53 protein-coding genes and 1 other RNA gene (2 of these 54 running past the window's edge) are annotated in these 57,671 nt (G+C 52.7%); 5 read left to right on the top strand and 49 right to left on the bottom strand.

Annotated features, from left to right (window positions below; all coding sequences use genetic code 11):
* The 21 genes from murG to CJP46_RS27115 all read right to left on the bottom strand — a co-directional run.
* Positions 1-947 carry the 5' portion of an undecaprenyldiphospho-muramoylpentapeptide beta-N-acetylglucosaminyltransferase gene (gene murG, locus CJP46_RS27215; protein WP_094598783.1) on the bottom strand. It extends 163 nt beyond the left edge of the window, so only the first 947 of its 1,110 coding nucleotides appear in the window; its start codon is at positions 945-947; its stop codon lies beyond the left edge, outside the window.
* Positions 948-954: 7 nt separating this feature from the next.
* The gene (spoVE, locus tag CJP46_RS27210; protein WP_094598782.1) at positions 955-2,052 is read right to left on the bottom strand and encodes a stage V sporulation protein E; all 1,098 of its coding nucleotides are present in this window, start codon (positions 2,050-2,052) and stop codon (positions 955-957) included.
* A gap of 48 nt (positions 2,053-2,100) precedes the next feature.
* Positions 2,101-3,522, bottom strand: coding sequence for a UDP-N-acetylmuramoyl-L-alanine--D-glutamate ligase (gene murD, locus CJP46_RS27205; RefSeq protein ID WP_094598781.1), 1,422 nt, complete (start codon positions 3,520-3,522; stop codon positions 2,101-2,103).
* 3 nt (positions 3,523-3,525) lie between these two features.
* Positions 3,526-4,491: a phospho-N-acetylmuramoyl-pentapeptide-transferase gene (gene mraY / locus CJP46_RS27200; protein WP_094598780.1), complete on the bottom strand. Its 966-nt coding sequence runs from the start codon at positions 4,489-4,491 to the stop codon at positions 3,526-3,528.
* Between the two features lie 20 nt (positions 4,492-4,511).
* Positions 4,512-5,912: a UDP-N-acetylmuramoyl-tripeptide--D-alanyl-D-alanine ligase gene (locus tag CJP46_RS27195; RefSeq protein ID WP_306431102.1), complete on the bottom strand. Its 1,401-nt coding sequence runs from the start codon at positions 5,910-5,912 to the stop codon at positions 4,512-4,514.
* On the bottom strand, positions 5,912-7,399 hold the full coding sequence (locus CJP46_RS27190; RefSeq protein WP_094598778.1) for a UDP-N-acetylmuramoyl-L-alanyl-D-glutamate--2,6-diaminopimelate ligase: 1,488 nt from the start codon (positions 7,397-7,399) through the stop codon (positions 5,912-5,914). The genes CJP46_RS27195 and CJP46_RS27190 overlap by 1 nt, the downstream gene beginning before the upstream one ends.
* A gap of 66 nt (positions 7,400-7,465) precedes the next feature.
* A complete protein-coding gene (locus tag CJP46_RS27185) occupies positions 7,466-9,451 on the bottom strand; it encodes a stage V sporulation protein D (protein ID WP_094598777.1) in 1,986 nt (661 codons plus the stop codon).
* Positions 9,452-9,545: 94 nt separating this feature from the next.
* Complete coding sequence (locus tag CJP46_RS27180) at positions 9,546-11,825, bottom strand: penicillin-binding transpeptidase domain-containing protein (RefSeq protein WP_094598776.1); 2,280 nt, start codon at positions 11,823-11,825, stop codon at positions 9,546-9,548.
* An 18-nt stretch (positions 11,826-11,843) separates the two neighbouring features.
* On the bottom strand, positions 11,844-12,260 hold the full coding sequence (locus CJP46_RS27175) for an FtsB/FtsL family cell division protein (protein WP_094598775.1): 417 nt from the start codon (positions 12,258-12,260) through the stop codon (positions 11,844-11,846).
* A gap of 86 nt (positions 12,261-12,346) precedes the next feature.
* Positions 12,347-13,297 (bottom strand): 16S rRNA (cytosine(1402)-N(4))-methyltransferase RsmH, encoded by a 951-nt coding sequence (rsmH, locus tag CJP46_RS27170; protein WP_094598774.1) that lies wholly within the window; start codon positions 13,295-13,297, stop codon positions 12,347-12,349.
* 20 nt (positions 13,298-13,317) lie between these two features.
* Positions 13,318-13,755, bottom strand: a complete 438-nt coding sequence (gene mraZ, locus CJP46_RS27165) for a division/cell wall cluster transcriptional repressor MraZ (protein ID WP_094598773.1) — start codon at positions 13,753-13,755, stop codon at positions 13,318-13,320.
* A 214-nt stretch (positions 13,756-13,969) separates the two neighbouring features.
* On the bottom strand, positions 13,970-15,241 hold the full coding sequence (locus CJP46_RS27160) for an adenosylhomocysteinase (RefSeq protein ID WP_094598772.1): 1,272 nt from the start codon (positions 15,239-15,241) through the stop codon (positions 13,970-13,972).
* A 28-nt stretch (positions 15,242-15,269) separates the two neighbouring features.
* A complete protein-coding gene (gene bshC, locus CJP46_RS27155) occupies positions 15,270-16,901 on the bottom strand; it encodes a bacillithiol biosynthesis cysteine-adding enzyme BshC (RefSeq protein WP_094598771.1) in 1,632 nt (543 codons plus the stop codon).
* Positions 16,902-17,043: 142 nt separating this feature from the next.
* A complete protein-coding gene (locus CJP46_RS27150; RefSeq protein WP_094598770.1) occupies positions 17,044-17,973 on the bottom strand; it encodes an ABC transporter ATP-binding protein in 930 nt (309 codons plus the stop codon).
* Positions 17,970-18,965: an ABC transporter ATP-binding protein gene (locus CJP46_RS27145; RefSeq protein WP_094598769.1), complete on the bottom strand. Its 996-nt coding sequence runs from the start codon at positions 18,963-18,965 to the stop codon at positions 17,970-17,972. The genes CJP46_RS27150 and CJP46_RS27145 overlap by 4 nt, the downstream gene beginning before the upstream one ends.
* Before the next feature lie 14 nt (positions 18,966-18,979).
* Positions 18,980-19,927 carry an ABC transporter permease gene (locus CJP46_RS27140; RefSeq protein ID WP_094598768.1) on the bottom strand — a complete coding sequence of 316 codons (948 nt, stop codon included), beginning with the start codon at positions 19,925-19,927 and terminating at the stop codon, positions 18,980-18,982.
* Positions 19,928-19,929: 2 nt separating this feature from the next.
* Positions 19,930-20,862 carry an ABC transporter permease gene (locus tag CJP46_RS27135; RefSeq protein ID WP_094598767.1) on the bottom strand — a complete coding sequence of 311 codons (933 nt, stop codon included), beginning with the start codon at positions 20,860-20,862 and terminating at the stop codon, positions 19,930-19,932.
* A gap of 238 nt (positions 20,863-21,100) precedes the next feature.
* Complete coding sequence (locus CJP46_RS27130; RefSeq protein WP_094598766.1) at positions 21,101-22,774, bottom strand: peptide ABC transporter substrate-binding protein; 1,674 nt, start codon at positions 22,772-22,774, stop codon at positions 21,101-21,103.
* Between the two features lie 165 nt (positions 22,775-22,939).
* Positions 22,940-23,332 (bottom strand): DUF3397 domain-containing protein, encoded by a 393-nt coding sequence (locus tag CJP46_RS27125; RefSeq protein ID WP_094598765.1) that lies wholly within the window; start codon positions 23,330-23,332, stop codon positions 22,940-22,942.
* A gap of 6 nt (positions 23,333-23,338) precedes the next feature.
* Positions 23,339-24,307, bottom strand: a complete 969-nt coding sequence (locus tag CJP46_RS27120; RefSeq protein ID WP_094598764.1) for a ketopantoate reductase family protein — start codon at positions 24,305-24,307, stop codon at positions 23,339-23,341.
* 239 nt (positions 24,308-24,546) lie between these two features.
* Positions 24,547-25,197 carry an RsfA family transcriptional regulator gene (locus tag CJP46_RS27115; RefSeq protein ID WP_094598763.1) on the bottom strand — a complete coding sequence of 217 codons (651 nt, stop codon included), beginning with the start codon at positions 25,195-25,197 and terminating at the stop codon, positions 24,547-24,549.
* Positions 25,198-25,525: 328 nt separating this feature from the next.
* Between CJP46_RS27115 and CJP46_RS27110 the strand changes: the two genes are divergently transcribed.
* Complete coding sequence (locus CJP46_RS27110; protein ID WP_076169833.1) at positions 25,526-25,762, top strand: DUF2626 domain-containing protein; 237 nt, start codon at positions 25,526-25,528, stop codon at positions 25,760-25,762.
* 217 nt (positions 25,763-25,979) lie between these two features.
* The gene (locus tag CJP46_RS27105) at positions 25,980-27,080 is read left to right on the top strand and encodes a coiled-coil domain-containing protein (RefSeq protein ID WP_256992548.1); all 1,101 of its coding nucleotides are present in this window, start codon (positions 25,980-25,982) and stop codon (positions 27,078-27,080) included.
* A 40-nt stretch (positions 27,081-27,120) separates the two neighbouring features.
* Here the strand turns inward: CJP46_RS27105 and CJP46_RS27100 are convergent, their stop codons facing one another.
* On the bottom strand, positions 27,121-28,341 hold the full coding sequence (locus tag CJP46_RS27100) for an extracellular solute-binding protein (RefSeq protein ID WP_179281353.1): 1,221 nt from the start codon (positions 28,339-28,341) through the stop codon (positions 27,121-27,123).
* A gap of 411 nt (positions 28,342-28,752) precedes the next feature.
* Positions 28,753-30,087, bottom strand: coding sequence for a PhoH family protein (locus CJP46_RS27095; RefSeq protein WP_094598760.1), 1,335 nt, complete (start codon positions 30,085-30,087; stop codon positions 28,753-28,755).
* Between the two features lie 48 nt (positions 30,088-30,135).
* On the opposite strand from CJP46_RS27095, the gene CJP46_RS27090 reads away from it, so the two are divergent.
* Positions 30,136-30,759: a YhcN/YlaJ family sporulation lipoprotein gene (locus CJP46_RS27090; protein WP_306431099.1), complete on the top strand. Its 624-nt coding sequence runs from the start codon at positions 30,136-30,138 to the stop codon at positions 30,757-30,759.
* A 269-nt stretch (positions 30,760-31,028) separates the two neighbouring features.
* Here the strand turns inward: CJP46_RS27090 and CJP46_RS27085 are convergent, their stop codons facing one another.
* From CJP46_RS27085 to CJP46_RS27065, 5 genes are all read right to left on the bottom strand, one after another.
* Positions 31,029-32,108, bottom strand: coding sequence for an LCP family protein (locus CJP46_RS27085; protein ID WP_094598945.1), 1,080 nt, complete (start codon positions 32,106-32,108; stop codon positions 31,029-31,031).
* A gap of 93 nt (positions 32,109-32,201) precedes the next feature.
* A complete protein-coding gene (locus CJP46_RS27080) occupies positions 32,202-32,498 on the bottom strand; it encodes a YlaH-like family protein (RefSeq protein ID WP_094598758.1) in 297 nt (98 codons plus the stop codon).
* Positions 32,499-32,543: 45 nt separating this feature from the next.
* Positions 32,544-34,385: a translational GTPase TypA gene (typA, locus tag CJP46_RS27075; protein WP_094598757.1), complete on the bottom strand. Its 1,842-nt coding sequence runs from the start codon at positions 34,383-34,385 to the stop codon at positions 32,544-32,546.
* Positions 34,386-34,536: 151 nt separating this feature from the next.
* Positions 34,537-35,046 (bottom strand): LiaF transmembrane domain-containing protein, encoded by a 510-nt coding sequence (locus CJP46_RS27070; protein ID WP_094598756.1) that lies wholly within the window; start codon positions 35,044-35,046, stop codon positions 34,537-34,539.
* A 266-nt stretch (positions 35,047-35,312) separates the two neighbouring features.
* Positions 35,313-35,975, bottom strand: coding sequence for a TerC family protein (locus tag CJP46_RS27065; protein WP_094598755.1), 663 nt, complete (start codon positions 35,973-35,975; stop codon positions 35,313-35,315).
* A gap of 131 nt (positions 35,976-36,106) precedes the next feature.
* Here CJP46_RS27065 and CJP46_RS27060 point away from each other — a divergent pair, with 131 nt between their 5' ends.
* Positions 36,107-36,796 carry a TerC family protein gene (locus CJP46_RS27060; protein ID WP_373558040.1) on the top strand — a complete coding sequence of 230 codons (690 nt, stop codon included), beginning with the start codon at positions 36,107-36,109 and terminating at the stop codon, positions 36,794-36,796.
* A gap of 89 nt (positions 36,797-36,885) precedes the next feature.
* On the opposite strand, the gene thiI is transcribed toward CJP46_RS27060, so the two are convergent.
* The 6 genes from thiI to CJP46_RS27030 all read right to left on the bottom strand — a co-directional run bounded on the left by thiI (position 36,886) and on the right by CJP46_RS27030 (position 41,830).
* Positions 36,886-38,112, bottom strand: coding sequence for a tRNA uracil 4-sulfurtransferase ThiI (gene thiI / locus CJP46_RS27055; protein WP_094598753.1), 1,227 nt, complete (start codon positions 38,110-38,112; stop codon positions 36,886-36,888).
* Positions 38,109-39,269, bottom strand: coding sequence for a cysteine desulfurase family protein (locus CJP46_RS27050; protein ID WP_094598752.1), 1,161 nt, complete (start codon positions 39,267-39,269; stop codon positions 38,109-38,111). Before CJP46_RS27050 ends, thiI begins: the two co-directional genes overlap by 4 nt.
* Positions 39,270-39,398: 129 nt before the next feature.
* Entirely contained in the window at positions 39,399-40,124 is a 726-nt protein-coding gene (locus tag CJP46_RS27045) for a lytic transglycosylase domain-containing protein (protein ID WP_094598751.1), read from the bottom strand.
* 150 nt (positions 40,125-40,274) lie between these two features.
* Positions 40,275-40,910 carry a hypothetical protein gene (locus tag CJP46_RS37445; protein ID WP_306431098.1) on the bottom strand — a complete coding sequence of 212 codons (636 nt, stop codon included), beginning with the start codon at positions 40,908-40,910 and terminating at the stop codon, positions 40,275-40,277.
* A gap of 57 nt (positions 40,911-40,967) precedes the next feature.
* Positions 40,968-41,186, bottom strand: a complete 219-nt coding sequence (locus tag CJP46_RS27035) for a DUF1540 domain-containing protein (RefSeq protein ID WP_094598750.1) — start codon at positions 41,184-41,186, stop codon at positions 40,968-40,970.
* 137 nt (positions 41,187-41,323) lie between these two features.
* A complete protein-coding gene (locus tag CJP46_RS27030) occupies positions 41,324-41,830 on the bottom strand; it encodes a YpuI family protein (protein ID WP_094598749.1) in 507 nt (168 codons plus the stop codon).
* 249 nt (positions 41,831-42,079) lie between these two features.
* On the opposite strand from CJP46_RS27030, the gene CJP46_RS27025 reads away from it, so the two are divergent.
* Positions 42,080-43,975 (top strand): S8 family peptidase, encoded by a 1,896-nt coding sequence (locus CJP46_RS27025; protein ID WP_094598748.1) that lies wholly within the window; start codon positions 42,080-42,082, stop codon positions 43,973-43,975.
* Positions 43,976-44,039: 64 nt separating this feature from the next.
* Here CJP46_RS27025 and CJP46_RS27020 read toward each other — a convergent pair whose 3' ends face one another.
* From CJP46_RS27020 to ybeY, 15 genes are all read right to left on the bottom strand, one after another.
* Positions 44,040-44,294 (bottom strand): hypothetical protein, encoded by a 255-nt coding sequence (locus CJP46_RS27020; RefSeq protein ID WP_094598747.1) that lies wholly within the window; start codon positions 44,292-44,294, stop codon positions 44,040-44,042.
* Between the two features lie 195 nt (positions 44,295-44,489).
* An RNA gene (gene rnpB / locus CJP46_RS27015) (RNase P RNA component class A) lies at positions 44,490-44,900 on the bottom strand.
* A gap of 82 nt (positions 44,901-44,982) precedes the next feature.
* Positions 44,983-46,098, bottom strand: coding sequence for a Nif3-like dinuclear metal center hexameric protein (locus CJP46_RS27010; protein ID WP_094598746.1), 1,116 nt, complete (start codon positions 46,096-46,098; stop codon positions 44,983-44,985).
* Positions 46,074-46,850 (bottom strand): tRNA (adenine(22)-N(1))-methyltransferase, encoded by a 777-nt coding sequence (locus CJP46_RS27005; protein ID WP_094598745.1) that lies wholly within the window; start codon positions 46,848-46,850, stop codon positions 46,074-46,076. Before CJP46_RS27005 ends, CJP46_RS27010 begins: the two co-directional genes overlap by 25 nt.
* 302 nt (positions 46,851-47,152) lie before the next feature.
* Complete coding sequence (gene rpoD, locus CJP46_RS27000; protein WP_094598744.1) at positions 47,153-48,286, bottom strand: RNA polymerase sigma factor RpoD; 1,134 nt, start codon at positions 48,284-48,286, stop codon at positions 47,153-47,155.
* 41 nt (positions 48,287-48,327) lie between these two features.
* Complete coding sequence (gene dnaG / locus CJP46_RS26995; protein ID WP_094598943.1) at positions 48,328-50,148, bottom strand: DNA primase; 1,821 nt, start codon at positions 50,146-50,148, stop codon at positions 48,328-48,330.
* A 48-nt stretch (positions 50,149-50,196) separates the two neighbouring features.
* Positions 50,197-50,655: a YaiI/YqxD family protein gene (locus CJP46_RS26990; protein WP_094598743.1), complete on the bottom strand. Its 459-nt coding sequence runs from the start codon at positions 50,653-50,655 to the stop codon at positions 50,197-50,199.
* A gap of 297 nt (positions 50,656-50,952) precedes the next feature.
* Entirely contained in the window at positions 50,953-53,028 is a 2,076-nt protein-coding gene (gene glyS, locus CJP46_RS26985) for a glycine--tRNA ligase subunit beta (protein ID WP_094598742.1), read from the bottom strand.
* The gene (gene glyQ, locus CJP46_RS26980) at positions 53,021-53,908 is read right to left on the bottom strand and encodes a glycine--tRNA ligase subunit alpha (protein WP_094598741.1); all 888 of its coding nucleotides are present in this window, start codon (positions 53,906-53,908) and stop codon (positions 53,021-53,023) included. Before glyQ ends, glyS begins: the two co-directional genes overlap by 8 nt.
* Positions 53,909-54,284: 376 nt before the next feature.
* Complete coding sequence (gene recO / locus CJP46_RS26975) at positions 54,285-55,046, bottom strand: DNA repair protein RecO (RefSeq protein WP_094598740.1); 762 nt, start codon at positions 55,044-55,046, stop codon at positions 54,285-54,287.
* Positions 55,047-55,082: 36 nt separating this feature from the next.
* Positions 55,083-55,238, bottom strand: coding sequence for a YqzL family protein (locus CJP46_RS26970; protein WP_094598739.1), 156 nt, complete (start codon positions 55,236-55,238; stop codon positions 55,083-55,085).
* A gap of 126 nt (positions 55,239-55,364) precedes the next feature.
* Complete coding sequence (gene era, locus CJP46_RS26965; RefSeq protein WP_094598738.1) at positions 55,365-56,264, bottom strand: GTPase Era; 900 nt, start codon at positions 56,262-56,264, stop codon at positions 55,365-55,367.
* A 146-nt stretch (positions 56,265-56,410) separates the two neighbouring features.
* Complete coding sequence (gene cdd / locus CJP46_RS26960) at positions 56,411-56,827, bottom strand: cytidine deaminase (RefSeq protein WP_094598737.1); 417 nt, start codon at positions 56,825-56,827, stop codon at positions 56,411-56,413.
* Between the two features lie 31 nt (positions 56,828-56,858).
* Entirely contained in the window at positions 56,859-57,224 is a 366-nt protein-coding gene (locus tag CJP46_RS26955; RefSeq protein ID WP_094598736.1) for a diacylglycerol kinase family protein, read from the bottom strand.
* Positions 57,224-57,671: the 3' portion of an rRNA maturation RNase YbeY gene (ybeY, locus tag CJP46_RS26950; RefSeq protein WP_094598735.1), read on the bottom strand. Its footprint extends 50 nt past the window's final position; the window shows 448 of its 498 coding nt (coding positions 51-498); its start codon lies off the right edge, out of view — the gene reads right to left on this strand; it ends in the stop codon at positions 57,224-57,226. Before ybeY ends, CJP46_RS26955 begins: the two co-directional genes overlap by 1 nt.

The raw sequence follows: 57,671 nt of genomic DNA, 5'->3' as shown, positions 1-57,671 counted from the left end.
AGAATGACTTTGGCCGCGCCAGCCTTCTCCAGCTGTCTTGCGTTGGCGACCTGATGGTTATTGGTCACATTCGGGGAAGGAATGAGAATAGAAGGAATCCCGAGCGATGTGATCTCCGCCAGGAACGAGGCCCCGGCCCGGTTGACGATCAGGGAAGTCGCCGCAAGCACTTCCGGCATGTTGTGAATATACGGCAAAACGTGAAGATGGTTAGGAAGGCTTCCGAGCCGGCTCCTGATATCCTCACGAGTTTGGTCAAAATAAGCTTCTCCGGTAACGTAAACGAACTGGATATGCTTCAGCTTCTCAAGTCGCGGCGCCATTTCGATCATGGCGTCGTTGATGGCCTTGGCTCCTCTGCTGCCGCCCACGATCAGGACGACGGAGCTGTTCATAGGAATGCCCAGCGTGGCAAAACCTCTCTCCCGGTTCGCCGTCTGAACCGTCGTCGCGCGTGGATTCCCGGTGTAAATGACCCGCTTGGCTTTGGGAAAAGCGCCCTCGGAACCTTCAAAGCTCACAGCGACCGTGCTGACGTACCGGCTCAGAAACTGATTCGTCAGTCCAGGTATGGCGTTCTGTTCGTGAATGATACTCGGAATGCCGAGTTTGGCAGCCGCGTACACCACGGGACCGCAGACATAGCCGCCGGTGCCGATGACGACGTCCGGCTTAAATTCCTTCAGCATCTTCTTCGACGTTTGGACGCCCTTCAGAAAACGCATAACTGTTCTCACATTGTCCATCGATAGCTTACGGCGAAACCCCGTAATGTCGATGGCCTCAAACGGGAGGTTCTCCTGGGGAACGAGCTTGCTCTCCAGCCCCCGGGTACCGCCAATATATAAAAATTCGGAATCAGGATCTTCCGCTTCACATTGTCTCGCAACGGCGACGGCCGGGTAGATATGCCCACCCGTGCCGCCGCCGGATAATACGACGCGCAATGTATATTCACCTCGCATAACGTGATAGATTAAGTAAAATGCCGAGTGCAGTCAGCATCAGGGTTAACGATGAGCCTCCGTAACTGATCAGCGGGAGCGTGATTCCGGTGACCGGCATCATGCCGATGACGACGCCGATGTTAATGACGACCTGGACGGCGACCATCCCGATGATGCCCACGGCCAGTAGGCTACCGAACCGGTCCGGGATCGTCATGGCCACCCGCATCCCCCGCCATACGAGCACCAGGAACAGCAGCAGCACGATCAGACCGCCGATAAATCCAAGCTCCTCCGCCAGAATGGAGAAAATAAAATCGGTCTGGGGCTCCGGTACGTAGCTGTATTTCTGCCGGCTCATGCCCAGTCCGAGCCCCCCGAGTCCGCCGGGTCCGATCGCATACAGCGACTGGATGATCTGGTAACCGGCACCGAGCGGATCCGACCACGGATCAAGAAAAGCGGTGATGCGCTTCAGCCGGTATGGCGCGGCGATGATCAGCCCCGCAAAGCCCGCTATCCCGCCAAGTCCGAGAAAACCCAGATGGCTGAGCTTGGCCCCTGCCGTAAAAACGATCATCATCGAGGCGCCCAGCATGACCGTGCCAGTCCCCAAATCCGGCTGCATCATGATCAGCCCGAAGGCCAGTCCAATCAGACCGAGGGGCGGCAGCAGCCCTTTGCCGAACGACGTAATGTTAAAGTTCTCGTTGCTCAGCCACTTCGACAGGAACAGAATCATCCCGAGCTTCATAAATTCGGAGGGCTGAATGCCGAAGGAGCTGATTCCGAGCCAGCTTCGAGCACCTCCGCGTACAACGCCGATGCCCGGTATCAGGACGATGACAAGCAGCCCAAAGCAGATGATCAGTCCCGCCTTGGCGTATTTTTTCCATACATGGTAGTCCAAATTTGCGGTAAAAAACATCGCGACCAGTCCGAGTCCGGCAAACAGCATCTGTCGCTTGACGAAATAGAATGAATCGCCGTAATCGTGAAAGCCCAGTACGGAGCCTGCGCTGTATACCATGATCATGCCGATCGTCAGCAGGCCCAAGATACACAGAAGGAGCCACAGATCCGGCGCCGGTCGTGTCTTGTTCATGAGGAGGCCACCTTTTGCCAGGAAGTAGGGGCTTATCCACCCCCCTACTTAAAGATTATGCACCGCCTCTTTAAAAATGCTTCCGCGCTCTTCATATGAGGCAAACATGTCCCAGCTCGCACAGGCCGGCGAGAGCAAAACGATGTCTCCTTCTTCGGCGAGAGCTGCGGCCTCTTGTACCGCGGAGCGCAGCACAGAGGCGGCGTCCTCACCAGTATCGACCTTGCGGATGTGCTTTAATCCAGCCATTTCGGCTACCTTCGCGATTTTGTCCGCCGTTTCGCCAAGCACCACGACTGCCTTAACGTGCTCGCTGAGCAGCGGCATCAGCTCCATGTAATCCGATCCGCGGTCAAGACCGCCGGCAATCAGCACGACCGGCTGATGGAACGAGGCGAGCGCCATGCCTGTCGCTTTGGCGTTCGTCGCTTTGGAATTGTTGTAATAAGCAGCTCCGCCGACGTCCATTACATACTCCAAGCGGTGTTCCACCCCATGGAAAGAAGCCAAAGGTTCGGCCAATTTGTCTGCTGCAGCGCCGGCTGCGATCGCGATCGCGCAGGCCGCTGCGGCGTTTGCGACGTTAAACCGGCCGGGAATACCGATTTCCTTTACTGGGATGATTACCTGGGACCGCCCGTCCGAATCGCGGTATACAATGCTGCGCTGAAGATCGTCTTCCGTATCCGGAATATATGGCGGGCTCACATACACGCCGACTTGCAGTTCCTCCGTCGTCGAGAACGGAAGCAGCTTGGCCTTAATATAAGGCACCAGGCTGCGGCAGTAAGAATCATCCCAATTGAGGACCGCGGTATCTTCCTCTTTCTGGTTTGCGAACATTTTCGCTTTGGAAGAAGCATAGTCTTCCAAGCTGCCATGATAGTCGAGATGGGTTTCCGTCAGGTTCAGCAGACAGCCGATGCGCGGACGGAAATCCGTCGTTCCTTTCAGCTGGAAGCTGCTGAGCTCGGTCACCATCCAGTTGCCGGCATCGGCATCCTGAGCCGCTTCGCAAAGCGGCGTGCCGATATTGCCGGCCACGATCGGGCGCATGCCGGCCGCTTCCAGCATTTGGCCCACCCACGTCGTGGTGGTCGTTTTGCCGTTGGAGCCGGTAATCCCGATAATCGGCGCCTCGCAAATATGATAGGCAACCTCCACTTCGGTCACCACTTCGATCCCTAGGCTCAGCGCCTCCTGTACCGGTGAAGCGGTATATGGAATCCCCGGATTTTTGACAAGAAGAGAAATACCGGGATGAACCAGCCCCTCAGGATGACCGCCGCAAATGACGGTGATTCCCAAGGTCTCCAGTTCCCCGGCTTCGGGACATTGATCCTTTTCCTTGCGATCATTCACGGTGACAATCGCACCGGCTTGATGCAGCACTTTGGCGACTTGCACGCCGCTCCGGGCAAGCCCGAGCACAACGATCTCCTTACCCCTGTACGAATCTGGATGCTTCATCTTCTACAACCCCTTGTTCAAGTAAAGTCCAAGTCCCGCGAGCACGATGCCTACCGCCCAGAAGGTGATGACAACCCGCCATTCGGACCATCCGGTCAGCTCAAAGTGATGGTGAATCGGACTCATTTTAAAGATGCGTTTGCCCCGGGTCTTGAATGATGCGACCTGAAGAACGACGGACAGCATTTCGATGACGAACACGCCGCCGATTACGATAAACAACAGCTCGGTTTTGGTGACGATGGCGATGCCGCCGATGGCTCCGCCGATGCCGAGCGACCCCATATCTCCCATGAATACTTTGGCTGGATGGGCGTTAAATACAAGAAAACCGAGCACCGCCCCGATCATTGCAGCGGCACAAACGGCGGCCGACAGCGAAGTCGCCTGCATGGCGACGATGGCGAATGCGGCAAAAGCGATGGCGCTGACGCCGGACAGCAGGCCGTCGACCCCGTCCGTGAAATTGACCGCGTTGGTTACGGCCATCATCATAATGACGATGAACGGATAATAGAACCATCCGCCCCAGTCAAACGACCACGACGTTCCCGGCACGCTGATCGCCGTGCTGTGGCCGTTCTGGATGAGCAGATAACACATGATCGCTGCGAAGAGCAGCTGCCCGACGAGCTTCTGTTTCGCCGTCAGTCCGAGCGAACGCTTGAACACGATTTTAATATAATCGTCAAGAAATCCGATGAGGCCGAAGCCAAGCGTAGCTACCAGCAGTACGTAAAAGTCCGTATTAATGACGGAAAATTTCAGAAAAGCAAGCGTAAAGGCCAAAATAATGACGATCCCGCCCATCGTTGGCGTTCCGGCCTTCTTCAAGTGGCTCTGCGGCCCGTCGTCGCGGACCTGTTGGCCGAACTTCAGCCGCCTGAGCAGCGGAATGAGCAGCGGAGCGGCAATCACTGCGAGAATAAAAGATACGCCGATCGTTAACAGCAATAGTTGATAGTCCATGGATTCACCTCCTCTGTGCGCTATTTCTGCAAGTTTTCCTTAACTAGAGCATCCACAATTTCTTCGAGCTTCATACCCCGCGATGCCTTTACGAGCACCACATCTCTGGCATGAACGCGTTTGATGAGATGAGGAATCAGTTCGGCTTTATCCGTAAAAGAAAACACGCCCAGATCCGGACGGAGCTTCCGGGCCGCTTCGGCCGTTTCCTGCGAGAGAGGTCCGTACGTGTACAGCACATCCACACGGTCCGCCGCGGCGTACTGTCCGATCTCGGCATGGAACTCCTTCTCCTGCGGCCCAAGCTCCAGCATGTCCCCCAGCACGGCCACCTTGTGATGATAGCCTTTGAGACTATGAAGCGCATCGATCGCCGCTTTCATGGAAGTCGGGCTTGCATTGTAGGCGTCGTTCAGAATGGTCAGTCCGCTCGGCGCCTCGATTTGCTCGATCCGCATCCCGGTTAGATGCAGTCCGGCCAGACCGGTTCGGATGTTCTCCTCCGTAATCCCGAAATGGCGGGCTACAGCCAAAGCCGCAAGGCAGTTAATGACGTTATGCTGGCCGAGCAGCGGCAGATCCAGCCCCTCCTCCGGATGCAGCAATGACGTAAAAATAATCCCCTTGCTGTGGAACATCATGCCTGTCGGGTAATCGTCGTTGCTGTGGTCCAATCCAAACGTAAAGGTCTGCAGACCATCGGGCTTCACCGTTTCGGCTTCGCCCAGCACCGTCGGGATCAGCGGTTCGTCTCCATGGTAAATCAACAGGCCGCCGGGCTTCATGCCGCTGATGATTTCCAGCTTGGCCCGGGCGATTTCATGTCTTGAGCCGAGCTGAAGCAGATGCGCTTCCCCGATATTCGTAATGACCGCCACGTCAGGACGGGCGATCTCGGAGAGGCGTTCGATCTCGTGCCGGCCGCTCATTCCCATTTCCAGCACGGCGATTTCCGTATCCGTCGGCATCTCCAGAATGGTTAAGGGCAGTCCAATATGATTATTGAAATTGCCCCCTGTTTTATGAACTTTATAGGTCGTTGACAGAAGGGTATACACCATATCCTTCGTCGTCGTTTTACCGTTGCTGCCCGTAATGCCGACTACGCGGCAGCCTACTTCCGCTAAGTAGGCCTCGGCCAGAGTCTGCAGCGCCGCAAGCGTGTCATCGACAAGGATGACCGGTCCCTCAGGCGTCTCGCCCCGATCACGCTGCCACAGCGTCGCCTCCGCCCCATCCTTCAGCACGGATGCGGCGTACGCGTGTCCGTCGAAACGTTCGCCGACGAGCGGAACGAACAGGCTTCCTTGCTTTATTTTTCGGGAATCGGTAAACACGCCTTGAATCGGCAGATCCCGGTGTTGTTCTTGCGAGAGTGTTCCTCCGCACATGGCGGCCATTTGGCCTAAAGTCGTCGTAATCACTTATCCAATCCCCTTATCGCTTCCTTGGCAACTTCACGATCGTCGAAGTCGTAATTCGTCGTACCAATGGTTTGATAGGTCTCATGACCTTTCCCCGCAATCAATACTACATCCTCAGGGCTTGCCATTTCAATAGCCTTTTGTATAGCCGTCCGCCGGTCCACGACCATCTCGTACCGCTCCTGCGGAACGCTGTCATCCTTCAATCCCTGCTCGATGTCCTTCAGAATCAGCTCCGGGTCTTCGGTTCTCGGGTTGTCGGATGTGACAAAAATGAAGTCGCTGTACTTGGCCGCAATTTTGCCCATAATCGGACGTTTGGTCCGGTCCCGGTCTCCGCCGCAGCCAAACACGGTGATGACCCGGCCCTCGGCGAATTCGTTGACCGTCTTCAGCACGTTCTCCAGACCGTCAGGCGTATGCGCGTAGTCGACGATGACGGCAAAAGGCTGTCCGGCATCCACCGATTCGACCCGTCCGGCCACGCCCGGTACCGATTCAAGGCTGCGCTTGATATTTTCCAGCTCAATGCCTTCCAGCAGGCCTGCGGTGATGGCGGCAAGCGCATTGTAGACGTTGAACTTGCCGACCATTCTCAGCTGGATATCGGCGCTGCCCCGGAAGGTGTCCACATGGAAGGAAGTTCCCTGCGCCGTCACCTTCACTCCGGTTGCCCGGACGTCCGCACTGTTCTCAACACCGTATGTAATGACTTCGGCTGCCGTAATTTTGGCGAAGTAGGAGGATGCTTCATCATCCGCATTCAGAACGGCAAATTTGCGCTGCTCCGGCTGGTGAGCGAATTTGTTGCCCAGGCGAGCGAAGAACAAGCCTTTGGCCGCGCGGTATTCCTCCATCGTTTTATGATAATCGAGGTGGTCCTGCGTCAGGTTGGTGAAAATGGCGGTACGGAAGTCGGTCCCCTTCACCCTTCCTTGCTCCAAGGCATGGGAGGAAACTTCCATCACGCAGCACTCCACGCCGTTTGCCGTCATGTCATCCAGCGAACGCTGAAGCTCCAGCGCTTCCGGCGTCGTACCCGACATCTCGAAGGTCCGCCCGCCGTAGCGCATCTGGATCGTGCCGATCAGGCCGGTGTTCACGCCTTGGTCACTCATCATTTTTTCAATGAGGTAGGTCGTGGTCGTCTTGCCGTTGGTTCCCGTCACGCCGATCATTTTCATATGGGAGCTTGGCGAACCGAAAAACACATCGGCCAGAACGGCCATGGCAAACCGGCAGTCCTTGACCACGATCTGAGGGAGGTCGATGTCCAGCTTCCGCTCGACAACGAGCGCCGCCGCCCCTTTCTCCGCGGCCTGACCGGCATAGTCATGACCGTCGACCGTGTGGCCCGGGAGGCAGATAAACAGGTCCCCCGGTGCCACTTTACGCGAATCCACCTGGATGTTTGTGATCGTGATGTCGCCGTCTCCGGTAATTTTTGCCGTCGTTAATGCTGATGCCAGTTCATTTAGTTTCATCTCTTGATCCCTCGCTCTAGTTCTATTAGTCTCGAATATCGCCGCATTCAATTATGGGGTGAGGCATCATTCTGCTGTTGAGCCGGTTCCGTCCTGCGGGTCGTCCGCATCGTCTTGCTCATCCTTCACGTCCGCCGCCGTCCCCATATAAATCCGGATCGTCGATCCACGCTCCACACGGCTGCCCGGTTTGGGCGCCTGGCTGATGACCGTGTTCCCGGTCCCGGATTTGGCCAGCATAAAGTTCATGTTCAGATCTTCGTATAAATCTTCAACCGTCGCTCCGACCAGGTCAGGAACGGTGTCGATCGGCGTATCACCGTATTTATAAGTTTTCGGCAGCTGATCCTTGCGCTCCGGCACTTTCAGTACATGCAGAGAATCTTCGAGAATGTGCTGGACGATCGGCGCCGCCACGACGCCGCCGAATTGAATGCCGGCTGGATTATCCACTGCGGTGTAAACAACGATTTGCGGATCGTCTGCCGGTGCAAAGCCGATGAAAGAAACGATATGCTCCGAGGAGGAGTAGCGGCCATTGACAACGATCTGGGCGGTACCCGTCTTGCCGCCGACACGATAGCCGTCGATGAAAGCGGGTCTGCCCGTCCCTTTGGCCACTACGCTCTCCAGCGCCTCGCGCACCTGCTTGGACGTATCCTCCGAAATGACCTGTCTGACCAGCGTCGGCTTCGTTTCGCTCACCGTTTCACCGGTCTCTGGATTAATCCACGCCTTGGCAACGTAGGGCTTAAACAGCTTGCCCCCATTGACGGCAGCCGACACGGCTGCCACCTGCTGGATCGGCGTCACGGACACCCCTTGTCCGAAAGCTGTCGTAGCCAATTCGACGGGGCCCACCCGCGACGGCTTGAACAGAATGCCGTTCTCTTCCCCGTTCAGATCGATGCCCGTTTTGGACCCGAATCCGAAATTGCGGATATAGTTAAACAGCGAATCTTTGCCTAAACGCTGGCCCAGGACGACAAAGCCCGGGTTACAGGAGTTCTCCACGACCTGCAGGAACGTTTCGCTGCCGTGGCCGCCCCGCTTCCAGCATCTGAGGGTGGCTCCCCCGACCTTAATATATCCCGGATCGAAAAACTGCTCATTCTTGAGATCAACCTTCTTCTCCTGAAGGGCAGCCGCCAGTGTGATGATCTTGAAGGTCGAACCGGGCTCGTACGTCATCCAGATCGGCAGGTTCCGGTTATACACCTCGGAAGGGTATTGCTGATAATTCGCCGGTTCAAATCCAGGTCGGCTCGCCATTCCCAGAATCTCCCCTGTTTTCGGATTCATCGCGATCGACCAGGCGCCGCGGGCCTGATACTGTACCATAGCCTGGTCCAGCTCCCTCTCCATAATCGATTGAATCGATTTATCGATCGTGAGCTGGAGATTGAGGCCGTCTCTAGGCTCCTCGTATTTCTCGGATGATCCCGGCATCAACCTGCCGCCCGCATCGGACAAATAGGAGATGCTGCCGTTGATGCCCTGCAGCTTGCTGTCATACCTTTGCTCGATCCCGGTCAGGCCCTGGTTGTCGATACCCGTAAAGCCCAGGATGTGCCCGGCCAAGTCGCCGTAAGGGTAAAACCGCTTATTGTCCTCAGCAACGACGATACCCGGCAGCTCTAAATCACGAATTTTCTGAGCAAGCTCCATCGTAATTTTGCGTCCACCGGGTTGCAGTCGTTCAATCCTTGATTTCTTGGTAATAGACTTCATAATTTTGTCTTCGCTCATACCCAGCAGAGGAGCCAGCGTCTTCGCCGTCTTCTCGGGCTCCTTGATCTGAACAGGGATCGCCATGATCGTCGGCGTGCTTATATTATAAGCCAAGGCTGTCCCATTGCGGTCCTGAATCTCGCCCCTCTTGGCCGTGGACGGAATTTCCCGGCGCCAATTCTCCTCGGCCTTGGCGGATAATTCACCGCTCTTCCCAAGCTGGACATAGGCAAGCCTCCCGACCAGAGCGGCAAACAACAGGCTCAGGATCAGCAAGCTCCACAGCAGCCTTCGCCTCATGGTGACGTTAGAAACCTTCATTTGTTATCCCTCCCCGCTTCCCTACAGCATCATGACTGTTCATATCATGAATATTCGGGACAACCAGGGGATAGAACAAGCTGTTTGCCGCTCGTCAGTTATCGCCGGCTTCTTCACCGGACTTGCCGCCGGCCGAATCGTCCGCTGACGTATCCTTCGAACCGGACTGATCCTCCGTGGAGGAGGAAGTGGTATCCTGCGATGTCTTATCGTCCTTGACCGGCTTCAGCGTCAGCTGGACGGAACGCTTGCCGTTCTTGTCCGTGACCAGCTGCTCGGTGACGTATCCTTCGCCATCGACGGTAACCGAGCATTTCAGGAGCGTCAAAATATCGAGCGCGTCGCGCAGCGATTCGCCTTTCAGGTCCGGTACGGTCATTTTGTCAGCTTCTTCCGTGAGCAGATAGATCCGCTGCCCCGGACTCATCGCCGTTCCCGCGGCCGGGAACTGCCGGATGACCGAGGCGCCCTTGCCGATCGTTTCGAAGTCGATGCCTGCGTTCAGCAACTTCTGTTTCGCGTCCTTCACGGCCAGCTTCGTCAGCGTCGGAGCCGCTGAGCGTTCCACCGTCGTTTTGCCGTCCGACGTCTTCTTGGTATACGTCTTCGGCACGCCCATATACGGCAGGGCCTGGGACATGATTTTCTTGAATATCGGAGCCGCCACCTTGCCGCCGCCGGCTTCCGGATCGTTCGGCTGGTCCACGATGACGATGAGGGCGATTTTCGGATCGTTCACCGGCGCAAAGCCGATAAAGGAAACGACGGATTTCGTATAATCCGGCTTGCCGTCGGACCCGTATTTCACCGCGGTACCGGTTTTACCTGCAACCCGGTATCCGTCGATGTAGGCGTTACGCCCGGTACCTTTTACCTGGTCCGCCACGACTTGCTCCAGGTAGCTGCTCGTTTCCTTGGAAGCTTCCGGAGTGATGACCTGGCGGACGACCTTGCTCGTATCTGGAGAGTCAATGACTTTTCCAGTATCCGGATCGGTAATCTCTTTGATGATGTGCGGCGTCTTCAATTTACCGCCGTTCGCCACCGCACTGATCGCCGCCAACTGCTGGATCGGCGTCACGGATACGCCGTGGCCGTAAGAAGCGGTAGCCACTTCAACCGGACCCGGCAGATTGATCGTGGTGGAGACTTCGCCAGGCAGCTCAATGCCTGTCTTCTGACCGAAACCAAAATCCTTGATATATTTCAGCAGGCGCTCTTTTCCGAGCATTTCCGAACCCAGCTTGACGAAGGCGACGTTACTTGACCGCTTCACGCCCTCCAGGAACGTGATCGGCCCCCAACCCGAACGGTTGATATCATGAAGGTACGTATGAGTCCCTTTAACCTGGATTTGTCCGGACTGGTACATGGCGTTCGGGTTAAACAGCTTCTCCTGCACCGCCCCCGCGAGTGTCACGATCTTGAACGTCGATCCCGGTTCATACGTGGCCTTGACGGCATAGTTGAAAAAGTCCTTCTGATTATCCGTGTTCCAATACGTATTCGGATTAAAGGTTGGCAGGTTGGCCATCCCGAGAATCTCCATCGTCTTCGGATCGGCCGCGATGACGGTCATGCTGATCGGCTTGTATTCTTCATACGTCTCTTTCATCGCGTCTTCGATATAATACTGGATCGTATCATCGATCGTCAGCTTTAAATTTTTACCATTGACAGCCGGCTTGTACACCATATTGGGTTCAGGAAGCTGGTCCCCCTGCCGGTCGCTTTCGTATTTCATCTCCCCGGAGGTGCCTTTAAGAACATCATCTTTGTATGCCTCAAGACCGGCGATGGCCTGTCCGTCACGGTCTGTCCATCCCAATATATGAGCCGCCAGCGTTCCTTTCGGATAATACCGTTTTTGCTCCTTGATCATGCCTAGCCCAGTTTCAAGAACCTTTTTCTCTTTCTTGAGCTCCGCCTTCAGCTGTTTGTTGAATTCATCGATCTGGCCCTTCTTCTTTTCGTCAATTTTCCACCCTTCGTTCCGGACCTCCCGGTTGGTGCGATATTTTCCATCTTTGTCTTTGGCTGTCACAAGTGCCTTAAGTTCGCTTTCATCCTTGCCCAAAATCTTGTGCAGACCTTCGATAATTTCGTTCTCCAACCCGTTTTCGTGGATGACGGCCGGATTGACGATAACGGTATAGGCCGGAACGTCAGATGCGAGAATATCGCCATTCCGATCCGTGATCGTGCCGCGGGATGCCGGAATCGGGACTGTTTTCGTCCATTGGGCCACCGCACGCTCATGCCAATCATCACCATTGACAACCTGCAGTGCAAATACCCGAATCAACAGAACAACAAAAAGGAGGGTGATGAATCCTCCTAGGAGCAGTGTGCGAAGTTTTATTCTTTTAATCATACTCAACCCTCACAAGCTCTATTTTTTTGCGGTTTCCGACCCCGTTCCGGCGTTGTCTTTGCCCGTCGTATTAGAACGCGGAACGGTAAGCGCATCCTTGCCCGGCTCTTGGAAACCAAGCTGGATCGCCTTGTCGCGGATTCCGACTTCAAGGCGCTGCTTCTCGGCCTTAAGCTCTTTAATGGTCACGTTCATTTGTTTAACATTCTTGTCGACCTTCTGCCCTTGCTTGTTCAGGTCGTAAATGTTGGCGTTTTGCCAGATGATCAGGCTTGCCACCATGACGCAGATTCCAACCGTCAGCAAATAGAGCAGCTTTTCCTTGATCGGCAGATATGTACGGCGAGTAACGACTTTCGTCTTCTCCCGGTACCCGGGAGACGTTCGTTCAGCGGCTTTCTCCTTTACTGCCAGGTTACCACGCGTATAGGCCATGTCTGATTCCCCTTTGTCTTAGTCTTTACGCCCTGAACATGAATCCTTGCCTTCAAAAATATGAATCGAGGGTCAGAAGCGTTAGTTTATATTTTCTCAGCAACTCTCAGCTTGGCTGAACGCGCACGCGGGTTCTGTGCAAGTTCCTCTTCACCCGGCACGATCGGCTTGCGGTTGACTAGTTTCATTTCACCCTTCCCGCCGCACACACACATCGGAAAGTCCGGTGGGCAGGTGCATTTGCCTACGTAGCTGTTCAAAATTTGCTTGCAAATCCGGTCCTCCAGCGAATGAAACGTGATCACCGATACTCTTCCGCCTGGAGCAAGACAGCGAACCGCCTGATGCAGCGCTTCTTCAAATGCGCCGAGCTCATCGTTCACAGCGATCCGAAGGGCCTGAAAGCTTCGTTTCGCCGGATGGCCGCCCGTTCTCCGTGCTGCCGCCGGAATGCCTTCTTTAATTATATCGACCAATTCGCCCGTAGTTTGAATGGTCTTCTGCGTTCTGCGCTCGGCGATAACTCTGGCAATCCGCCTAGAGAACTTCTCTTCGCCGTATTGGAACAAAATCCGGGCAATTTCCTGCTCAGGCCATTCGTTCACAATTTCGGCGGCCGTCAAGGACGCCGACTGATCCATCCGCATATCGAGCGGTGCATCGTAATTGTAACTGAATCCTCGGTCCCCTTCGTCAAACTGAGGAGATGACACGCCCAGATCGAACAAAATGCCGTCCACCTGCGGAATGCCGTCCTTGCTCGGAACGGCCAGCTCCCGAAGGGTTTCCTCCAGATGCCTGAAATTCGTCTTGACCAGGGATACGCGGTCTGCGTATGGGGCCAGTCTTTCCTTCGCGTTATCGAGTGCCCAGTCATCCTGGTCCAATGCGATCAGCCTTCCGTATTCCCCCAGCTTGGACGCGATCAGGGAACTGTGGCCCGCACCCCCAAGCGTGCAATCGACATAAATGCCGTCCCTCTTCACGCGCAGCCCTTCTGTCGCTTCTTCTTTAAGCACCGTGATGTGATGAAACAAGCTGCAGCCCTCCAAACTCTCTACAAATCAAAATTCAAATCAACCAGCTTCTCAGCAATATCGTTAAACGTCTCTTCGGATTGCTGGAAGTATTCCTCCCAAGTATCCTTGCTCCAAATCTCCACGCGGCTCGATACACCGAGCACCACGCATTCTTTCTCCAACTTTGCGTATTGGCGGAGATTGCCCGGTAAATTTACCCTTCCCTGTTTATCCCACTCGCATTCCGTCGCACCCGAGAAAAAAAACCGGGTGAACGCACGGGCATCGGATTTCATCAGGGACAGTGATTTCAGCTTTTGTTCCAAAATTTGCCATTCATTCATAGGATATACAAATAGGCATTGGTCCAAGCCTCGGGTGATCACAAAGGAGGAGCCAAGCAGCTCGCGGAATTTGGCAGGTATGGTGACTCGGCCCTTATCGTCTAAGCTGTGTTGATATTCCCCCATAAACACCGGTCACTCACCCCTTTAACCCCAAATCCCCACTTTGCACCACTTTCCACCACTTAAGGATACTAGATTCGCCGGATAAAATCAAAATCCTGCCTTATCCACATGTTTTTTTGTGGATAATTCCAACCCCGCCCGGCGGGCAAACACAGCAAAAACCCCCTGATTCGCGAAGAATCAAGGGGTTTTCCACATGTGGATAACCACAATTTACCGATTATTCGTGGGTGGACCAGCTGTCCAAATACCGGATTTGCTCCTGGCTCAACCGGTCGATCTGAATCCCCAGGCTTGCCAATTTATGGCGCGCCACCTGCTCGTCGATTTCGAGGGGCACGTTCAGCACCTGAGCGTCCAGGTTTTGATAATTATCGTTCACATATTTAAGCGACATCGCCTGCAGGGCGAACGTCATATCCATAATTTCCGCCGGATGCCCGTCTCCCGCTCCAAGATTAACAAGGCGGCCTTCGGCGAGGAGATAGATTTTGCGGCCATCCGTCAGCTTGTATTCTTCGATGTTGCGGCGCACGGTGCGAACCGTTTCCGCCCTTGCGGACAGTTCCGGCTTGTTGACTTCCACATCGAAGTGGCCGGCGTTCGACAGAATCGCCCCGTCTTTCATGACGTCGTAATGCTCACCGGTAATAACGTCCCGGTTGCCCGTCACGGTCACGAAGAAATCACCGTGCTTCGCGGCTTCCAGCATTGGCATCACTTCAAAGCCGTCCATGTGCGCTTCCACCGCGCGGATCGCATCGACTTCCGTGACGATGACTTTGGCACCGAGTCCTTTGGCCCGCATCGCCACTCCTTTGCCGCACCAGCCGTAGCCCACGACGACAACGGTTTTGCCGGCTACGACCAGGTTCGTCGTGCGGTTGACCGCATCAAAGACCGATTGGCCTGTACCGTAGCGGTTATCGAACAAATACTTGCAGTATGCGTCATTGACCGCCACCATCGGAAACTTCAGCAGCCCGTCTTTTTCCAAAGCTTTCAGGCGAATGATGCCTGTCGTCGTCTCTTCCGCACCCCCGCGGATCGTCTCCATCAGGTCCGGCCGCTCCGAATGAAGAATCGTAACCAGGTCTCCGCCGTCATCAATGATGAGGTCGGGTTTGGTCTCCAGCGCCCGGATCAGGAATTCTTTATACTCCACCGGATCCGGATTGTATTTGGCCAGCACGGTCACGCCGTCTTCCACGAGCGCCGCACATACATCATCTTGTGTGGACAGCGGGTTGCTGCCTGTAATCGTGACATCCGCTCCCCCGGCCTTTACCACCTTAGCCAGGTATGCCGTCTTCGCTTCCAAATGCAGCGAAATGGTGACCTTCAGCCCTTTAAACGGCTGCTCCGCTTCAAACTGCTTGCGGATTTCGTTTAACACCGGCATGTGGGCTTCTACCCAATCGATTTTCAAATGGCCTTCCGGTGCCAGCGCCATATCCTTGACGACGCTGTTTTGCAGTGAAGATGAACTCATCTCATTGCCTCCCTATCCCTCTAATTGATTAACACTCGATAATGCGGTGCTCCGCCGTAAAATGGTCCGAGGTGCGGATCAAATCGTGAATCCATTCGAGGCCGTAGCGGTTTAAATAGTAGAAAATATTAAACACCCGCTCCTGCGGCTTGCCCAGCGGAAACAGGGAAACGCCGATCCGGTCCCACTGCCGCAGCGCGGCTTCGTGCTTCTTCTCCACCGCCTCGCGGGTTTTACGCTCCAGATAGGAAATTTGCTCCAAAATTTTGCCTTTATTCTTCTCGCTTAGCGGGATCAAACCAGACTGAATCGTGCCGAGCTCCCGGATCAGCGGTTCGTACAGCTGTTCAAAGGCTTGGCGCGTCTCGTTGAATTTCGGCCCGATATGGAACTCCTCTTGGCTGGAAAGCCACTGCTGACGGGCTTCTTCAAAACGGTGTTGAACGTCCTGGAACGTCACGCCGAATTTATCCATGTATTTCTGGAGGGCGCCTTCGACCAAGGTGAAAGACATCCGCGGAAGGAGTATCGGCATTCGGAGGCCCAGGATGTCGAAAGCCTGCTTCGTAATGGCCCAATAGGAAATTTCCCCCTGCCCCAGCACGGTACAGAGTACCGGGAACAATGACTCCTGCATCATCGGACGCGTCAGCACATTGTTGCTGAACCGTTCCGGATGGGTGCGAAGCTGCTCTAAGAGCTCGCTCTTACTTAGGTTGACGATTCCCTTACGATCGGTGAACCGGTCATCCTGTTTGTACAGCAGCAGACGGTTTCCTTCATATATATAAAACAAATTGGCGCCGCCGGCCGCAACTTCCGCCTGAAGTGAGTAGCCTTTGCCGGTAATACACGCCGCCGCCTGCTGATATGCCTGCTCCAGCTTGTCATTGCGCTCGATTATTTTTTCAAACACCGGAACCTCTAGGTTGCGCAGCTCAGGGTCTGCCGAATCGAGCAAAATCAAACCGTACTGGCCAAACAACCGGCCGAGCAGCTTGGCAAATGCGTCGCTGAGGTTATCCGACTGTTCTGAAGCCTCATGGATCCATTTCAAAATATCCGGCTTGTTATCGCTGTCCGGGAGCCATCGGCCCAGCTGATCCAAGGACTGCTTCCATTCGTTCGATCCGACCGGAATCGCGCTCACGGACGAGCGGGGGCCCGGCTTCGCTTCCATCTTGATTTTGGCGACCTTCAGCTCCGGCGTCATGACGTAAGTATGGTTCACCTCATCGAAGTCATGGTCCTCGCCAGCGATCCAGAATACGGGCACCACCGGCCGGTTGAATTTCGCTTCCGCTTCTTGCGCCGACTGAATAATGGTGATGGCTTTATAGATCACCAGCAGCGAACCGGTAAACAGTCCGCTTTGCTGTCCCCCCACCACGGCCAGCGTCCCTTCCTTCGCCAATAAATCCAGTGAATTATGTACCGCCTGATGGTTATTGTGCCGGCTGTTATAACGCCGCAAAACTTCAACCAGTTCGCCCCGGTTAACCCGGCTGGACTCCGATTGGTCAAGCCATTCCACACGTTTCAGCCAGCTTGCTTCTTCGCGAAAATCTTCACCGTATAAATGCTCCACTTCGCTAAAACGGTTTATATAATCATCTGCAAGAGCCGAACCGCTCTTGAGTGAGTCGGAAACCACATTCATGGGTATGCCTCCTATTCTGTGCCCATCCACTTCCACGCTTACTTTATACTACCGCAATCTTTCTTGATTGTAACCAATGTTGTTGTATCCGTCAAAGCAAACAAAAAACCGCCGGGATCACCCGGCGGTAAAGCTGACAAGCTTAGGCATATGGGGCAGCGACCCAATGGCCTTTGGAGACTTCCACAAGTCTCGTGTCTTCCTCATCCGCTGCATTTCCGCCTTTGGCGGAGTGAATCGGACCTGATTTTTCATCGTTCATCAAGATCCGTTTCTTGTTTTCTTCCACTTCGGGATCCGGGATCGGAATCGCCGAGAGGAGCGTTTTCGTATACGGGTGAATCGGATTGGCATACAGTTCCTCACTGTCGGCCAGCTCTACCATTTTGCCCAGGTACATCACCGCTACGCGGTCACTGATATGCTTGACCATCGACAGGTCATGGGCAATGAACAGGTAGGTCAGCCCAAGGCGGTCCTGCAGATCCTTAAGCAGGTTGACGACCTGTGCCTGAATGGACACGTCCAGCGCCGAGATCGGCTCGTCGCAAATAATGAACTTCGGATTGACGGCAAGCGCACGGGCAATCCCGATCCGCTGCCGCTGACCGCCGGAGAACTCGTGTGGATAACGGGTGGCATGGTCCGGATTCAGACCGACCATATCCAGCAACTCCTCCACACGCTTCTTCCGCTCTTTGCGGCTGCCGGCCAGATTGTGGATATCCAGCGCTTCGCCGATAATGTCCGAAACAGTAAACCGCGGGTTCAAGGACGCGTACGGATCCTGGAAAATCATCTGCATATCGCGACGCATCGCTTTCATCTTGGAAGGCGACAGCTTGTAAATATCCGTGCCGTTGAATTTCACGCTGCCGGCGGTCGGCTCGTACAAGCGGAGAATCGTGCGTCCCGCGGTTGATTTGCCGCAGCCCGATTCGCCCACCATGCCGAGCGTTTCGCCTTCACGGATGAAAAAGTTAATGTTGTCCACGGCTTTGACGACCTTGCCGCCGCCGACGTTAAAGTATTTCTTGAGGCCCTCAACTTCGATCAAATGGTTCTCTTTCATGACGATTGAACCTCCTTGGCCATCGGATGAAGATTCCAGCAGCGCGCCATTTGTGTGTCGCTGAATACCGTTTCTCCCGGATTGATCCGTTCGCATACTTTCATCGCTTCATCGCAGCGGGCGCAGAACGCGCAGCCAACCGGCGGTTTGATGAGGTCCGGCGGCGTACCGATAATCGGAATGAGCGGCTCGCCCTTCTTCTGGTCAAGTCGCGGCATCGAACGCAGCAGACCTTTCGTGTACGGGTGCTGTGGGTTTTTGAAAATCTCCCACTTCGTCCCCGTCTCCACCACCTCACCGGCGTACATAACGATAACGCGGTCACACATGCCGGCAACGACGCCAAGGTCATGCGTAATCAGGATAATGGAAGTTCCGAGCTTCTGCTGCATATCCTTCATGACGTCCATGATTTGCGCCTGGATCGTCACGTCCAGCGCCGTCGTCGGTTCGTCGGCGATCAGGAGCGCCGGGCGGCAGGCCAAGGCGATGGCGATCATGACGCGCTGGCGCATACCGCCGGAGAACTCGTGAGGATACTGATTAAAGCGTTCTTCCGGGTTCTTAATGCCGACAAGTTTCAGCATTTCCAGACCGCGCTCCTTCGCTTCGGCGGAAGACAGTTTCTGGTGCTTGATCAGAACCTCGGTAATTTGTTTGCCGACCTTAATCGTCGGATTCAGGGAAGTCATCGGATCCTGGAAAATCATGCCGATGTCTTTCCCGCGAATCGCTTCCATCTCTTTATTCGTTTTCTTCAGAATATCTTCGCCCTGGAAAATAATCTGACCGCTCTTGATGTCTGACGGAGGGGACGGGATCAAGCGCATGATCGTCTGGGCGGTCACACTCTTACCACTACCGGACTCACCGACGATCGCAACCGTTTCTCCTCTGCCTATTTCAAAATTCATGCCGCGGACGGCTTTGACTTCGCCGCCTTTGACGTGAAAGGATACGTGCAGGTCTTTTACTTGTAAAATCGGCTCCATGATCTCACCTCCTGTTATTTCAATTTCGGATCGAGCGCGTCGCGGAGGCCATCACCGAAAATGTTAAATGCGAGCATTGTCAAACTGATCAGAATGGCAGGGAACAGCATCCGCCAAGGATAATACATCCAGCCGGTCAATGCGTCGTTGACCATCGAACCGAGCGAAGCGATCGGTGCCCGAACACCCAGACCGAGGAAGCTAAGGAATGCTTCCGAGAAAATCGCGTTTGGTACGGACAGCGTCAAAGTGACGATGATCGGACCAACCGCATTCGGCAGCAGGTGGCGGAACAACAGCCGGCCGGAGCCTGCGCCCATGGAACGGGATGCGAGAACGTACTCCCTGTTCTTCAGCTGCATGATTTCACCGCGGACGATCCACGACATGTTAATCCAGCCGGTAATCGTCAGCGCCAGTATAATCGTTCCGATACTCGGCTCAAATACGACGAGCAGCAAAATCGTGACCAGCATATAAGGAATGGAATACAAAATTTCGGAAAACTTGTTCATGATGGCGTCGACGCGTCCACCGAAGTAACCCATGATGCCGCCATAAATGACACCGATCAAGAGGTCAATGAGCGCGGCAGCCAGGCCGACGATCAGGGAAATACGCGCGCCCATCCACGTCCGGACGAACATGTCGCGGCCCAAGTCGTCAGTGCCGAACCAGTGCTCCTTGGAAGGAGGCTGATTCGTGGCCAGCAAATCGTTGGTTGCCGAATCGAATTTCGAAATGATCGGACCGATAATAGCAGCCAGAATAATCAAGATTAGAACGACCAAGCTCGCCATGGCGAGTTTATTTTTACGCAGACGCTGCCAAGCATCCCTCCACGCCGAAATACTTTCCCGCTGAATGATTTCAGCCTGTTTCTCATCGGTACCGATTTTCCGGAAGTCTTCGGGCGTCAGCTCTACGTTGTTATTCATCAAAGTTGGATCCTGTGCAGCCATCGTTAGCCCTCCTTCCCGCCGGTTAATTTAATGCGCGGATCAACCAGCACGTAAACGATATCGGTGATGAAACGGGCCAGCATCAGCAGAACGCCGTAGAAAATCGTCACGCCCATAATCATCGTGTAGTCCCGGTTGGTGATGCAATCGACGAACACTTTACCGATGCCGCCGATGCCGAAGATCTGCTCGATGACGACGGAACCCGTGATGACGTTGGCGGTCATAGGTCCGATATAAGTAACCACCGGCAAAATGCCGTTACGGATGACATGCTTGAACATGATCGTCATCCAGTTGAGGCCTTTGGCCTTGGCTGTCTTGATATAATCCGCATGCAGCACTTCGAGCATGCTCGAACGCGTCAAGCGGGCGATAAAGGCAATCGGCTGCGCCGACAACGCGGCAACCGGCAGAACGTAGTCGAGCGGGCCGTCAAAGCCCATGACGTTAAACCAGCCCAGCTTCTGTGCGAACAGATACTGGATCAACGATGCCAACACGAAGCTCGGAACGGCGATGCCCAGCACCGCCAGTACCATGGCGATATTATCAATAAGCTTTCGGTGGTACAGCGCGGCGAGCATGCCGAGAAGCACACCGACAATTACAGAAATAATGATGGCAAAGATACCAAGTTTCAGGGATGCAGAGAAGGTCTGCAAAATGATGCCCCCTACCTCCTGGTTCTGATGCTTCATGGAAATCCCCAGGTCACCTGTTGCAATATCCCCCAAGTATTTGAAGTATTGCTGATATACCGGCTTGTCCAATCCATACTGTTCCATCAGCCGGGCTTGGATTTCAGGCGGTACATTTTTCTCGGACATAAAAGGGTTACCAGGAATGGCCTTCATCAGAAAAAATGTAGCCGATATCAAAATAAAGAGCGACACCAGCATATAGAAAAACTTGCTCAGTACGTAACGTACCATGTCCGATTTACCCTCCCCGCTAAACTCTTCATACAACATGACCACCAACCACTTCGGGGTCATAGTTTAATTTTAAAGAATACCGAATCTATTTGTCCATGCTATATATTTCAATTTAAAGAAACCCTTGGTAAAGATATATACTAAGCAAAAAAAACGGGATATATATGGAAGTTCCACATATATATCCCGAACAGTATTTATCAAGCTAAGCTGCTTTTGTTAGACCATTCGAAAATTATTCGAAATAAGCTCTTGTAAAGTCTACTTGACCGGCATAGTCAATGACAACGCCTTTAAGATTCGGTTTGATCAAGGCAACGTTTGTATAGTAGTAAATCGGAAGGACGACCTGCTGATCTTTAATGATCATCGTTTCAGCCTTTTTGAAGTCTTCCATACGTTTTGCTGTGTCAGGTGTAGAGAATGCGTCTTTGATCAAAGAATCATACTCTTTGTTTTTGAAGCCGGAATCGTTGTTGCCGCTGGTCGAAGTCCACAGATCGAAGAAAGTCATCGGATCGTTGTAGTCCGGGCTCCAGCCGGCACGTGCGATTTGGTAGTTCAGATTTTGACGGTTCTTGAGGAACACGCCCCACTCTTGGTTTTCGGTTTTCACTTCAACACCAAGATTTTTCTTCCACATATCCGCAATGGCAAGCGCAATTTTCTTATGCTTGTCATCGGAGTTGTAGATCAATGTGATCGGAGGAAGTGTCGTGTATCCTTCTTCCTGCATTCCTTCAGCAAGCAGTTTCTTGGCTTCTTCCATATCCTCGGTGAAGAAATCGTCCTTGAACTCAGTACGGTATTCGCCCTTGTCACCGGAAATGCCTGGTGGCACGAATCCGAACGCAGGTGTCTCTTCACTCATCGTTACTTTATCGACGATATCCTGACGGCTGATCGCCATCGAGAACGCTTTACGGATTTTCACGTTGTCAAACGGTTTTGCTGTTGTGTTGAACACGTAGTAGTAGATGCTACCGATCGGTTTCAAATCGAGCTCGTCCTTCAGCTCGTTCTTCACGGCAGGCATTTGGTCCGTAGGGATCGTTCCGTTCGGGTTACCTGCATAGTCAAGCTGGCCTGCTTTGTAGCTGGACAGTTCCGTTGCGCTGCTGTTGGACAACGACATCGTAACCTTGCTCAACTTGATGTTTTGGTTATCCCAGTAGTTTGCGTTTTTGGTCACTTCGATCTTCTGACCGGTTGTCCAAGTTGTGAGCGAGAACGGTCCGTTCGTGACCATCAACTTAGGATCGGTTGCCCATTTGGCGTTGTCTTTCACCGATTGATGCACCGGATAGAACGTGTAGAACGAGGTCAGACCCAAGAAATAAGGAGTCGGATTGTTCAGTGTAACTTCCAGCGTGTTGTCATCCGTCGCTTTGACGCCAACTTGGTTGAAGTCGGTAATTTTCTTGTTGTTGTAATCTTCTGCGCCTTTAATGTAATAAAGCTGGTATGCATACGGCGGTGCTGGGCTTGTAGCCGGATTCAAAACCCGTTCCCAAGCGAAGACGAAGTCTTTTGCCGTTACAGGATCGCCGTTGCTCCACTTCGCGTCTTTACGGAGATGGAACACGTACTTCAGACCGTCAGAGGAAACGTCCCACTTCTCGGCCACACCCGGAACCGGGTTGTTATCCTTGTCAATACGAACAAGGCCTTCGTACATCATTTTCAGTACGGTGTTAGCTTGAGTATCCTGGGCTTGCGCCGGGTCAAACGTTGGCGGCTCAGCGCTCAGGTTAATGTGAAGTACTTGTTCTTTAGCAGCTGACGAACTTCCTTTGTCGCCGCCGCTTGCTGTGCTGCCGCCGTTGTCATTCTTGGAACCGCACCCAGCTAGTACAGTGCCAACAACGAGGATCAGCGTCACAAGCATGAGCAGGCTTTTCCTTTTCATTAACTGTTCCCCCTAAAGGTAGATTAATTATGTGTATGGTTAAAAATTATACAACCAGTGGTCAAAAAAATCTATATAGAAAAACATGAAAATTTTACTTTCTTGTGACAAACGGCTAAATATACGGGTTTTTGCTGTTTTTCTGTTGATTAATTTTGTAAAATATTAGGCGTCTGTCTGCATTATGTACTTAAAAATACCGATTAATGTAAATATAATGTAGCTTGCACTCATGAGCATAAAGGACATTCTCCAAACCACTTTGGCGATTTTCCTGACATCGATCCTTCCCTTGAGCCGGTTCTGAGCCCCGCCGATCAACCCGACCGCAATAAGCAAAAACAAAAGGATCAAATAAAAGCCGAACCTGGAATGAAACGTATTGTTGAACAGCGCCGCGACCGAAAAGATCAAAAACAGGGTGGTGACGTCCATGGCCAGCAGGAGCGCGCGGTTTCTGCTGTTTTTCCTCCAATAGTATCCCCCTAAATAAACGAGTAAAAACGGAAAAAACGGAAGGATGCTCAAAAAAATAAATGAATTTCTCAAGAAATCCACGATTCCTCACTCCTCCTCTGCAATTATTCCTTCGATGAGCCGGGTCATCAGTTCGTTGGCAGGAGCCTGAACGCCCGCCTTCTGTGCCATAGCCGCAATGCTCCCGTTAATCCAGCCGATTTCCGTCGGCGAACCGGCAAGCACGTCCTTCAGCATGGACGAGGTATTCCCGGAGGTCGCCCTGCACACATTCAAAATTTGATCCCACATGTCATCCTCATGCCGGATTCCACACGCGTCGTAAACCGAAATGGTCTCGTTATACAATTCCTTCATCAGCTTTATTCTAGCCGGGCTAATCAGCAGATCTCCGTTCGGGATCCGCCAAAGTGCGGTCAGCGGATTAATCACCGCATTGATCAGCAATTTACGAAACATCATGTTATCGATCTCATTCGACAATACCGGGTAAAATCCTGCTTTTTCAAAGGCATGAACAAGATTTAACCACCTGCTGCTATCCTCCCTTGCTACACCCCCCGTTCCGCTCTCACCGATCCACGTATCCCCAGATCCCGCATGAAAAACTTCGTGAAAAGACGTTCTCTTCGCACCTTCCGTCGTAACCGCGGCCAGCATGTCCCATTCGGGCAGTATGGCCTTCAGCCTGTCCATATGCCCATAGCCGTTTTGAAAACAAACCAGCACCGGTGGACTTGCCCCTTGCGGAAGCCTGAATTCCGACAAATAGCGGCATACCGCTTCAGCATCCTTTTGTTTGGTCATCACAAGCACATAATTTCCCGGCTCCATCTCCCAAGCTTGTCCCAGCTGTCCGATCGTACCGGATTGAAACTGCGTGGGGTTCGCCCTTATACCGCTCTCGCCGTCTTTGGCTATATGAATGCCAAAATGGCGAAGCTCATCCGCCTGACCGGCGCTGCGGCTCCAGATCCGCACCCGGCTGCCGGACCTGGCCAATTTTCCGCCAAACAGCAGACCGAGCGATCCTGCGCCCACAATATCGATCAACATTCGCGTATCCTCCGTGTCAAATGATTTCTTCTGAATCCTATTATAGCGCATCCGTGACCAATAAGGCTTGCTGACACAAAAAAACCCCGCGATGCGGGGGGATTACTTCGGTACGGATTCCTTTTCTTTGCCAGGACCCTCGGGAAAATAAATTCCCTATATGCGAAAAAACCCGTTCGGTGTGCGCAAATTTCACGCATCCGCACGGGGTATGCAATACACAGCGTTCTGTACTGACTTTACTCGATCCGCTCCAAATTGCCATTCGCATCCATCTTGAACCGCGACTTCAGTTCCTCATCCTCTTCGTTCAAAAAGGCAAGCCTGCGTGCCCGGTCCATAATTTGAATAAGCGCTTTGTAGTCGTCATTAACAACCCTGTAATCGGTTTGAACTTCGCTGACTTCCCGGGAGAGCCGTTCGTTGACCCTTCTCAAATTGTTCAGCTCTTCTTCTTTTTCGCGGAGCTCCTTTTCCAGCATTTTCAGCTGCCGTCCGTTTTCCTGAAGACTCCCTTTCCACTGCTTCAAAAATCGGATAACGGCATCGATGGAGAGCGTTTCTTCACTGGCTCCGTCCACTTTGTAGTAACCAACCTCTGACTCGGATAGACCTAAACCGGCCACCTGAATCCCCGAATTTGCCGGCTGCTTCTTATAATAGCTCCGTTTCTGGCGCTGCGTTTTGGCCAGGCTGATCGCTTCCTCATACTTCTTGCGGACACAGCTGTTCCAGCGGAATCCGCAGGCTGCCGCCGTCCTTCCGATTTTTTCGCCCACTTCCTCAAAAGCGGCCAGCTGAGTGCTTCCTTCCCGGATATGCCTTAAAGTGACTTCCGCCAAAATAAGGTCATCCTCGCTGCTCCATGCATCTTGTCTAACTGCTGTCATGCAACAAAACCCTCCTAACAACATCCTAAAATAACCCGTCTCCATAACCGGATTGTTTACCGGGTACTGAATAAGGTATAACAGCTGCTTATTTTCATTTCTATGCTTCTCATAGAGTTCATAGAATCTATTTGATACTAAATTGTATTGCCAATTTGCAAAGTGCTCATACCCTCATATTGGAAATTTGCCGATACAAGGCGATGTATACTTTGTCTCTACGGGACCACAATAATAAAAACAACTTTTTCGTTTACACAATTTTGGGTTAACGATATAATGATACGTAGCTTAGCTATGACCGTACATAAGGAGAGGGGGATATAACGTGGCACGCATGTTTCGAGTACTCGGGTTCTTTACGCTCGCAATCGGGCTTATGGCATATGCCGGCAACATGGTCGAGATGGCTCTGTTGTTCTTCGTACAGACCGCATTTTTCGTCATCTTGGGGTATCTGAAATTTACGGAGAGAACTTACATTCTTCTCTTCTGGGGCTATATGATCGTGACGTTTACCGGTTTCAGCTATTGGACAGTATTCAAAATGGGCTTACCGCTTTAATCCGATCATTAGAGAACCCCAAAAAAAGCGATCCGACATCCAATGCCGGGTCGCTTTTTTCGCTTATGCGGATTTTTTTGGAGTCGCCGCAACGGATCTGAATTCGTGTGCTGCGGTTATTTGGCTTGTCTAATCTGACAGGCTCCAAGAGAGATGATATTTTTTACGGTTGAATCATATATTTACAATGGACAACCATGGGGAGGGATCAAATCCATTGAAGCCGTACAATCGACGCCTGCGAATCCTCTGCCTGCTTCTGCCGATGCTGTTCCTGTCGCTGCTCCGCCCCGTTCACGATCTTCGTGCGGATCCGTCCGCCGGCGCCAGCAGCGATGACCGCGAAATATTGCAGAACAGCCTGTCTGTAGTGGAAATCGACCGGGAGATCGAGCGGATCACCGCGCAGCAGGAGACAGTCCAGCAGGAGCTGAACAAGCTGTCCGGGCAGCTCGAAGACAAGCTGCTGCAGATCCAGGATCAGCAGAGCCGCGCGGGAGCCGTGATTCGCTCTTATTACATGGGGGAAAGGGAAGGTCTGCTCGTTGCCGTGCTGTCCGCCAAAGATTTGGGCAGCCTCATTCATATGTATGACGTCTACGAAATGATCATGGAGCATGACCGCTCGGTTCTTAACGCGTATCAATCGGAGTACAAGGAGATTAAAAACACGAAGCTGGCCATGGAAAAAAAGACGGCCGATCTGGAACAAATGAAGTCCAATCTGCTTGAACAGCGGGCGCGGGTATCGGCCCTGCAGCAGAAAGTGGATCAGGGAATCGCCACCAGCAGCGATCCGGAAGCGCTCAAAAAAATGATTGAGGAATTTACGCTCTATTGGGAAAATGTCGGACTTAACGAGGTGAAAACCTATTTCGATGCGCTCGCCTCGGCCATGAACGACCTCCCGGAATTCATCCAGAATCAAGAAGGAGCCATCCGAACCAACGGGACGACCTATAATATCGATATCAAGGAAGATGATCTGAACGCTTTCCTAAGGTCCAAAAACGATCTCTTCAAGCAGTTTGCCTTCCACTTTGGCGAAGACGAAATCACGGCCTCCGGTCAAAGCGACACGCTGTCCCTTGAGGTTCAGGGACACTACAGCGTGGAGGTGCAGCCGCAGAACGCCATTATGTTCCATGTGGATAAACTCGTATTTAACGACTATGAGCTGCCGGATACGACATGCCGCCAGATGGAGGAAGAGTTCGATTTGGGATTTTATCCGCAGCAGATCGTCTCCTTCGTGAAGGCGACCGAGGTGAAAAGTACGGATAAAAACCTCCATGTCACGCTTAAGCTGTCCATGTAACAGCAAAAAGCCGGAGCTGAGGCTGCCCGCGAATAACGGATCAGCTTCCTCCGGCTTCCCCTCCTACAGCCTCAGCATATTCCCCGGCCGTGGATTTGCCGGCAATATATTCGCCCGAAGCTTTGATAAACAGATCCCACTTCGCCTGCAGCCTGCCCGCATCCTTATCAGTACCCGCTGTTTGAAGCAGGGAGGTGAGATGGAACGGCAGTCCGGCCGGATTGAATACCGTATCGTCGTACAGGCTCTTCAGCGCCGGAAGTTTACCTGTGGCCTGGTACCATTTCTGCTGAACGACTGCCGAGCTCATATACGCAATCCATTCGGCCGCTTCCTTGGCATGCTGTGATCCCGCCGATACGGCGTAGCTTCGACTGCGCAGGAGTGATGGGTAGACGGCATACAGCTGTTCGGGCATGCGCAGTACCATATCTGCAGTCTGAGTCCCCGCCGCTTCCGAGACGGCGGAAAAGGTTAGCGGAAGCTGGGTTCCACTAGCATCTTGAGGGTCATGATCGATTTGCATGAATGCACGGGCTTTATCTATCCACTCCAAGGATATTTGGCTTGGGTTTAGCGGGTCGGTGCCCAGTGCTCCCAATAAAGCCGCAGCATCGTAGCCGTCTCCGGATGATATCTCCAGCAGCTTTTGATGTCCACGATTCTTCGCCTTGCTCAGGAGGTCCTTCCAACTGCTGATATCGCCTGGAATATCCGTCATTCCAAGCGAATTTAGCGCTTTTTTGTTCCATACCAGCACATATGGATTCATATCGGCGGGCGTCCCCCACTGGTAGCCGTTCCATTCCACCTCTTGCAACAGCGGGTTTATGGTGTCGCTCTCCGCACGATTGCTTGTGTAGGATTCGACTGGCAGCAGGTAACCACGGGATGCCATCGGGCGGACCCACGAACTGTTGATGAGCATGACATCCGGGCCTTCCCCTACGGACAAGGCGGATTTCAGCTGAAGGTACGCATCGGCATCCGGGATGTTGTTCAATTCCACCGTAGCTCCGGTGTCGCTGACGTATGTATGATTCAGCTCAACGAGCTGCTTAAAATCCTCATTGCTCAGGTGCACGATAACCCGGATGGGGGATTGGGACGTTCGTTCTTGCGTGGAAGGCTGAGGAAATAGAGACGCATCGTCTTCCTCTTCATGACCCGATGGTGTCTGTGATAACTCTTGACCCTGGGATAAAGTGGTTAAAGAGAGCAGCAAAATGGCAAACAGGAGCCAGTAATTTTTCCGCCTCAAGTCTCTAGGCCTCCCCTCACAATACTTATACAACATTTTAGCAAATTCATAGGGCGCTTGTCCTATTTTTTTTAGATATAATAAAGTATAAGCTTCACCGGCTTCCTTATATGGCAAGAAAAATTACCGCTAAATGCGGTCTAAATTCTTAGATTGTATGTTGATGGACATTTTTATGTAAATACTTATATTAATTACTATTAATTACAATATAAGGTAAATAAGTCTAGATCCAAGGGGCGAACCCGCCTATGAATGTCTTTATTGTAATTCAAATGTATTCGACTTGCTGGCCAAAATTGTTAAATTTCAAAAAATCCCCCTGCCGATTCCATTGAACCGGACGAGGGGGACTTCTTTATTGGTTGCCTCTCCACATCATTTCTCGGGAAATAGTGACGGCCAATGAGATCACAGCAAATCGGCTGCCAGCTGGGCCAGCTTGGAGCGCTCACCCTTTTCCAAGGTAATGTGTCCGCTGATTCCTTCCTGCTTGAATTTCTCCACGATATAGGTCAGCCCGTTGCTGGAGGCATCCAGGTACGGATGATCGATCTGCTCGGGATCGCCCATCAGAATGATCTTGCTTCCCTCTCCTACCCTGGATACGATCGTTTTCACTTCGTGGCGGGATAAGTTCTGGGCTTCGTCCACGATAATAAACTGGCCGGGGATGGACCGTCCGCGGATATAAGTCAGCGCCTCGACCTGGATGCTGCCCAGACCCATTAAAATTTTATCGATATCGCCCGACTTTTTCGTATCGAACAAAAACTCCAGGTTGTCGTATATCGGCTGCATCCACGGACGAAGCTTTTCATCCTTTTCTCCGGGGAGATAACCGATATCCTTGCCCATCGGAACGACTGGCCTTGCGATCAGCAGTTTTTTGTATTTATGTTCGTCTTCGACCTTCATCAGGCCGGCTGCCAAGGCTAGCAGCGTTTTACCCGTACCGGCCTTTCCGGTAATCGTTACGATCGGAATATCGTCGTTAAGCAGCAGCTCCAGCGCCATTCGCTGCTGCGCGTTGCGGGCGCTGATCCCCCACACCGAATCATTGCTCAAGTAGAGCGGCTCCAAACGGAGCGCATCCGCATTCACCTTCAGCAAGGCCGATTTGGTGCTCCCCATTTCGTCTTTTAGAATGACGAATTCATGCGGATACAGCGAATATGGCAGCTGCAGCGGTTTGATGGACAAGAAGCGGTACGAATAAAACTCGTCGATGATGGAAGGATGCACCTTCAGTGTAGAATATCCGGTATACAGATCTCCAGGACCTACGGTCCGGTCGGATAAATAATCCTGGGTCACGAGGCCGAGCACGTCCGCCTTGATGCGAACGAGCACGTCCTTGCTTACCAGCACCACCGACGTAGGCTCCTCCTTGCCTTGCTCTTCCAGATGATAATTTAAGGCGACTGCCAAAATGCGGTTATCGTTGGACATTTCGCCGAACATCTCTTGTACTTTGACAAAACTGCGGTGATTCAGCTCCACTTTTAGGCTGCCCCCGTTTTCCAGAAGCACCCCGCTGTGCAAATGACCGCCGTTTTCCCTCAATCCGTCCAGCAGGCGGGACACCGTCCGCGCATTTCTCCCGATTTCGTCGGCATTTCGTTTTTTGGAGTCTATTTCTTCCAGCACAACGGCCGGAATGACGACTTCGTGTTCATCAAAAGCATATATGGCCCCGGGATCATGCAGCAGCACATTGGTATCCAGTACAAATATCTTTCTCATACTTTCTCCCTCCACTGAACTCATAATAAACACATAAATTATTACGTCATGGACATCCTAAGTTACAACCCGTCATGCCAATTTATGACCTGGAAAGGACGATCACATATGAGAATGTTTTTGCTCGTTGTGTTAACTATGGCTCTACTGAGCGGTTGTAATCATCGGAACACTGCATCACCCTCTCCTCAAAGTCAACAAGGGCCGACAGCCGCCTCTACCGGAGACCATCACCGCCTTTCACTCCGGTCTGCAGGAAACACGGCCGTGCGTTCTGCAGAAGATACAACGGACCTTGCTTTAAAGGATCATTTGGAGAACATCGCCGAAAAGGTTAACGGTGTGAAAAAAGCGCATGCTGTCGTATTTGGCAATACTGCCGTTGTGGGCATCGATGTAGACGGCAGTTTGACGCGTTCGCGCGTCGGTACCATTAAGTATACGGTCGCCGAAGCACTCAAAAAGGATCCTCGGGGCAAAAACGCCCTTGTGACGGCCGACATGGATTTGTCCAGCCGAATTGCCGAAATCGGCCAGCACATCCAGAAGGGGGAACCCGTATCGGGATTCGCCTCCGAACTGGCGGATATTGTCGGCCGGATTGTGCCGCAGCTTCCGCGCGATGTCAAATCGCGTCAGAACAGCCCTTCTTCGCCAAGCCCAACCCGCTAAGCGCAGGATAGGCGAAATTCCAGCCGAATCAACAAATTTTGCGAAAAAGAAAAAGCCCAGTGATCAGATCACTAGGCTTTTTTGCATGGCGCATCAAAACATACACCGGATTCAGCAGAAGTCGGCACAGACGGATATACGGCTGGTTGACGTTGCATTTCATATATAGGAGTCCACTTCGTAACCGTCTCGGACATCGCACTGACCTCCTGTACAGGTTCCATTGTACTCTATTATATTATATGTCGTCCCAAAACTTGCACCCAACTTTACGGATTTGAAGTTTCATCCGCAGAAGTACCGGCTTCCACGGCAGTCTTGCCGGCAAGCTCGTCCTTCAATGCCTGCTTTGCTTTATCCAGCTCGTCACCGTCTACATACACGTAAGGACTTTTCCAGTTGCCGGTAATCGGCATGAATTTGACGTCTTCTTTTTTAATTTTCCAATATGTCGCAATGATATTCTTCAATTGATCCTTCTCGATGTCGGTTTCCATGTTGTTATCCATGGCATCCAGCACTCCGCCCAGGCTGGTTACGCCCTTGAACGTCTGCATCTTATCGATCAGGGAGTGAAGAACTTCGTTCTGTCTGCGGTTGCGGTCAAAATCGTCGGAAGCGTCTGTTTTCGGACGGCAGTTGGACTTCCGGTAGCGCACGAAATCGAGAGCCTGCTTACCGTTCAGTTCCTGCTCGCCCTTCTTCAGGTTGATGTCCGTTCCGTCCGCTTTATCCCGATAACACATGTTCTTGTCGACGGTAACGTCAACACCGCCCAGCGCATCTACCGCATCGCGGAAGGCCTGGAAGTTCAGAACCGTCACATAATCGATATCGATGTCCAAATACTTGGAAAACATCGTCTTCATCTCATCGGTTGCCTTGATTCCGGACTCTTTCTCATCTGCCAGGAAATTCGGATAGTAGGCGTTAGCCTTGTTCTCCCGGTAACCTTTGAGCTCGATCTTCGTATCGCGCGGAATCGATACCAGCGTCGCCGATTTCGTATCCGGGTTAAAGGCGGCGATCATCATGACGTCCGATAGGTGGGTCTTCGTCTCCGGACGGTAGTCCGTTCCGAGCAGCAGCATCGTAATCGGCTTGACCTTGGCGGATTTGGAAGGAGCCACAGGTGCATCCACACCCGTGTCCAGCACGCCATGATCCGCTTTGTAATACAGATATCCCGCGTAACCCGCTACAGCGAGCACCGCCAATATGATAAGAATCAACACGAATTTCAAAAACGTTTTGAACCCGCTCTTCTTCTTCTTTTTCTTTGGTGGCACTTTCCCTTTCGGAGTGCCGCCCTGAGATCTTGGAGGTAGATTGGTATTGCTGGAACTCATTTCAAACACCTTTTTCATTTATTTTGAGTCAATCTCTCTATAAACGATGACAACCTTCAATATGTTGTAAAGAGCCGGGCCATAGGCGGGCCGTCAAACCCGCTTGGCAGCCGCTTCGGCTTTCTTCTTCTGCCGTGCTTCCATGAAGTAACGAATACGCACCGTAAACATTAAGGCTACCGCGACAAGCAGGCATTGAATGATCGGAAGCTTGTCGTGCTGAAAAATCAGCAGCATTCCGGAACCGATGGCCATCAGGACATACAGCAGAATTTCTTTGAGAAGCGGAAGCTTCTGTTTGACCCGAAACACCTTGTTGTACACGTAGGTGATCAGCACAAAGATGATGATATAGGAGATAATCGGATGCGCTGCAAACCAGGCTTGCACGGACAGTTCACTCCTTCCAGAAATGAGGTGAGGACCTTACCCGGATTACATATTGGCTTCGGCCATCTTGCGGTGCTTCTCGGCACGTTCGCGCTCGCTCTTGTTCAAGAGCTTCTTGCGCAGACGTACGGACTTCGGCGTGATTTCGCAATACTCGTCGTCATTCAAATATTCAAGCGCCTGTTCAAGTGAGAATAGACGAGGCGTCTTCATTTTTACTGTATCATCTTTCGTCGCGGAACGCACGTTTGTCAGCTGCTTCTCTTTGCAAATGTTAACGACGATGTCGTTATCGCGTGTATGCTCGCCGACGATCATGCCTTCATAAATTTCGGTTCCGGGCTCCAGGAACAGGATACCCCGGTCTTCGACGCCCATCATGCCGTAGAAAGTGCTCGTTCCGGTCTCGCTGGAAACCAGCACGCCCTGATGGCGTCCGCCGACTTGGCCGCTGTGCAGCGGACCGTAGCTGTCAAACGCATGGTTCATGACGCCATAACCACGGGTCAGCGTCAGGAAGTGCGTACGATAACCGATCAGACCGCGTGCCGGAATAAGGAATTCCAGACGCACCTGTCCGTTGCCGGTGTTGACCATGTTCACCATTTCAGCCTTGCGGGAACCGAGGCTTTCCATGACCGCGCCCATGCTCTCTTCAGGCACATCGATCAGAAGGCGCTCGATCGGTTCCATCTTGGCTCCGTCGATTTCCTTGACGATAACTTCAGGCTTCGAAACCTGCATTTCGTACCCCTCGCGGCGCATATTCTCGATCAGGATGCCGAGGTGAAGCTCGCCGCGTCCCGATACGATAAATGCATCAGGGCTGTCCGTCTCCTCAACGCGCAAGCTGACGTCTGTCTCCAGTTCCTTCATCAGACGCTCACGCAGCTTGCGGGACGTTACCCACTTGCCCTCGCGTCCGGCAAACGGGCTGTTGTTGACCAGGAAGGTCATCTGTAGGGTCGGCTCGTCAATCTTAAGCACCGGCAGTGCCTCAGGATGGTTCGGATCGGCGATCGTTTCCCCGATATTGATGTCCTTGATTCCGGCGATGGCGATAATATCGCCCGCTCCGGCTTCTTCCTGCTCCACGCGCTTCAATCCCTGGAAGCCGAACAGCTTCTCGATCCGGGCGGATTTGCTCTTGCCGTCGCGCATGATGACCGTAACGGCTTGGCCTTGCTTGATCACGCCGCGGTTGACCCGGCCGATCGCAATCCGTCCAAGATATTCATTGTAGTCCATCAGTGTAACAAGGAACTGGAGCGGCTCATCAACATTCTCCGTCGGAGAAGGAATATGCTCGGTAATCGTTTCATACAGGGCCAGCATGTTGTCGTCCTGCTTGTCCGGATCAAGGCTCGAGGTTCCGTTCAAAGCCGAAGCGTAAACGACCGGGAAGTTCAACTGGTCGTCATTCGCTTCAAGCTCGATGAAGAGGTCGAGCACTTCGTCGATAACTTCGGCCGGGCGAGCGGCCGGACGGTCGATCTTGTTGACGACGACGATCGGCGTCAAATTTGCCTCAAGCGCTTTGCGCAGCACAAATTTGGTCTGAGGCATGCAGCCTTCATAAGCGTCAACGACGAGAAGTACGCCGTCGACCATCTTCATGATCCGTTCCACCTCGCCGCCGAAGTCGGCGTGGCCAGGAGTGTCCACAATGTTGATTAAAAAATCTTTATACGTAATGGCCGTGTTCTTGGCCAGAATGGTAATGCCGCGTTCGCGCTCCAAATCGTTGGAGTCCATGGCGCGTTCCTGCAGATGTTCGTGCTTGGCGAATATCCCCGATTGCTGCAGCAACTGGTCAACCAGGGTCGTCTTGCCGTGGTCAACGTGCGCAATAATCGCAATGTTGCGAATTTGATCTCTTGAATGCATGGCTTTTATCCAGATCCTTTCCCTTTCAAATCGTAACGAAGTCTTTCAACAAATGAAGCGTCAGGCGGTAGCGCCGACGCTTCTACATCCCTTATATTATAATGAAGTTTCAGAAAAAAACAAGTGTTTTACAGAAAATAGAAGGTCTGAATCACCATCCGTTCTTCCACTTTCTGTCTCTGGGTTTCCCCCTCCCGGCAATGAGCCATATTCCCCCCACGATGAGCAGTACGGCGAGGATATAGATCACCGCAGTATGAAGAAGGCTGAAGAAGAAAAGCACCAGCGAGGCCAGTCCCAAAATGATGGAGGCAGGAAGCAAGGCGGACGGACGCGGCTTTTCAAACAAGTAATACTCATACATCCCGACCGCGATCCCGAGCAGAAGGGCGGGCCACAAGTAGGACATCAGCTTCCAGTTGATCGTGCTGCACAGTAAAAAGAGCAGCCCGTACACCGTCAAAATACCGCCGGGTACAAGCACCGTGGCACGCGCCCGGTTGCCGAAAAACAGCATATGCAGAACCAGCCCCGGAATCAAAAGGACCAGCGGCCACAGCGTGCGGCCCAAAAAACCGAAAACCCCAAGCTTGCCAAGCAAAATGACAATTCCAGCAATCACAATGAACAGGCCCAGCTTCAAGTCGTTTCTTGAGGACATTCTCCCACCCTCTTCTCTATAATCGCTCCTTACGCCATGCGCAAAAAACGACATATTTTCATCTTTAGTTTATCTGAAACCCGTGAAAAAAACCAGATTCCGCCTGTAATTTTTTAGGCTCTGCGGCCCACAGCAAACCCGCAGTAACGGGTTCTTGCTGCAGACTCGTTTCATTAAAATTGCGCCGCAGAGATCTTCGGTTCTTTATTAGTTCCAACCACGAAAAAAAGCCGGGAAACTCCCGGCTCTCGACAAAACTGTTCTGCTTATGAACGAGGCCGCAGCAGCAGCTGCTTGATTCCGCCTGCGGCGATCACCAGTCCGGCCAAAACACCGGGTATGAGATGGTGGAATTCCGCCAGAGATGCGGAAAGGAGCGCGCCAAGCCTGTGGTCCTGAAGCAGCATCTCCCCTGCCGTGTAGGCTAGAATGCCCGCCCCGAAGTACACGAGCACCGGGAACCGGTGAAGCCATGTAACGATCAAATTGCTGCCCCAGACGACGATCGGTATGCTGATCGCAATGCCGATCACGATCAGTGCAAGATCCCCATTGGCCAGTCCGGCAATGGCCAGTACATTGTCAAGACTCATAATAAAATCAGCCGCAAGAATAGTTCTGACCGCTTTCCAGATGGTGGACGATTCCTGCAGACGGATATCATCCTTGTTTTCGATCAGCAGATTCAGGGCGATCCAGATGAGCATAAATCCGCCGACCGCCTGAACATAAGGAACTTTCAGCAGAATGACCGCAATAAAGGTCAGCAGACACCTTAGGATAACCGCGCCGAGCGCTCCCCACCATACCGCCTGTTTACGCTGCTTCTCCGGCAGGTCCTTGCTCGCCAGGGCTATCACAACGGCGTTGTCGCCACTTAGGACCAAATTGATCATAAGGATCTGAATGAGCAGCCAAATCGATTCCAAAGGTCAACACCCCCACTCTACTTCTATGTGAAAGTGGGCCAGGCTATGCTTGACTTCATATGAAAATTTAGCCTATAATGAAGCGATTTGCAATTGGACTCCGTATACAGTCATAACAAGGAGTGACCGACTTGGACAGTGTAATAGAATTTTTAGTCAATCTGGTTAAGATCGTCTTTTTAGATTTAATACTGGCTGGCGATAACGCCATCGTAATTGGCCTTGCTGCGAGGAATCTTCCCCCCTCGACTCAGAAAAAGGCTATTTTTTATGGAACTGGCGGCGCGGTTCTGCTCCGGATCATTGCGACCATCGTCGTCGTCTGGCTGCTGAAAGTGCCGTGGCTGCTGGCGCTGGGCGGTATCCTGCTCGTATGGATTGCCTACAAGTTGCTGGCCGATAACGACGATCATACGGACATCAAGGCCGGCCAAACCCTGTGGGGGGCCGTCCGGACCATCATTGTAGCGGATGCCGCGATGGGTCTGGATAATGTGATCGCCGTAGCCGGCGCAGCCGGGCAGAATATCATCCTGGTTATTCTCGGATTGCTCATCAGCGTTCCGATCGTCGTTTGGGGAAGCACCCTGTTTATTAAGCTCATTAACAAGTTTCCATGGATTATTTACCTTGGTTCGGCCGTTCTCGGTTACACGGCATCCAACATGATTACGGAAGAGAAGAGGTTTGCCCCGTTTTTTGAAGAATATCACGTCCTAAGGGTGCTGTTTATCGTGATCGTGGTCATTGGTATTCTTGCCCTCGGATACCTGAAGCGCGTTTCGATGAAGAAACGGAAGGACGAACACTCGTATAGTTAGAACGTAAGGACGGCATGTTGTCAAAAGAAAAAGCGAAAGGAGGCTCTTCCATGAAGAGACCTCCTTTGTTTGTTTTCGATGCATGCTCTTTAGAACCAATCCTCGTTGACGCCTGCTTCTTCTTCATCCCCAATCACATAATCCTTGGTCAGTACCAGGGTCTCGGTCCGCTCTAAAGCGTCTTGGATCAGTTCGGAGAGCTTCTCGATCGACGCTTCCACGTTCTCGACGACCCGCAAATTCGGATTCGTCGTCGGTGATTTGGGCACGAACAGGGTGCAGCAGTCTTCATAAGGAAGAATCGAGGTATCGTACGTGCCGATATCTTTGGAAATACGAATGATCTCATTCTTGTCCATCATGATCAGCGGCCGCAGTAGCGGCAGCTCAGTCGCCCTGCCGATCACGTTCATGCTCGGCAGGGTTTGGCTGGCCACCTGGCCGAGGCTGTCTCCGGTAACGATCGCAAGCGCCCCTTCGCGCTCGGCCAGCAGCTCGGCAATCCGCAGCATGGAACGCCGCATCAGCGTGATGATCAAATTGTCCTGCCCAATGCCGGTAAAGGACGTTTGCACTTCGGTAAACGGTACCAGATGAAGCTTGATCTCCCCTGCATATCCCGACAGCACCTTCGCCAGATCGATCACCTTCTCCTTGGCGAGACGGCTTGTAAACGGATAGCTGTAGAAGTGAACGCACTCCACTTCCAGCCCTCTGCGCATGGATGACCATCCTGCGACCGGGCTGTCGATTCCACCCGACAGGAGCAGCATGGCCTTGCCGTTGCTTCCCCGTGGAAATCCTCCGACGGCGGGAATGGTTTGACAGAATATATAGGTTCCCTGATCGCGGATCTCAACATGCAGGGTGAGCTCGGGATCCTTCATGCTCACTTTTAACAGAGGATATTTCTTCAGCAGCGGTGCACCCACCAGATGGTTCATTTCATGAGACGAATGCGGGAATGCTTTCCATACCCTGCGGGCATGGACCTTAAAGGTGATCTCTTCCTCCATGTTCATCTGTGCGAGAAAGGCGGAAGAGGCTTCCAATATGGAATCCAGCTCCGTGGGACTCACCACGACCGGGCTGATCGACGTCAATCCAAATATTTTTTGGAGCGAGGAAATCAGCGGCTCCACCTCTTCCCCGTTCAGTTCAACGTACAGTCTTCCGTAATCCTTGCGAATCTTAGCTTTGGGAAAATCCTTAAGAATGGACCGGATATGTGAGATAACCGCATTCTCAAAACGTCCCCGGTTTTTTCCTTTGAGTGTAATTTCTCCGTAACGGAGCAGCAGCATATCATATTTCAATGGATTTCATTCCTTCCTGTCATTAAAGGCCTCAGCCGGTTGACCGCATCCTGGAGCGCGTCCTTCAGCCGTTGCAATTCATTGTTGGTGTTGGTAAGCCCCATGCTGATTCGGATCGCGCTGGAAGCCTCATCGTCGCTCCGTCCCATGGCAAGCAGGACTCGGCTTGGCTCCGACGTCTTGGATGAGCAGGCCGATTTCGTGGACACCAGCATGCCGTGCTCCTCGAGCGTATGAAGCAGCACCTCGGCTTTCATCCCCGGAAATGACACGTTGACGATATGCGGCGCCCCGCCTTCGTCACTGTTCAGCGCAAGCTCCGGCAAGCTGCGGATAAATCCAAGCAAATCGTCACGAAGTGCCCCAACCTGCTCACCGAAATCCCCCAGTTGCTCTTTTGCCATCCGCATGGCTTTGGCCATGGCGACCATCCCGGGATAGTTCTCCGTCCCCGAGCGCATGCCGGATTCCTGTTTGCCTCCCGACAGGAGCGGATGAAGCTGAACGCTTTCCCTTTTGAATAAAACGCCGGTGCCTTTAGGACCGCGGATTTTGTGTGCGGATAACGTATATAAATCTGCCTGCCAAGCCTGCAGATCGACATGCAGCTTACCAAAGCCCTGAACACCGTCCACATGGAAAAGGGTGCGCGGGTTGCATTGTTTGATCATGCGTCCCGCAGCCTCCAGTGGCTGTAATGCGCCTGTCTCGTTGTTTACATGCATGATACTGACCAAGATGGTGTCCTTCCGAATCTGGCTGCGCAGCTGGTCCGGATCAATCCGGCCTTTCCGGTCCACGTCAAGAAAGGTCACCTCGAATCCATGTTCCTGAAGATACAAGCAGCTGTCGTATACGGATGGGTGTTCCGTTGCCGTCGTTATGATGTGCTTGCCCCTGCCGGCGTACTGAAAGGCCGCGCCCTTGATGGCCAGATTGTTGCCTTCCGTTGCGCCTGAGGTCAAGATGATCTCGGCTGGCTTAACGCCAAGGGCGATGGCGCAAACTTCCCGGGAACGCTTGATTAGTTTGGCGGCATCCTCGCCCATCCGGTGAATGGATGAAGGATTGCCGTAATGCTGTCTCATCACTTCAGCCATCGTCTGGATGACTTCTTCGTAGGGTGGCGTACTTGCCGCATGGTCCCAATAGATCATCACGTTTCCTCCTTTACACGGATCACCCGAAGCAATATAAAGAGATCAAACATCGGAAGAAGCGCTTATCGAGCCGCTTCCCGTCCTCCCGAGTTTGATCCCGTAACTTAAAACGCTATTCGATTGGTATCAACCTTCATATTTTGCCCTGGCATCCGCAATTTTACGGATATAGTTTCTTGTTTCTGCAGGAAGCTGGTCCAAATGCTGCATCAATTCGGCATCGGTCGATACGCCAAGCTTGAGCACCCGGTTAGGGCCCGCATTGTATGCCGCCAGCGCCATGTTCTCCTGCCCCCCGAAGCGGCTCAGCTGATACGAAAGGTATTTCGTACCGGCATCGATGTTCTGTGCCGGGTCGAACGGATCGCTGACCCCTAGTCCCTGGGCCGTGCCGTCCATGAGCTGCATCAGGCCTTTAGCACCCGCAGAGGATACGACATTCGGATTAAAGGTAGACTCCGTCTCGATGACGGCCTTGATCAGCGAATCGGACACCCCGTACTTACGGCTTGCCTGTTCAATCAGATCATTGTAAGCGGTCGATCTGCCGGTACCGGAATGCACCGGTTGGGATACGCCATCCGCTTGCGTCGCCAGCGAGGTGTTCACCTCTCCTAGCTGCTGCCACAGGAGGCCGTCACTCCATGATACGCCGGGTACCGTCGGTTGTACGGAAGCATCTATTTCTGCAGCCGCCGCGCTGGAATCATCCAGCAGTTGATTCAGGATGACACCAAAATCAGAGGTGCTCCCATTCTCGATAATGTCCTGAATAAGCTCGTCTCTATTTTGAATACGGCTGTTATCCTGCATCGCCAACAACTGTTGCACTGCAGCCGGATCGATTTGCATAGTCTCAAACCTCTTTTTCCCTCAAAATCTTGTCCATGCGGATCGGGTTTATTTTACCATGATTCCGCGGGTTCGCGCCAGACCTCAATCAAGAAAAAAAGCGCCTCAGCCGCTTCAATAGCGGCCAAAGGCGCCTTTTACTTGAATGAATTAGCGTGCGAACGGAACCAGCACGAAGTAGCTGATCGTAGCCAAAATGCCGAGTCCCATCGCCCATCCTCCCCAAACCTTGCTTCCTTGGCTGTACGCATAAAAGCCGATGACCGCAGCCAGGGGGCCCAGGATGATGGACCACATAAACAGGGACAAGACGCCGAAGCCTACACCGACATAGCCGGCCGTACGTCCGTAGTTCTGGACGGTATCCCGGTCATCGGCATCTTCCGATGCATGGACCTCATCTCTGCGGACCGATGGCGACGGAGCCACTTCTGCGGCATACTCCTCACGGTCATTTTTGAACAAATCGGCCCTCTTCTTGGCATCTTCCTCCCGGTCGTCCCGGATCGAATAACCGGCAGCACGGCTCGTTACTTCTGGGCTGGTTACCTCTGAAGCGTATTCTTCCTTGTGCCCGTCTCTGCGCGGAAAATCGGTACGAATGCGTGTTACGGCAGCCGGATGGTCGTCGTGTTCACGATTTCCCGTGGAAGTACCCGTCTCGGCTGCATATTCCTCACGATGATCGTTACGGAAATGGGCATCCGTAGGAACGGGAGTGATTCCTTTTCCTGCAAACGGGCTGCCCTTCTTGTGTTCCTGCTCACCTTTGTTGAATTCATCCATGATTAGAAGCCTCCTCATGACAGATGGATAAGTGCAAATTGGATGCGGACGCTTGAGTTAGGAAGTTTTGGGTTTGAAGGTCAGACAGCAGGTGGCCGAAGAGCTTTCCGCCCGGTCCTTGTGCTCTCCAAGCTCGCTTCCGTACTCCTCGCTGTACTTGGCGGAGGCGTGCTTGTCGATTTCGATCAGGATTTGCTCGGCTTTGCATACGTTCTCTTCTCCCCAGTAGGAGCAGTTGCTGACGCTGCACTTTACATAGGTTCTTGGATCCTTCATTTTTTATCACCTCAAACTTCATTCTCCCCTGCTCCATATCGGCATATCCCTGCGGCTTCTTGTCAGTTGATGGACACGGTGAGGAAAATAAAAAAAGATGCCATCATCAGGCATCTTTGGTTTGAATCGTTATAAGGTTAAGCGTGCGAACGCTGATTGTGCATCCGGCGCTCTGTCAAATAATCGCTTTCGTAGTAAGTCAGGTCGTCTCTAAGGTCTTCATATACCTTGGTGATATCCAAAATAATGTCTCTTACAGGGCGAACCGGTTTAACCCGGAAACGGATGGCATCCTGGCCCGTATAAGCGTAACGGCCATCTTCGGAATAACTTTCGTTTTTCGGATAAAAGAAATTGTTGACGCAATGATGATACACATTATAGAGAGCTTTTTCAGCAAAATCAGTGTCAAAATTGGCACGGCGCAATGCAATTCCCAGTTTCTCGGCTGATACTTCGGAGAAGACCAGAAGATGCCGCAGATCCGACAAAAATCCTTTGTAAAATTGCAGCGTTTCCTCATTACTGTCTGGTGCAAGCTGCGGAATCGAATTCTCGTTGAGGAATTGTTCCAGTTTCTCGATTGCGGATTTCAGCTTCTCTTTCGTGGTTTCACACAATTTTTGAACATTACCTGCTGACATAGCTAATTAGCTCCCCCTTAATTTGTTCCTTTCGGTCCCGGAGAGGATCCGAAATTTCATCACCATCGTTTGAAGCAAGCATCAATTTTCATGTACTATCCTAACATAAAACAAACTGGAACGGTATCCCTTTCTGGTCACGTTTTGGACGAATTGAGCAGGTTTTTGCCTGAGTTAGCTGCTGGGGTATAAAATAGCTTCCCTTTTCTCACGCTAAAGGTACTTATCATTCTCAAGGAGGTACTTTTTATGTCGAAAGGAAAATGGGTAGGCATCGGTACGGCGACCGTCTGCGGCGTGCTCGCGTTGTTTCTGCTGCTCCCGCGCTCGGACAGCCGGCAGCAGGTGGCTGAATCTGAATCCCCGCCAGTCCCGACTCCAAAGCAGGAGCATCATTTAAAGAAAAGCATGATGTCGCAGGACATCGCTTCAACCGATCATTTGACCCGGCTGGATGCGAGGCAGCATCTGACGGCCATGCTGAACAATCTGAGCAGCGCAAAGCCGAAGCAGATTAACGATTATGTGCGCGATTTGCAAAAAAGCCATGACCATTTTTCCATGCTGGTGTGGCAGGACCCCAAGCTGGACCAACCGCTTCAATATGCCAAAAAGGATGACTCTTGGACCTCACAGGACCGGAAAAAGCTGGATCACTATTTAAGCACAGCCAAACGGCAGGTGAAAAGTCACCAGGCGTACCAGTCACCTGCCTTCAAGATGGCCGGCAAGCAGTATTTCGTCATCGCCGAACCTTCGGCCAAAAGCAGCCAAAGCGTCATTGCCTTAATGAATCAAAAGATACTGCTCGACGTGGAAAATCATCAGAAGAAAAACCTGCGGCTGATCCCTTATCCGAAAGAGGGCAAATTTAAAGTCGAATCGGTTCACGCCGATACCCTGCGCGATTTGACGGTTAAAACCGGACACGATAACGAAAACGCCAGCCATTATTACGAGAACGAAATCGTCGTCCGCTTCCGTCAGGATCCGTCCCCGGAAGATATGAAACGGATTAAGGGTGACGTCAAGGCGGAATCTTCCCGGAAGCTCGGTTATGCTTACGTCTTTCGGTCCAGCTCGATGGATTACACCCAGCTGAAAGTATATTTTCTGAACCACTGGAATCCACATTATGTAGAACCGCATTATTTATACTTAACCAATGATACCGTTACAGAAACAGGCGGCCTTCCGAACGTTCCAAATGACCTGCTGTTTGCGAAGTATCAGTGGAACTTGCCTGCGATCGAAACGAACCAGGGCTGGGATTTATCCAAGGGGAGCAACGATGTCATTGTCGGTATCGTGGACACCGGTGCGGACATTAACCACCCGGATCTTCAAGGCCAGCTGCTGACCGGATACAACGTTGTGGATCCCGGTAGCGATCCGCTGGACGATGTGGGTCACGGAACGCATGTGGCCGGCATCATCGGGGCCGTCGTCAACAATAATGAAGGTGTGGCGGGCATCAGTTGGTACAATAAGATGTTACCGGTGAAGGCGCTTGATAAATCGGGATCGGGTACGACCTATTCGGTGTCGGAAGGCATCATCTGGGCTGCGGATCATGGTGCCAAAGTCATTAATCTGAGCTTGGGCAACTACGCTGATTCCCAGTTCCTCCACGACGCGGTGAGATACGCGTATGATAAGGACGTCGTGCTGGTTTCCGCGGCAGGAAACGACAACACCGAGCGACCAGGCTTCCCGGCGGCCTATCCCGAAGTTCTCGCCGTCGCTGCGACCGATGCAAACATGAAGAAAGCCTCCTATTCCAATTTCGGGGATTATATCGATGTGGCCGCACCTGGGACGAGCATTGCCAGCACCTATCCAGGCAACCAGTACGCCGCCCTGTCCGGGACTTCGATGGCCAGTCCGCACGTCGCCGCCATGGCCGCACTGATCCGCTCGCGAAATCCGGACTTGACCAATAAACAAGTGATGGACATTATGTGCAAAAGCACGATTGACCTCGGGCCGAAAGGACATGACAAATATTACGGCAACGGTCAAATCGATATTTACAAGGCGTTGCAAACAGCCGGGGGCGGCAATTCACCGCTTCAGCTGTGGCCGCAGCATGTACAGAACCAGATGAACTCGATCATGGGCAGCGAAAGCGTGAAGACCAAATAAGTTCCATTAGAAAAAGGCAATCCGCTCTGAAATTGGCGGATTGCCTTTTTTAGAGGAATACAAGTTACCGCGTGCGTTTGGCTCGCGACGTGCGGGCGGCGCGTCTCGAACCTCTGTAAGCGGAAACTGTACCTACAATGGCTTCGTCGCGAACGACATAGTTATAGCAGTGTTTAGGAACGGGGACACAGTGATGTCTTTTTACGATTTCAACCGTGTGGACAATCGGAACGACCTGCGGATAGTAATAGTCTTGGTACACCACGGTCGGATCAGTGAAAACCGGATCTGCAGGAGGACAATTAAAGCAATGGCTCATTCGATAAGCATCTCCCTTCATAAATTTAATATAGTCTATTATGGAGATCCCAATCGGGATTGTACGTTTGTCCTTAGCTAAAAGGTATACGTCTAAAACAGGCTTGGCCCGAGCCCAAGCAGCAAAAAGGCGGTATCCCGTAAAATTACGGGATACCGCCTTGATTACATCATCCTAATAAGAACTGTTGGCAGTTAGGAAAGTTTTACGTAAGCCGGGTTCTGTGCTCGTCGTGGTTCATACGGGAACTACCCTCCCACGGATGAGCGACAATCATCTATCTAGGCCAACCATTACTGATTGGCTCCAGCGACCAACCCAAACGCGCCTCGGGCAAAGGCTGCTTCTCAGGGAAGCTGCGTTCCATTAGGTCTTGCTCCAGGTGGGGTTTACCAGGAACGAAGTCACCAACGCTCCTCGGGGTCTCTTACACCTCGGTTCCATCCTTGCCTGTGCCGCTGCATGCAGCAGCCATCGGCGGTCCATTTCTGTGGCACTATCCTTCAACTCGCGCTGACTGGACGTTATCCAGCACCCTGCCCTATGGAGCCCGGACTTTCCTCTCGCGGCGCCTTACGCGCCGCCAGCGATTGTCTGTCAAACTTTCCGGACAACAAAAAATATTATACAGGGAATCTGCGCCGGACACAATGGCAAATGCCTAATAATTTAACGAAAATCTCCATTTTTACATAAAACGGAACGGCTCGGTGTTGACTTTAGACGCTGCGACTTTCGTGTCATAGCGGCTGTCCGACAGTTTGGCCTGCAGCCATTCCGCCGTTTTGGCCTTCATGATTTTCTCGGCATTGTGACCCGGATCGATCACAGCGATCCCGGCCATCAGCGCATCCTGCGCGGTATGATAATCGATGTCTCCGGTCACGAGCACATCAGCCCCACGGAATATCGCGGAATTAACGTAGCGGCTGCCCGATCCGCCAAGAACGGCCGCCTTGCCGATCTTGCGGTCCAGATCGCCCACAACCCGGACATGCGGCACATCCAGCTTCTCCTTGACCACGTCGACGAATTGTGCCAGCGTCATCGGCTCCTGAAGCTTGCCCACCCGGCCAAGCCCGTAGCTGCGTCCTTTCAGGTCAAGCGGATAAAGATCGTAAGCTACTTCTTCGTAAGGATGCGCCTTGATCATCGCCTGAACGACCTTATTACGGATTCCTTGGGGGAGGATGGTCTCGATCCGGACCTCTTCCACGTGCTCCAGCTTCCCGGACTTGCCGATATAAGGTTCCGTTCCTTCCTGCGGCAAAAAGGTACCCGTGCCCTGCACGTTAAAGCTGCAGTGGCTGTAGTTTCCGATCGCCCCCGCTCCTGCGTCCAGCATGGCGTTCCGGACCTTCTCCTCATGCGTAGACGGAACAAACACGACCAACTTGAACAGCTTCTCGGCATCTACCTCATCCAGCGGCACCCCGCCTGTTATGCCAATCGCCTCGGCCATCCAGTCGTTCATTCCTCCCTCGGCAATATCGAGATTGGTGTGGCTAATATAGACGGCGATGCCATGCTTGATCAGCTTCTCGTAGATTTTCCCCATCGGAGTGTCCGTCTGGAGCTGCTTGAGCGGCCGGAAAATGATGGCGTGATGCGCCACAATCAAATCGGCGTTCATCGCTATCGCCTCCTCGACCACCTCGTCATTGACGTCAAGCGCGACCAGCACGCTCCGGACCTCCTTCTGGAGGCTGCCGAGCTGCAGCCCGATCCGGTCGTCCGGTACCGCCAAATGCTTGGGAGCGAGCTGCTCCATATATTGAATTACCGTTTGTCCTTTTGCAAACATGCAAGCACCTCCCTAATTTGTTTCATTTCTTCATTCAGTTCTCTGGCTTTGGCTTCAGCGGAAGCCAGCTGGGAGGACGAAACGGACTTCAAAATTCCTTCCATCTTCGCCAGTTCGCCCTCCCATTTGGCAATAAACACTTCACTCGGCTGCTCAAGCAGCCAAGGTCCCATACGGATTAGAAGATCCTTGGATAAGGACACGACGTCACCAGCTTCTCCCGTTTGCCATGTCCGTTCCAGGTACAATTCCTCATTCGACCGGACAGGAGATGAATTCTCCGGTACTGCTGTCAAAATCTCATAAATTTTGCCGTCTTCCTCGATAATCAGCTCGGACACCAGCACCCAGGCATGATCGATCAGCCACCGGCGCAGCAAATCCTCTCCGACGTTCGGCTGCAAGATGAGCCGCTTCACCTCGGACAGTTTGTCTTGACCTTCATTCAAAATGCTCGCGATCAGGCTTCCACCCATGCCAGCGATTGTAATGACATCCACTTCCCCTGGCGAGATGACCGCCAGCCCGTCTCCCAGCCGGACCGAAATGTCATCGCCACGTCCGGCTTCAGCCACCTGCTTGGCCGCCGCTTGAAGCGGACCCTGGTTAACTTCTCCCGCTACGGCCTTTACCACCAGGCCGGCCTGGACGGCAGCTACCGGCAGCAGCGCGTGATCCGAGCCAATGTCCGCGAGCCGGCTTCCAGGGGGAATCTGCTCCATAATGAGCTGTAATCTTCTTGATAATTTCATATGTCCACCGTCACCATCGCTTATTTTTTACCCTTCCATTACCCTACCAAACGGCAGGGCCTCTCTGCAAATCAGCAGCCGCAGAAGCGGGACCTCTTTAACCTTCGAACCGATTCCAATCTTTGGGCAAATGCCCAGATCATTTGCATTGGCTCGATAAAAGCGCTAAAATAAAAACAAATTAAGGAAATAATTCTAAAAGAAAACAGAACTTACAAGCTTCACGCTGAAGCTTACGGATATATAGTAATAAAAAAGGACCTCGCTGACGGCATGCCGCAGAAGGTCCAAGTTGGTTTCGTTTATTCGAGAAAATCCTTCAGCCGTTTGCTGCGGCTCGGATGGCGAAGCTTCCGGAGCGCTTTGGCTTCGATTTGGCGAATCCGTTCACGGGTAACGCCAAACACTTTGCCTACTTCCTCGAGCGTCCGAGTCCGGCCGTCATCCAGACCAAAACGCAGCCGGAGCACATTCTCCTCACGTTCGGTCAGCGTATCGAGCACGTCTTCCAGTTGTTCCTTCAGCAGCTCATAGGCCGCCGCATCCGCAGGAGCAAGCGCCTCCTGATCCTCGATAAAATCTCCCAGGTGGGAATCATCCTCTTCCCCGATCGGCGTCTCAAGCGACACCGGCTCCTGGGCAATCTTCATGATTTCCCGGACCTTCTCCACACTGAGTTCCATCTCGGCCGCAATTTCCTCCGGTGTTGGTTCGCGCCCCAATTCCTGCAGCAGCTGACGGGATACCCGGATCAGCTTGTTGATCGTTTCCACCATATGAACCGGAATCCGGATTGTTCTTGCTTGGTCAGCGATTGCACGCGTAATGGCCTGGCGAATCCACCAAGTGGCATACGTACTGAATTTGAAACCTTTGTTATGGTCAAATTTCTCAACCGCCTTGATCAGACCCATGTTGCCTTCCTGAATCAAATCAAGGAAGAGCATGCCGCGGCCGACGTACCGCTTGGCGATACTGACGACGAGACGCAGGTTCGCTTCGGCCAGCCGCCGCTTCGCTTCCTCGTCCCCGTTCATGATCCGTTTGGCCAGTTCCACCTCATCGTCAGCGGACAAGAGGGGCACACGGCCGATTTCCTTAAGATACATCCGTACAGGGTCGTTGATCTTAATGCCCGGCGGCAAAGACAGATCATCGTCAAAATTAAAGTCATCGTTATCGTTTCCTTCATGGTCGTCGCCTTGACGCATATTGCTGACTTCCTCGTCATTCTCATTGACCACTTCAATACCCAAATCGCCCAGATGCTCATAGAACTCATCCATCTGTTCAGGGTCTTGGTCGAACGGCGATAGTTTTTCCATAATATCTTTGTAATTCAGTGACGATCTCTTTTTACCCTGCTCAATCAGCTGATCCTTAACCTGATCAAGCGTAAATTCTGTCTCTAGTTCAGTATGCTGATCATTCGCCATATTTCGACTCCCTCCTCCCTAGAAACCATCGAAGCCAACGATTACTGTCTCTCTAGGGCTATAATCTCACTTGCAATTTGTGCAGCACGCAAAAAGTCTCCGGACCGTTCGGCAGATATCATTTCTTCTTTCTTCTGCTCTATTTTCCGTTGTTGCGGGACTTTTTGTACCTCCCGAATGCAATCATCCAGCTCTTGCACGCTCCACTCCCGCGGCATATCCATCATGGAGATGGAACTGACGGTTTTCTCGAGGCGATCGTCGTGGAGCGATGACATAAACCGGCTGATATCCGGTGATTTGCCCTGTGCATAATAGGCATATAGATAAGCAGCAATCGCTGCATGATCATCAATGTTAAACGCGTCCCCAAGCCGTTCTTCCACGTAGCGGGCAGCCTCGGCATCCTGCAGCATCATGGCTAAAAGGCGACGTTCTCCGGTATGATATGCCGGCAGTAATGTCGGGGCGGGAACATGCCCTTTTTTATGCCTACCATTATTCCACCTTTTGTCGTTATTATCCCCATCCGGCATGTTTTTTTGCATCGACTGCCGAATCTCATTGCAATCCTGCTTCAAGCTCTCAAAGGAAAGCTGCAATTCTGAAGATAATTCCCTTAAATATACTTCCCGTTCGGTCGAAGAAGGCAGCACCGCGATGATGGGCAGGACTTCCTTCATGTAGGCGATTTTCCCATCTTCTTCTAGGAGTATATGGTTTTTTTTCAGATATATAAGCTTAAATTTTGTGGTTGAAACGGCGCCCTCGATAATCTGCCGCACGAACCGTTCCGCCCCGTATTTCCGGATGAACTCGTCAGGATCCAGCCCCTCGTTCAGGACCGCGATTTTGATGTTCAGCCCCACGTTTTCAAGCAGGGGAATCACCTTCATCGCCGCGGCTTGTCCGGCCCGGTCCCCGTCGTAGCACACCAGCACTTCATCCGCCATCGTCTTCACCAGGGAGGCGTGATTCTCCGTTAAGGACGTACCCATCGTAGCTACACCGTTCTGAACCCCTGCTTCCCATGCCGAGATCACGTCCCCGTATCCTTCAAAAAGAACGATCTGCCGCGATTTGCGTATTGACGGTCTGGCTTGATGCAGATTGTACAGCGTTCGGCTTTTGTTAAAGAGCTTGCTCTCGGGCGAATTCAAATACTTCGGCTGCCCTTCGCCGAGGATCCTGCCGGCAAAAGCGATCACCTTGCCGTTGCGGTCATGGATCGGAAACATGATCCGGTCCCGGAAACGGTCCAAGTAATCCCCGCCGTCACTGCGTTTGGTCAGCAATCCGCCCTTCTCCATCTCTTCGAGATCAAAGGAGCGTTTGGACAGAAACTGAACCAGCGTATTCCACGTATCCGGAGCGTAACCGATTTGGAATAAATCGATCATCTTGTCGGTGATGCCCCGCTGCCGCAAATAATCCATGGCTGACTTGCCATGCTCCGTATTTTTCAGTAAAAAGTGATAAAACTTTGCTGTCCATTCGTAGGCCTGAAGCAGGCGGTCTCTCTCGGGATTCGGCTGATGCGCCGGTCCCCCCAGCCCTTCCGGAACCGCGATGTGGCTCTCTTCCGCCATGACTTTAACGGCTTCGGGAAAAGATAATCCTTCGATTTCCATCCTGAATTTGATGGCATTTCCACCCTTGCCGCAGCCGTAGCAGTAAAAGATTTGCCTTTCAGGCGTGACCGTGAAAGACGGTGTTTTCTCCGAATGAAACGGGCAGAGGCCTTTCATGTATTTCCCCTGCTTGGTCAGATGAACGTACCTGCTTACCGTATCGACGATATCGTGCTGCTCCAGCACCGCATCGATGACTTTTTCCGGAATGCTGCCATGTCCGGCACTCATCACAACCACCTTCATCTCTTTTTGCACGTAAAATATAATTCGCTATCGTTATACGTTCTCCTGCAAATCATGCAAAAGTTTTGTCAGTTTCTGTTGAAAAATTCTTTTATCCTCCGCGGTGATCGGTTTCGGGCCTTTGGAATGCTTGCCGCTCCTTCGCGCTTTGGCCTGATGGTGCCTGCGGTCGAGCATAAACTCGATGTCATCGTTATGAAACCGCATGCCCCGAAAGGAGAGCACATGGCAATGTTTCGACAAGGCCAAGGCGGCAAGTCCGTAGTCCTGGGTAATCACAACGTCCCCCCGGCGGATATGATTGGCGATATACAGATCGGCGCTCTGATCGCTCCGGTCCACCTGAACGGTCCGTACGCCTTCTTCGGCTTGGATCAAATGGTCGAACGAAGAAACCATCAGCACGGAAATGCCCGCAGCCCTGGCCGCTGCGGCGATCTCCTGTTTCACCGGACAGGCGTCGCCGTCCACAACGATTTGTCTGTCATCCATAGCCGATTCAAGCCCACCTGTCATTCTTGGTTTTCCGTACTATTATATACGAGCCTGGCCTATAAAAATCCTCCTGGGGAGGACATTACAACTTCTGACAATGCTGCAGGTGCCGGAAAACTTATCCTTACGTAGAATGAACTAAAGAAATGAATGTTAGAGGCCGTATTTGGGCCGTTATAACAGGAAGTTCAATGAAAAACTTTAGTTCAATCTATATACATGAAAAAGATACGAAAACGGGACCGTTTTGTTTCGTCCCGCTTCCGTATTCTTTTACCCGAAACCTTTAAAGGTTTACCATACCAGCTTGTTGAAGTCAGCGAACTGCTTCAAATCGCGGTCAATCGATGCCAAAAGACCCAGTCGGTTAGCCCGGACCTGCTCATCATCAGCCATGACCATGACGGAATCAAAAAATTTCGTAACGGCTTCCTTGATGCCGGCAAGAAGGTCAAGGGCTTTGGCGCCATCCCGCTCCGACAGCGCTGCATGGTAATCGGCAGTGATGGATTGCCATGAACGGAACAGATTGGACTCGGCCTCTTCACCAAATAGCGATTCTTGAACCTCCACCTTTTCCGCTTTGCCTGCCAGATTGCTGACGCGGTTAAAGGATTCTACGGTCGTCTTGAAATCGTCTCCGCTGTTAACTGCCTTCATCAGCGCTTCCCCGCGGGATACGACCGACATTACATCGTCGAAGCCAGCGGAAATGACGGCGTCGACCACGTCGTAGCGGAGCGTCTCGGAGAGCAGCTTCTTCACGCGGAGGCCGAAGAACTCTGCCAGATCCTTGCGGATGTCGTCCGGTTGGCGGTCCAGGCTGCGAAGCTCTGCATGTACGTCGAGCGCGATGTTGAACAGTTGGGACAGGGTGAGCGGCATTTGCTTGGCGAGCAAAATTTGCACGATGCCCTGAGACTGTCGTCTCAGCGCATAAGGGTCCTGAGAGCCGGTCGGAATGATGCCGATCGAGAAGCAGCCGACAATTGTGTCGATTTTATCCGCGATGCTTACGATGGAACCCACCAGGCTGGACGGAACGTCGTCCGATGCCGAACGCGGCTGGTAATGCTCGAATACCGCCTTGGCCACATCTTCCCTTTCGCCGGCTTTGCGGGCATAGTCTTCGCCCATGACCCCTTGCAATTCAGGGAATTCATACACCATTTGCGTAACGAGGTCGAATTTGCAAATGTCCGCAGCGCGGCTTACCGATTCGCTGTCCGTGCCCGAGATTTGCAGCGCTTCTCCGATCAGGTCGGCAATGCGGCGGATCCGGCGGACCTTGTCGCCTACGGTGCCGATTTCCTCGTGGAAGACGATGCTTTCCAGTTTGGAGAGAGCGTCCTTGATCTCGAGTTTCTGATCTTCCTCATAGAAGAACTTAGCGTCCGACAGGCGGGCGCGAAGCACCTTTTCGTTCCCTTTGGCGATCACGTCCAGCGACCGCTTGTCGCCGTTGCGCACCGTTACGAAGAACGGCAGCAGCTGTCCTTGGCCATCCAGAACAGGGAAATAACGCTGATGCTCCCGCATGGAAGTGATCAGCACTTCCTGCGGAATGTTCAGGAAGGACGGATCGAACGTTCCGAAGAGCACCGTCGGCGTTTCCACCAGGAACAGCACTTCCTCCAGCAAGTCGTCCTTGACCGCGATCGTCCAGTTCTTCTCCGCGGCGAGCGATTCGATCTGCTTCAGAATCATGCTCTCGCGTTCCTTCACGTCAACGATGACGTGCTGGCCGAGCAGCACTTGCTTGTAAGCGCCAGCTTCCGGCACGACCGCTTCCGTTCCGAGGAAACGGTGGCCGCGGGTCACGTTGCCTGACTTCACGCCAGTCACTTCCAGATCAATAATATCCGTGCCGAACAGGGCCGTGATCCAGCGGATCGGACGGATGAATTTATATTCGTAGCTGCCCCAGCGCATGTGCTTAGGGAACGTCATCGAAGAGAGAATGCCAAGCAGCGCCTCAGGCAGCAGCGCGGCGGTCTCCACGCCATTGCTGCTTTTCGTAACGTAAATGTATTCCACGCCGTTCAGCTCTTTGAACGTAAACTGTTCGGGATCCACGCCTTGTCCGCGGGCGAAGCCAAGCGCGGCCTTGCTCCAGCCGCCGCTCTCGTCGAGGGCGATTTTGCGGGAAGGACCCTTCACTTCCTCCTGCACGTCCTCCTGCTTCTCCGCAACCGATTTGACAAGTACGGCCAAGCGGCGGGGCGTCGCATAGGAGCGAACTTCACCGTGAGCGATCCGGGACTGTTCCAGCCATTTCACCAAGCGTTCTTCCAATTGTTCCATCGCCGCGCGTAAAAACCGGGCCGGCACTTCCTCCAGGCCGATTTCAAACAACAGGTCCTTAGACATTCAGGTCGCCTCCTTTCTTCAGCAGCGGGAAGCCGAGCTTCTCGCGCTCCTCCATGTAGGTTGCCGCCACTTGGCGGGCCAGATTGCGCACCCGGGTAATGTAGCCGGTACGCTCCGTAACGCTGATGGCTCCCCTTGCGTCAAGAAGGTTGAACGTGTGCGAGCATTTCAGGACATAGTCGTACGCCGGGAATACCAGGTTCCGCTCCATCGCCTCGCCTGCTTCCTGTTCATACATGTTGAACAGCGTAAACAGCATTTTCACGTCCGATACTTCAAAGGTGTACGTGGAGTGTTCTACTTCCGCTTGATGGAAAACGTCCCCGTAAGAAATGCCGTCGACCCATTCCAGGTCAAACACGTTTTCTTTCTCCTGAATGTAGGAAGCCAAGCGCTCCATGCCGTAGGTAATTTCCACGGCGACCGGATTCGTTTCGATACCGCCCACCTGCTGGAAGTAAGTGAACTGGGTGATTTCCATCCCGTCCAGCCATACTTCCCATCCTAAGCCTGCGCATCCGAGCGAAGGATTCTCCCAGTTGTCCTCAACAAAACGGATATCATGGTCGAGAGCGTCCACCCCGAGCGCCTTCAGGCTGTCGAGGTACAGCTCCTGAATATTGTCCGGGCTCGGCTTGATGATTACCTGGAACTGGTGATGCTGATAGAGCCGGTTCGGATTTTCGCCGTAACGTCCGTCCGATGGGCGGCGGGAAGGCTCCACATAAGCTACCTTCCAGGGTTCCGGTCCGAGAGAACGCAAAAAGGTCATCGGGTTCATCGTGCCGGCCCCTTTTTCCGTGTCATAGGGATTCACGATAATGCAATTCTGATTGGCCCAGAACTGCTGCAGCGTCAAAATCATCTGCTGAAAGTTCATATACGACTCTCCTTCATTGAAAAATTGGGGGGAATGGACGGCTGGTATCCGTCAGAAATGATCACATTTTCTGTACAACAAAAAGCTCCCGCCCTATGCCTGTTGTACAGACATAGGGACGAGAGCTGATCCCGCGGTTCCACCCTACTTGGCTGCCCCTTGCTTCAAGACGGGGAACAACCCACTTTTCCGATTTCATTTCACGCTCCCGAAGCGCCGGTTCATGGATTCCTTCCGCCAGGCTTACACCCTCCCCGGCTCGCTAACAGGAATGGAATACCCACTACTTCTTCGATCATTGCGTGTCAGACAATTTAAAAGTAACTTAACATATATTACAGGATATCATTCCGATAGTCAATATCTCCCGAAACTATTACAGCCCGTACTTCTCCATTTGATCGAGGAAGCCCCGCGATTTCAAATTCAGCCCCAGCTGCATATCCATAAACGCCCGCATCACTGCCTTCAGCTCTGCCTTGGTCTCCTCTTTCACATCGACGTGGCCGAGCCGGCGCAAATCGAGCTGGGCGAACAGCCGCAGCAGCTTCATCGTCCGGGGCGATATCCCCATCGCCTGGGAATCCAGGTGCTTGCAAGCCCGGCACAGCACGCCTCCTAGCCGCGGACTCACCCAGTAACGTTCCTCTTGCGGCGCAATATCCCTTCCACAAGAAATGCAGGATGACAGTTCGGGACCGTATCCTGCAGTCTGCAATATTTTCATTTCGTACAAGTTGATAATGACGGCGGGATCTTTGCCCTCTTCCAGCGCTTCTAGACACGCCTTGAGCTGCTGGTACCAGAAGCTTCCCGTCTCCTCATCCTGCAGCACGCGGTCAAGCAGTTCGCAGGCGTAAGAGGCATAAGCGGCAAGAACGATGTCCTCGCGCAGCACGTGATGCGATTGATAAATTTCCCCCGCGTTCAGCGTGCCGAGCCCCGTGCCGTTTCTGAAAAATACGTATTCCGCTGTCGTAAACAGCTGTGTCAATGCAGCATGACGGCTCTTTACCTTTTTTGCTCCCCGGACAAGTACGCCTACTTTACCCGCGTTTTCGGTGCAAATCGTAATGATTTTGTTCCCCTCGCCGTAGTCCATGCTGCGGATGACGATCCCTTCCACCCTGTAAAGCATGCTTCATCCCCCAGCCATTCCCGGAGCAGCCAAAGATCATTCGTTTTCTTCATAGGTATCCGTCTCATCCAGCAGCTGCGCCGCAGCTGCCGTCTCCGCTTCATCCGCCGTCATGCCGGCGGCCTGTTTATAGAGCAAGTAAGCATCCACATCTCCAGTCATCGCAAAATACTTCCACGAAAAATCTCGCATTCGTATTCATCCTTTCTTCGGAAATGACGTCTGCATCTTCAAAAAATAGGATGTTACGAAAGCCGTGAAACTATGTGTTGCAATTCATGCCAGCCGGGATTTTCCAGCCGGGAAAACGGGACCTGCCTAGTCGCGGTTAAAGCCCAGATCACGAAGAATCCGCTCTTGGTTGCGCCAGTCTTTTTTCACTTTTACCCACAGCTCTAGGAAAATTTTCGAGCCGAGCAGGTTTTGAATGTCCTGCCGCGCCTGCTTGCCGACTTCCTTCAGCAGCGAGCCCTGCTTGCCGATAATGATGCCCTTCTGAGAATCCCGCTCGACGAAGATCACCGCCGAGATATATACGACGCCGTTGTCCTGCACGCGCATATCTTCGATCGTGACCGCGATGGAATGCGGAACTTCTTCGCGGGTCATATGCAAAATTTTCTCGCGGATCAGCTCCGCGCAGACGAACTGCTCCGGATGGTCTGTGACCTGATCTTCCGGATAATACTGCGGCCCTTCGGGCAAATACTTTTCCACCTGCTCGAGCAGGGTGTTCACGTTGTTGCCCAGCATGGCCGAAATCGGCACAACCTCGGCGAAATCGTGCAGCTTGCGGTACTCCTCGATGATCGGAAGCAGCGCCTGAGGCTCGATTTTGTCAATCTTGTTGAGCACGAGAATGACCGGCGTCTTCACCTTCTTCAGCTGTTCGATGATATAGCGGTCGCCGCCCCCGAATCCCTCGGAAGTATCGGCCAGGAACAGGACGGCCTCCACCTCCTGCAGCGTGTTCAGTGCGGTATTGTTCATGAAATCGCCAAGCTTGGACTGGCGTTTATGAATCCCCGGCGTATCCAGAAACACGATTTGGGAGTGATCCGTAGTATATACGCCGTGAATTTTGTTGCGCGTCGTTTGCGGCTTGTCCGACATGATGGCGATTTTCTGGCCGATGACTTGATTCATCAGCGTCGATTTCCCCACGTTCGGTCTGCCTATAATGGCCACAAAGCCTGATTTGAATGACGGTTTCGCCATGTAAGTCATTACCCTCCTATAATGCTTCCTTAAGCAGGAAGACCATCAGGGCCCGCATCCTTCGTAAGAACGGTTAAGCATTGATGCTCACCGGCTGCTGAAGATGGGGCCCCAAGTTCATATGTGTATTCAATATATCGCAAAGCTTATTCGCTGTCACTGTGTTTCAGGTCGGACGGTCCAAACGCACCCGGCAGCAGATCCCTCACCGTGGTTTCCTGGATGTCCCCCTTCAAATTGCCCATAATGACTTTCATGTCGGGAGCGCACAGCTCCAACAGAACCTGGCGGCATACGCCGCACGGCGAGATCGGACCTTCGGTATCTCCCACAACCGCGATCGCCTGAAAGCTGCCGGGCTGATGGCCGTCGGCAACAGCCCGGAACAGTGCGGTCCGCTCCGCACAGTTGGTCGGCCCGTATGCCGCATTCTCCACGTTGCAGCCATGATGGACATGACCCTCGGCATCCAGCAGGGCCGCACCCACGCCAAAGTGGGAATAAGGGGTATAGGCCTTGGTTCTTGCCTTGATAGCTTCTTGCATTAATTGAGCTGTGTCCATTGTTTAATTCCTCCTGTAACCTCTAATGTAGTCATCCAAGCCATGCTGCGACAGGCTGATAGAACACGATGATGGCGACGACGACGGCAAAGATGGCGGTCAGCAGTACTGCGCCGGCCGCGGTATCTTTCGCCGCCTTGGCCATAGGATGCACTTCCGGCGAAACCATATCCACAACGGCCTCAACAGCGGTATTCAGCAGCTCGGCCGCCATCACCATCGTGATCGCGACGAGCAGGAACAGCCACCGCTGCCAAGACAGGTGCAGCAGGGCGGCAGCGGCAATGACCACGACCGCCGCCGCGGCATGAATTCGCATGTTGCGCTGGGTTTTCAAAGCATATCCGATTCCTTCCGCGGCGTAACCGAATGAAGCAAGGAAGGAGCGCTTGGCCATTACCGGGTCAACCCCACCTGGGCCAGAACAGCCTCCTGCTTGCCCATCATTTCCGCTTCGCTTTCCGCATCCTGATGGTCATAACCGAGCAGGTGCAGAAATCCGTGGACGAACAGGAAGCCGATTTCACGCTCCAGGGAGTGTCCGTAATCTTCGCTTTGAGCTTTGGCGCGATCGACGGAGATGATAATATCGCCGAGCACCTCCGGCATATCCTGCAATTCCTCGTCTTCTTCCAGCTCGTACACGATGTCCAGCTCTTCGTCCAGGGTCTCGTTCATCGCGAAGGACAAGACGTCCGTCGGACGGTCGATGCCGCGGTACTCAAGGTTCAGCTCATGAATCTGCTTATCGTCGACGAATGTAAGCGCCACTTCGCCGTCCTCCACGCCTTCCGATTCCCCTGCTTTCTGCAGGATGACCTCCAGCGTGGCGATCAGCTCATCG

Origin of the sequence: Paenibacillus sp. XY044 (genome assembly GCF_002257645.1) — a bacterium.
Taxonomy (GTDB): domain Bacteria; phylum Bacillota; class Bacilli; order Paenibacillales; family Paenibacillaceae; genus Paenibacillus_AQ.
The sequence above is the reverse complement of the archived record's forward strand: the minus strand, read 5'-3'. Positions and strand labels throughout refer to the sequence as shown.

What these genes read in the sequence shown, in the direction of transcription:
- spoVE (WP_094598782.1), bottom strand. Translation starts at nt 2,052, where the DNA reads ATGAACAAGACACGACCGGCGCCGGATCTGTGGCTCCTTCTGTGTATC.
- murD (WP_094598781.1), bottom strand. Translation starts at nt 3,522, where the DNA reads ATGAAGCATCCAGATTCGTACAGGGGTAAGGAGATCGTTGTGCTCGGG.
- mraY (WP_094598780.1), bottom strand. Translation starts at nt 4,491, where the DNA reads ATGGACTATCAACTATTGCTGTTAACGATCGGCGTATCTTTTATTCTC.
- CJP46_RS27190 (WP_094598778.1), bottom strand. Translation starts at nt 7,399, where the DNA reads ATGAAACTAAATGAACTGGCATCAGCATTAACGACGGCAAAAATTACC.
- CJP46_RS27185 (WP_094598777.1), bottom strand. Translation starts at nt 9,451, where the DNA reads ATGAAGGTTTCTAACGTCACCATGAGGCGAAGGCTGCTGTGGAGCTTG.
- CJP46_RS27180 (WP_094598776.1), bottom strand. Translation starts at nt 11,825, where the DNA reads ATGATTAAAAGAATAAAACTTCGCACACTGCTCCTAGGAGGATTCATC.
- CJP46_RS27175 (WP_094598775.1), bottom strand. Translation starts at nt 12,260, where the DNA reads ATGGCCTATACGCGTGGTAACCTGGCAGTAAAGGAGAAAGCCGCTGAA.
- CJP46_RS27160 (WP_094598772.1), bottom strand. Translation starts at nt 15,241, where the DNA reads ATGAGTTCATCTTCACTGCAAAACAGCGTCGTCAAGGATATGGCGCTG.
- bshC (WP_094598771.1), bottom strand. Translation starts at nt 16,901, where the DNA reads ATGAATGTGGTTTCCGACTCACTCAAGAGCGGTTCGGCTCTTGCAGAT.
- CJP46_RS27150 (WP_094598770.1), bottom strand. Translation starts at nt 17,973, where the DNA reads ATGAAAGAGAACCATTTGATCGAAGTTGAGGGCCTCAAGAAATACTTT.
- CJP46_RS27145 (WP_094598769.1), bottom strand. Translation starts at nt 18,965, where the DNA reads ATGGAGCCGATTTTACAAGTAAAAGACCTGCACGTATCCTTTCACGTC.
- CJP46_RS27140 (WP_094598768.1), bottom strand. Translation starts at nt 19,927, where the DNA reads ATGGCTGCACAGGATCCAACTTTGATGAATAACAACGTAGAGCTGACG.
- CJP46_RS27135 (WP_094598767.1), bottom strand. Translation starts at nt 20,862, where the DNA reads ATGGTACGTTACGTACTGAGCAAGTTTTTCTATATGCTGGTGTCGCTC.
- CJP46_RS27130 (WP_094598766.1), bottom strand. Translation starts at nt 22,774, where the DNA reads ATGAAAAGGAAAAGCCTGCTCATGCTTGTGACGCTGATCCTCGTTGTT.
- CJP46_RS27120 (WP_094598764.1), bottom strand. Translation starts at nt 24,307, where the DNA reads ATGTTGATCGATATTGTGGGCGCAGGATCGCTCGGTCTGCTGTTTGGC.
- CJP46_RS27115 (WP_094598763.1), bottom strand. Translation starts at nt 25,197, where the DNA reads ATGACAGCAGTTAGACAAGATGCATGGAGCAGCGAGGATGACCTTATT.
- CJP46_RS27095 (WP_094598760.1), bottom strand. Translation starts at nt 30,087, where the DNA reads ATGAGAAAGATATTTGTACTGGATACCAATGTGCTGCTGCATGATCCC.
- CJP46_RS27090 (WP_306431099.1), top strand. Translation starts at nt 30,136, where the DNA reads ATGGACATCCTAAGTTACAACCCGTCATGCCAATTTATGACCTGGAAA.
- CJP46_RS27085 (WP_094598945.1), bottom strand. Translation starts at nt 32,108, where the DNA reads ATGAGTTCCAGCAATACCAATCTACCTCCAAGATCTCAGGGCGGCACT.
- typA (WP_094598757.1), bottom strand. Translation starts at nt 34,385, where the DNA reads ATGCATTCAAGAGATCAAATTCGCAACATTGCGATTATTGCGCACGTT.
- CJP46_RS27070 (WP_094598756.1), bottom strand. Translation starts at nt 35,046, where the DNA reads ATGTCCTCAAGAAACGACTTGAAGCTGGGCCTGTTCATTGTGATTGCT.
- CJP46_RS27050 (WP_094598752.1), bottom strand. Translation starts at nt 39,269, where the DNA reads ATGATCTATTGGGACCATGCGGCAAGTACGCCACCCTACGAAGAAGTC.
- CJP46_RS27045 (WP_094598751.1), bottom strand. Translation starts at nt 40,124, where the DNA reads ATGCAAATCGATCCGGCTGCAGTGCAACAGTTGTTGGCGATGCAGGAT.
- CJP46_RS37445 (WP_306431098.1), bottom strand. Translation starts at nt 40,910, where the DNA reads ATGGATGAATTCAACAAAGGTGAGCAGGAACACAAGAAGGGCAGCCCG.
- CJP46_RS27035 (WP_094598750.1), bottom strand. Translation starts at nt 41,186, where the DNA reads ATGAAGGATCCAAGAACCTATGTAAAGTGCAGCGTCAGCAACTGCTCC.
- CJP46_RS27030 (WP_094598749.1), bottom strand. Translation starts at nt 41,830, where the DNA reads ATGTCAGCAGGTAATGTTCAAAAATTGTGTGAAACCACGAAAGAGAAG.
- CJP46_RS27025 (WP_094598748.1), top strand. Translation starts at nt 42,080, where the DNA reads ATGTCGAAAGGAAAATGGGTAGGCATCGGTACGGCGACCGTCTGCGGC.
- CJP46_RS27020 (WP_094598747.1), bottom strand. Translation starts at nt 44,294, where the DNA reads ATGAGCCATTGCTTTAATTGTCCTCCTGCAGATCCGGTTTTCACTGAT.
- CJP46_RS27010 (WP_094598746.1), bottom strand. Translation starts at nt 46,098, where the DNA reads ATGTTTGCAAAAGGACAAACGGTAATTCAATATATGGAGCAGCTCGCT.
- CJP46_RS27005 (WP_094598745.1), bottom strand. Translation starts at nt 46,850, where the DNA reads ATGAAATTATCAAGAAGATTACAGCTCATTATGGAGCAGATTCCCCCT.
- rpoD (WP_094598744.1), bottom strand. Translation starts at nt 48,286, where the DNA reads ATGGCGAATGATCAGCATACTGAACTAGAGACAGAATTTACGCTTGAT.
- dnaG (WP_094598943.1), bottom strand. Translation starts at nt 50,148, where the DNA reads ATGAGTGCCGGACATGGCAGCATTCCGGAAAAAGTCATCGATGCGGTG.
- CJP46_RS26990 (WP_094598743.1), bottom strand. Translation starts at nt 50,655, where the DNA reads ATGGATGACAGACAAATCGTTGTGGACGGCGACGCCTGTCCGGTGAAA.
- glyS (WP_094598742.1), bottom strand. Translation starts at nt 53,028, where the DNA reads ATGTCTAAGGACCTGTTGTTTGAAATCGGCCTGGAGGAAGTGCCGGCC.
- glyQ (WP_094598741.1), bottom strand. Translation starts at nt 53,908, where the DNA reads ATGAACTTTCAGCAGATGATTTTGACGCTGCAGCAGTTCTGGGCCAAT.
- recO (WP_094598740.1), bottom strand. Translation starts at nt 55,046, where the DNA reads ATGCTTTACAGGGTGGAAGGGATCGTCATCCGCAGCATGGACTACGGC.
- CJP46_RS26970 (WP_094598739.1), bottom strand. Translation starts at nt 55,238, where the DNA reads ATGCGAGATTTTTCGTGGAAGTATTTTGCGATGACTGGAGATGTGGAT.
- era (WP_094598738.1), bottom strand. Translation starts at nt 56,264, where the DNA reads ATGGCGAAACCGTCATTCAAATCAGGCTTTGTGGCCATTATAGGCAGA.
- cdd (WP_094598737.1), bottom strand. Translation starts at nt 56,827, where the DNA reads ATGGACACAGCTCAATTAATGCAAGAAGCTATCAAGGCAAGAACCAAG.
- CJP46_RS26955 (WP_094598736.1), bottom strand. Translation starts at nt 57,224, where the DNA reads ATGGCCAAGCGCTCCTTCCTTGCTTCATTCGGTTACGCCGCGGAAGGA.